The 57,671-nt window shown below is 62.5% G+C and carries 51 protein-coding genes and 2 pseudogenes (1 of these 53 cut by a window edge); 26 read left to right on the forward strand and 27 right to left on the reverse strand.

Going from position 1 to position 57,671, the window contains the following annotated elements; genetic code table 11:
• The 3 genes in view from IB278_RS04225 to hpaI are tightly spaced (at most 35 nt apart) and all read left to right on the forward strand, a layout consistent with a single transcriptional unit that may run on beyond the window.
• On the forward strand, positions 1-1,063 hold the 3' portion of the coding sequence (locus IB278_RS04225) for a UxaA family hydrolase (RefSeq protein WP_192322722.1). 461 nt of this gene lie to the left of the window's left edge; only the last 1,063 of its 1,524 coding nucleotides appear in the window; its start codon lies off the left edge, out of view; it ends in the stop codon at positions 1,061-1,063.
• 28 nt (positions 1,064-1,091) lie between these two features.
• Positions 1,092-2,561, forward strand: coding sequence for an NAD-dependent succinate-semialdehyde dehydrogenase (locus IB278_RS04230; RefSeq protein ID WP_192322723.1), 1,470 nt, complete (start codon positions 1,092-1,094; stop codon positions 2,559-2,561).
• Positions 2,562-2,596: 35 nt separating this feature from the next.
• Entirely contained in the window at positions 2,597-3,400 is an 804-nt protein-coding gene (gene hpaI, locus IB278_RS04235) for a 4-hydroxy-2-oxoheptanedioate aldolase (RefSeq protein WP_192322724.1), read from the forward strand.
• 25 nt (positions 3,401-3,425) lie between these two features.
• On the opposite strand, the gene IB278_RS04240 is transcribed toward hpaI, so the two are convergent.
• Positions 3,426-4,475: a LacI family DNA-binding transcriptional regulator gene (locus IB278_RS04240; protein ID WP_192322725.1), complete on the reverse strand. Its 1,050-nt coding sequence runs from the start codon at positions 4,473-4,475 to the stop codon at positions 3,426-3,428.
• Positions 4,476-4,598: 123 nt separating this feature from the next.
• On the opposite strand from IB278_RS04240, the gene IB278_RS04245 reads away from it, so the two are divergent.
• The 5 genes from IB278_RS04245 to IB278_RS04265 are packed head-to-tail and all read left to right on the forward strand — an operon-like array spanning position 4,599 to position 10,717.
• Positions 4,599-5,618, forward strand: a complete 1,020-nt coding sequence (locus IB278_RS04245) for a TRAP transporter substrate-binding protein (RefSeq protein ID WP_192322726.1) — start codon at positions 4,599-4,601, stop codon at positions 5,616-5,618.
• Between the two features lie 6 nt (positions 5,619-5,624).
• Positions 5,625-7,520: a TRAP transporter large permease subunit gene (locus IB278_RS04250; protein WP_192322727.1), complete on the forward strand. Its 1,896-nt coding sequence runs from the start codon at positions 5,625-5,627 to the stop codon at positions 7,518-7,520.
• A gap of 37 nt (positions 7,521-7,557) precedes the next feature.
• Positions 7,558-8,097 (forward strand): VOC family protein, encoded by a 540-nt coding sequence (locus IB278_RS04255; RefSeq protein ID WP_101490957.1) that lies wholly within the window; start codon positions 7,558-7,560, stop codon positions 8,095-8,097.
• Complete coding sequence (locus IB278_RS04260; RefSeq protein ID WP_192322728.1) at positions 8,094-9,365, forward strand: ribulose-bisphosphate carboxylase large subunit family protein; 1,272 nt, start codon at positions 8,094-8,096, stop codon at positions 9,363-9,365. The genes IB278_RS04255 and IB278_RS04260 overlap by 4 nt, the downstream gene beginning before the upstream one ends.
• A complete protein-coding gene (locus IB278_RS04265) occupies positions 9,365-10,717 on the forward strand; it encodes a four-carbon acid sugar kinase family protein (RefSeq protein WP_192322729.1) in 1,353 nt (450 codons plus the stop codon). Before IB278_RS04260 ends, IB278_RS04265 begins: the two co-directional genes overlap by 1 nt.
• Before the next feature lie 18 nt (positions 10,718-10,735).
• On the opposite strand, the gene IB278_RS04270 is transcribed toward IB278_RS04265, so the two are convergent.
• Complete coding sequence (locus IB278_RS04270; protein ID WP_192322730.1) at positions 10,736-11,530, reverse strand: phosphodiesterase; 795 nt, start codon at positions 11,528-11,530, stop codon at positions 10,736-10,738.
• A 745-nt stretch (positions 11,531-12,275) separates the two neighbouring features.
• Between IB278_RS04270 and IB278_RS04275 the strand changes: the two genes are divergently transcribed.
• From IB278_RS04275 to IB278_RS04290, 4 genes are read left to right on the forward strand one after another with little or no spacing between them, the layout of a single operon-like run.
• On the forward strand, positions 12,276-12,914 hold the full coding sequence (locus tag IB278_RS04275; protein WP_192322731.1) for a YjbF family lipoprotein: 639 nt from the start codon (positions 12,276-12,278) through the stop codon (positions 12,912-12,914).
• Positions 12,911-15,880: a YjbH domain-containing protein gene (locus tag IB278_RS04280; protein ID WP_192322732.1), complete on the forward strand. Its 2,970-nt coding sequence runs from the start codon at positions 12,911-12,913 to the stop codon at positions 15,878-15,880. The genes IB278_RS04275 and IB278_RS04280 overlap by 4 nt, the downstream gene beginning before the upstream one ends.
• A 31-nt stretch (positions 15,881-15,911) precedes the next feature.
• Positions 15,912-16,346 carry a low molecular weight protein-tyrosine-phosphatase gene (locus IB278_RS04285; RefSeq protein WP_145743102.1) on the forward strand — a complete coding sequence of 145 codons (435 nt, stop codon included), beginning with the start codon at positions 15,912-15,914 and terminating at the stop codon, positions 16,344-16,346.
• Positions 16,343-18,607 (forward strand): polysaccharide biosynthesis tyrosine autokinase, encoded by a 2,265-nt coding sequence (locus IB278_RS04290; RefSeq protein ID WP_192322733.1) that lies wholly within the window; start codon positions 16,343-16,345, stop codon positions 18,605-18,607. Before IB278_RS04285 ends, IB278_RS04290 begins: the two co-directional genes overlap by 4 nt.
• Before the next feature lie 58 nt (positions 18,608-18,665).
• Here the strand turns inward: IB278_RS04290 and IB278_RS04295 are convergent, their stop codons facing one another.
• The 17 genes and pseudogenes from IB278_RS04295 to IB278_RS04370 all read right to left on the reverse strand — a co-directional run bounded on the left by IB278_RS04295 (position 18,666) and on the right by IB278_RS04370 (position 37,321).
• Positions 18,666-20,660, reverse strand: coding sequence for a polysaccharide biosynthesis protein (locus IB278_RS04295; protein ID WP_192322734.1), 1,995 nt, complete (start codon positions 20,658-20,660; stop codon positions 18,666-18,668).
• Between the two features lie 49 nt (positions 20,661-20,709).
• Positions 20,710-21,024 carry a VanZ family protein gene (locus IB278_RS04300; protein WP_192322972.1) on the reverse strand — a complete coding sequence of 105 codons (315 nt, stop codon included), beginning with the start codon at positions 21,022-21,024 and terminating at the stop codon, positions 20,710-20,712.
• Between the two features lie 71 nt (positions 21,025-21,095).
• A complete protein-coding gene (locus IB278_RS04305) occupies positions 21,096-22,274 on the reverse strand; it encodes a DegT/DnrJ/EryC1/StrS family aminotransferase (RefSeq protein ID WP_192322735.1) in 1,179 nt (392 codons plus the stop codon).
• A gap of 2 nt (positions 22,275-22,276) precedes the next feature.
• A complete protein-coding gene (locus tag IB278_RS04310; RefSeq protein ID WP_192322736.1) occupies positions 22,277-22,939 on the reverse strand; it encodes an acetyltransferase in 663 nt (220 codons plus the stop codon).
• On the reverse strand, positions 22,936-23,550 hold the full coding sequence (locus IB278_RS33800; protein WP_318646674.1) for a sugar transferase: 615 nt from the start codon (positions 23,548-23,550) through the stop codon (positions 22,936-22,938). Before IB278_RS33800 ends, IB278_RS04310 begins: the two co-directional genes overlap by 4 nt.
• A 102-nt stretch (positions 23,551-23,652) precedes the next feature.
• Positions 23,653-24,783 (reverse strand): annotated as a pseudogene (locus IB278_RS33805) (glycosyltransferase family 4 protein); the annotation flags it as partial.
• A gap of 7 nt (positions 24,784-24,790) precedes the next feature.
• Positions 24,791-25,927 (reverse strand): non-hydrolyzing UDP-N-acetylglucosamine 2-epimerase, encoded by a 1,137-nt coding sequence (gene wecB / locus IB278_RS04320; RefSeq protein WP_192322738.1) that lies wholly within the window; start codon positions 25,925-25,927, stop codon positions 24,791-24,793.
• Between the two features lie 23 nt (positions 25,928-25,950).
• Positions 25,951-27,078, reverse strand: coding sequence for a UDP-2-acetamido-2,6-beta-L-arabino-hexul-4-ose reductase (gene wbjC / locus IB278_RS04325; protein ID WP_192322739.1), 1,128 nt, complete (start codon positions 27,076-27,078; stop codon positions 25,951-25,953).
• Between the two features lie 4 nt (positions 27,079-27,082).
• The gene (locus tag IB278_RS04330; RefSeq protein ID WP_192322740.1) at positions 27,083-28,135 is read right to left on the reverse strand and encodes a polysaccharide biosynthesis protein; all 1,053 of its coding nucleotides are present in this window, start codon (positions 28,133-28,135) and stop codon (positions 27,083-27,085) included.
• The gene (locus IB278_RS04335; RefSeq protein ID WP_192322741.1) at positions 28,132-29,262 is read right to left on the reverse strand and encodes a glycosyltransferase; all 1,131 of its coding nucleotides are present in this window, start codon (positions 29,260-29,262) and stop codon (positions 28,132-28,134) included. Before IB278_RS04335 ends, IB278_RS04330 begins: the two co-directional genes overlap by 4 nt.
• A gap of 157 nt (positions 29,263-29,419) precedes the next feature.
• Positions 29,420-30,370, reverse strand: coding sequence for a hypothetical protein (locus IB278_RS04340; RefSeq protein WP_192322742.1), 951 nt, complete (start codon positions 30,368-30,370; stop codon positions 29,420-29,422).
• 55 nt (positions 30,371-30,425) lie between these two features.
• Positions 30,426-31,847, reverse strand: coding sequence for an oligosaccharide flippase family protein (locus IB278_RS04345; protein ID WP_192322743.1), 1,422 nt, complete (start codon positions 31,845-31,847; stop codon positions 30,426-30,428).
• Positions 31,844-32,983 (reverse strand): dTDP-4-amino-4,6-dideoxygalactose transaminase, encoded by a 1,140-nt coding sequence (rffA, locus tag IB278_RS04350; RefSeq protein ID WP_192322744.1) that lies wholly within the window; start codon positions 32,981-32,983, stop codon positions 31,844-31,846. The genes IB278_RS04345 and rffA overlap by 4 nt, the downstream gene beginning before the upstream one ends.
• Positions 32,980-33,543 carry an acyltransferase gene (locus IB278_RS04355; RefSeq protein ID WP_192322745.1) on the reverse strand — a complete coding sequence of 188 codons (564 nt, stop codon included), beginning with the start codon at positions 33,541-33,543 and terminating at the stop codon, positions 32,980-32,982. Before IB278_RS04355 ends, rffA begins: the two co-directional genes overlap by 4 nt.
• A gap of 11 nt (positions 33,544-33,554) precedes the next feature.
• Positions 33,555-34,616, reverse strand: a complete 1,062-nt coding sequence (locus tag IB278_RS04360) for a TDP-N-acetylfucosamine:lipid II N-acetylfucosaminyltransferase (protein WP_192322746.1) — start codon at positions 34,614-34,616, stop codon at positions 33,555-33,557.
• 153 nt (positions 34,617-34,769) lie between these two features.
• Positions 34,770-35,957: a nucleotide sugar dehydrogenase gene (locus IB278_RS04365; protein WP_192322747.1), complete on the reverse strand. Its 1,188-nt coding sequence runs from the start codon at positions 35,955-35,957 to the stop codon at positions 34,770-34,772.
• A gap of 245 nt (positions 35,958-36,202) precedes the next feature.
• Positions 36,203-37,321, reverse strand: a complete 1,119-nt coding sequence (locus IB278_RS04370) for a polysaccharide biosynthesis/export family protein (RefSeq protein WP_192322748.1) — start codon at positions 37,319-37,321, stop codon at positions 36,203-36,205.
• Between the two features lie 449 nt (positions 37,322-37,770).
• On the opposite strand from IB278_RS04370, the gene IB278_RS34285 reads away from it, so the two are divergent.
• The 6 genes from IB278_RS34285 (at position 37,771) to IB278_RS04400 (ending at position 43,706) form a co-directional block, all read left to right on the forward strand.
• Positions 37,771-37,869 (forward strand): DUF3789 domain-containing protein, encoded by a 99-nt coding sequence (locus tag IB278_RS34285; protein WP_145743067.1) that lies wholly within the window; start codon positions 37,771-37,773, stop codon positions 37,867-37,869.
• Positions 37,870-38,471: 602 nt separating this feature from the next.
• The gene (locus IB278_RS04380) at positions 38,472-38,978 is read left to right on the forward strand and encodes a spore coat U domain-containing protein (RefSeq protein WP_145743065.1); all 507 of its coding nucleotides are present in this window, start codon (positions 38,472-38,474) and stop codon (positions 38,976-38,978) included.
• Between the two features lie 22 nt (positions 38,979-39,000).
• Positions 39,001-39,729, forward strand: a complete 729-nt coding sequence (locus IB278_RS04385) for a molecular chaperone (RefSeq protein ID WP_192322749.1) — start codon at positions 39,001-39,003, stop codon at positions 39,727-39,729.
• Positions 39,730-39,763: 34 nt separating this feature from the next.
• A complete protein-coding gene (locus tag IB278_RS04390) occupies positions 39,764-42,091 on the forward strand; it encodes a fimbria/pilus outer membrane usher protein (RefSeq protein ID WP_145743061.1) in 2,328 nt (775 codons plus the stop codon).
• Complete coding sequence (locus IB278_RS04395) at positions 42,088-43,095, forward strand: spore coat protein U domain-containing protein (protein ID WP_192322750.1); 1,008 nt, start codon at positions 42,088-42,090, stop codon at positions 43,093-43,095. Before IB278_RS04390 ends, IB278_RS04395 begins: the two co-directional genes overlap by 4 nt.
• Before the next feature lie 134 nt (positions 43,096-43,229).
• On the forward strand, positions 43,230-43,706 hold the full coding sequence (locus IB278_RS04400) for a hypothetical protein (protein WP_145743058.1): 477 nt from the start codon (positions 43,230-43,232) through the stop codon (positions 43,704-43,706).
• A 4-nt stretch (positions 43,707-43,710) separates the two neighbouring features.
• Here IB278_RS04400 and IB278_RS04405 read toward each other — a convergent pair whose 3' ends face one another.
• Together IB278_RS04405 and IB278_RS04410 are read right to left on the reverse strand one after the other, a co-directional pair.
• Positions 43,711-44,979, reverse strand: coding sequence for a methyltransferase domain-containing protein (locus tag IB278_RS04405; RefSeq protein ID WP_186454165.1), 1,269 nt, complete (start codon positions 44,977-44,979; stop codon positions 43,711-43,713).
• Between the two features lie 76 nt (positions 44,980-45,055).
• Positions 45,056-45,709, reverse strand: a complete 654-nt coding sequence (locus tag IB278_RS04410; protein WP_145743054.1) for a hydrolase — start codon at positions 45,707-45,709, stop codon at positions 45,056-45,058.
• Positions 45,710-45,832: 123 nt separating this feature from the next.
• Here IB278_RS04410 and IB278_RS04415 point away from each other — a divergent pair, with 123 nt between their 5' ends.
• Positions 45,833-46,729: a LysR family transcriptional regulator gene (locus IB278_RS04415; RefSeq protein WP_145743052.1), complete on the forward strand. Its 897-nt coding sequence runs from the start codon at positions 45,833-45,835 to the stop codon at positions 46,727-46,729.
• Between the two features lie 13 nt (positions 46,730-46,742).
• Positions 46,743-48,329 carry a PAS domain-containing sensor histidine kinase gene (locus IB278_RS04420; RefSeq protein WP_192322751.1) on the forward strand — a complete coding sequence of 529 codons (1,587 nt, stop codon included), beginning with the start codon at positions 46,743-46,745 and terminating at the stop codon, positions 48,327-48,329.
• Here the strand turns inward: IB278_RS04420 and IB278_RS34045 are convergent.
• A complete protein-coding gene (locus IB278_RS34045; protein WP_145743048.1) occupies positions 48,313-48,597 on the reverse strand; it encodes a DUF3606 domain-containing protein in 285 nt (94 codons plus the stop codon). The genes IB278_RS04420 and IB278_RS34045 overlap by 17 nt on opposite strands.
• 206 nt (positions 48,598-48,803) lie before the next feature.
• Here IB278_RS34045 and IB278_RS04430 point away from each other — a divergent pair, with 206 nt between their 5' ends.
• The 5 genes from IB278_RS04430 to IB278_RS04450 all read left to right on the forward strand — a co-directional run bounded on the left by IB278_RS04430 (position 48,804) and on the right by IB278_RS04450 (position 54,371).
• The gene (locus IB278_RS04430; protein ID WP_192322752.1) at positions 48,804-49,928 is read left to right on the forward strand and encodes a sensor histidine kinase; all 1,125 of its coding nucleotides are present in this window, start codon (positions 48,804-48,806) and stop codon (positions 49,926-49,928) included.
• 196 nt (positions 49,929-50,124) lie between these two features.
• Positions 50,125-50,655, forward strand: a complete 531-nt coding sequence (locus tag IB278_RS04435) for a spore coat U domain-containing protein (protein WP_192322753.1) — start codon at positions 50,125-50,127, stop codon at positions 50,653-50,655.
• Between the two features lie 20 nt (positions 50,656-50,675).
• Positions 50,676-51,473: a molecular chaperone gene (locus IB278_RS04440; protein WP_192322754.1), complete on the forward strand. Its 798-nt coding sequence runs from the start codon at positions 50,676-50,678 to the stop codon at positions 51,471-51,473.
• A 175-nt stretch (positions 51,474-51,648) separates the two neighbouring features.
• Positions 51,649-53,889 carry a fimbria/pilus outer membrane usher protein gene (locus IB278_RS04445; RefSeq protein ID WP_192322755.1) on the forward strand — a complete coding sequence of 747 codons (2,241 nt, stop codon included), beginning with the start codon at positions 51,649-51,651 and terminating at the stop codon, positions 53,887-53,889.
• Entirely contained in the window at positions 53,853-54,371 is a 519-nt protein-coding gene (locus IB278_RS04450; RefSeq protein WP_192322756.1) for a spore coat U domain-containing protein, read from the forward strand. The genes IB278_RS04445 and IB278_RS04450 overlap by 37 nt, the downstream gene beginning before the upstream one ends.
• Before the next feature lie 123 nt (positions 54,372-54,494).
• Here IB278_RS04450 and IB278_RS33815 read toward each other — a convergent pair.
• The 3 genes and pseudogenes from IB278_RS33815 to IB278_RS04460 form a co-directional block, all read right to left on the reverse strand.
• Positions 54,495-54,752, reverse strand: a pseudogene (locus tag IB278_RS33815) (CopG family transcriptional regulator); the annotation flags it as partial.
• A complete protein-coding gene (locus IB278_RS04455) occupies positions 54,749-54,910 on the reverse strand; it encodes a hypothetical protein (RefSeq protein ID WP_192322757.1) in 162 nt (53 codons plus the stop codon). The pseudogene IB278_RS33815 and the gene IB278_RS04455, both read right to left, overlap by 4 nt.
• A gap of 576 nt (positions 54,911-55,486) precedes the next feature.
• Entirely contained in the window at positions 55,487-56,035 is a 549-nt protein-coding gene (locus IB278_RS04460; RefSeq protein WP_192322973.1) for a helix-turn-helix domain-containing protein, read from the reverse strand.
• Between the two features lie 294 nt (positions 56,036-56,329).
• Here IB278_RS04460 and IB278_RS04465 point away from each other — a divergent pair, with 294 nt between their 5' ends.
• Entirely contained in the window at positions 56,330-56,542 is a 213-nt protein-coding gene (locus IB278_RS04465; protein WP_145743035.1) for a helix-turn-helix domain-containing protein, read from the forward strand.
• Between the two features lie 200 nt (positions 56,543-56,742).
• Here IB278_RS04465 and IB278_RS04470 read toward each other — a convergent pair whose 3' ends face one another.
• Both IB278_RS04470 and IB278_RS04475 read right to left on the reverse strand, forming a co-directional pair.
• Positions 56,743-56,976 (reverse strand): hypothetical protein, encoded by a 234-nt coding sequence (locus IB278_RS04470; protein ID WP_192322758.1) that lies wholly within the window; start codon positions 56,974-56,976, stop codon positions 56,743-56,745.
• Positions 56,977-57,251: 275 nt separating this feature from the next.
• Entirely contained in the window at positions 57,252-57,662 is a 411-nt protein-coding gene (locus tag IB278_RS04475; RefSeq protein ID WP_192322759.1) for a hypothetical protein, read from the reverse strand.
• Positions 57,663-57,671 lie beyond the last annotated feature (9 nt).

The raw sequence follows: 57,671 nt of genomic DNA on the forward strand, positions 1-57,671 counted from the left end.
TCCGAACGTAGACGGCGTGGCCGCCTTCGCGCAGACCAGCGGCTGCGGCATGTCGTCGCCGAGCGAGCATTTCGACGTGCTGCGCCGCACCCTGGCCGGCTATGCGCGCCATCCCAATCTGGCCGGCGTGCTGATCGTGGGCCTGGGCTGCGAGCGCAACCAGGTCGATGCGCTGGTCGATTCGCAGGGCCTGCAGCAGGGCCGCCTGATGCGCACGATGGTGATGCAGGAGGTGGGCGGCACGCGCCAGACCATCGAGGCCGGTATCCGCGCGGTGGAAGAAATGCTGCCCGAGGCCAACGCCGCGCAGCGCACCCGCGTGGGCGCCAACCACCTGAAGATCGGGCTGGAATGCGGCGGCTCCGACGGCTTCTCGGGCATCACCGCCAACCCGGCGCTGGGCGCGGCCATGGACGTGCTGGTGCGCCACGGCGGCACCGCCATTCTTTCCGAAACGCCCGAGATCCACGGCGTCGAGTTCATGCTCACGCGGCGCGCCGCGACGCCCGAGGTCGGCCAGAAGCTGCTCGACCGGCTGGCCTGGTGGGAGCGCTACACGGCCGGCCAGAACGCGCAGTTCAACGGCGTGGTCGGGCATGGCAACCAGGCCGGCGGGCTGGCCAACATCTTCGAGAAATCGCTCGGCTCGGCCATGAAGGGCGGCACCACGCCGCTGCAGGCCGTGTACGAATATGCGGAGCCCATCGACCAGGCCGGCTTCGTCTTCATGGATTCGCCGGGCTACGACCCGGTGGCGGTCACCGGGCAGATCGCGAGCGGCGCGCAGCTGATCTGCTTCACCACCGGACGCGGCTCGATGTTCGGCAGCAAGCCCGCGCCGACCATCAAGCTGGCCAGCAACACGCCGATGTTCAAGCGCCTCGAGGAGGACATGGACATCAACTGCGGCGTGGTGATCGACGGCGAACTCTCGGTGCCTGAATTGGGCCAGCAGATCTTCGAACAGATCCTGCGCCACGCCTCCGGCGAGCGCACGCGCAGCGAAGCGCTGGGCCTGGGAGACCACGAGTTCGTGCCGTGGCACCTCGGCATCGTAAGTTGACCTTCTCCCCTTTTTGACGCCGACGGACATGTCCCTTACCCTCAACCGCCCCGAACTGCAGCGCACCGCCAACTTCATTGCCGGCGAATGGTGCAGCGCCGCCGACCGTACGCTGGACGTGACCGACCCGGCCACCGGCGCGCTCATCGCGCAGGTGCCCGACTCCGGCGCGGATGCAGCGCGTGCCGCCGCCGATGCCGCGCACGCCGCCTTCCCCGCCTGGCGCCGCACGCCAGCTAAGCAGCGCGCGCAGATCCTCAAGCGCTGGAACGACCTGGTGCTCGCGCATCAGGACGATCTGGGCCGCCTGATCTCGCGCGAACAGGGCAAGCCGCTGGCCGAAGGCATCGGCGAAGTGGCCTACGCCGCCAGCTACATCGAGTGGTTTGCCGAAGAGGCCACGCGCGCCAACGGCGACGTGATTCCCGCGCCCGTTCCCGGCCGGCGCATGTTCGCCATCAAGGAGCCGGTGGGCGTGGTGGCCGCCATCACGCCGTGGAACTTTCCGGCCGCGATGATCGCGCGCAAGATCGCGCCGGCGTTGGCCGCGGGCTGCACCGTGGTGTGCAAGCCGGCCGAGGACACGCCGCTGACCTCGCTCGCGCTCGTCAGGCTCGCGCAGGAGGCCGGCGTGCCCGCGGGCGTACTCAACATCGTGACGGCCTCGCGCGAGCGCACGCCCGAGGTGGTCGACGTGTGGCTCGACGATGCCCGCGTGCGCAAGATCACCTTCACCGGATCGACGCCGGTCGGCAAGCACCTCGCGCGCCGCTCGGCCGATACGCTCAAGAAACTCTCGCTCGAGCTCGGCGGCAATGCGCCCTTCATCGTGTTCGAGGATGCCGACCTGCACGCCGCGGTCGACGGCCTGATGGCGGCCAAGTTCCGCAACGGCGGCCAGACCTGTGTGTGCCCGAATCGCGTGTTCGTGCACGAGGCCGTGCATGACGAATTTGCCGAGCTGCTGGCCGCGCGCGTTGCGGCACTGCGCGTAGGCCCGGCCGGCGACTCCGCCTCGCAGATCGGCCCGATGATCAATGCCCGTGCCATCGAGAAGATCGAGCGCCATGTGCAGGACGCCGTGGCGCGCGGCGCACGCGTGCTCGCCGGCGGCACGCGGCTGCCCGCGCTGGGGCCGAACTACTTCGCGCCCACCGTGCTCGTGAATGCCGACGCCACCATGGCCTGCGCCTGCGAAGAAACTTTTGGCCCCGTCGTTCCGCTGACGCGCTTCGCCAATGAAGCCGAGGTGGTGGCCCAGGCCAACGACACGCCCTTCGGCCTGGCCGCGTACTTCTACTCGCGCGACCTGCGCCGCATCTGGCGCGTGGCGGATGCGCTCGAAGCCGGCATCGTCGGCATCAACGAAGGCGCCCTGGCCGCGGAGGCTGCGCCCTTCGGCGGCGTGAAGGATTCGGGCTACGGCCGCGAAGGCTCGGTCCACGGGCTGGACGACTACCTGCACACCAAATACGTCTGCCAGGGCCAGCTGGACTGACGCCACACGCCCACGCAACACCTTCAAGAGACCTCATGCCCGCCCTCAACCCCTTCAAGACAGCACTGGCCACCCAACAGCCGCAGATCGGCCTCTGGCTCTCGATGGCCGACCCGTACATGGCCGAGGTGAGCGCCACCGCCGGCTTCGACTGGCTGCTGATCGATGGCGAGCATGCGCCCAACGACCTGCGCTCGACGCTGGCCGCGTTGCAGGCCGTGGCGCCGCACCGCGCCCAGCCGGTGGTGCGCGCGGTGCAGGGCGACACGGCCCTCATCAAGCAGCTGCTCGACATCGGTGCCAAGAACCTGCTGGTGCCCATGGTCGACACGGCCGAGCAGGCGCGCGCACTGGTGTCGGCCACGCGCTATCCGCCGCTGGGCATCCGCGGCGTCGGCAGCGCGGTGGGCCGCGCCTCGCAGTGGAGCGCGCGCACCGACTACCTCGACGTGGCCGATGCGGAAGTCTGCCTGCTGGTGCAGGCCGAAACCGTGGCGGCACTTGCCAACCTGCCGCAGATCTGCGCGGTGGACGGCATCGACGGCGTCTTCATCGGCCCGGCCGACCTGGCCGCGTCGATGGGCCACCGCGGCCGGCCCGGGCACCCCGAGGTGCAGGCCGCGATCGAAGCCGCGATGCGCACCATCGTGGCCTCGGGCAAGGCCGCGGGCACGCTGACCTCGGATCCGAAGCTGGCCCGGCGCTACCTGGAACTGGGCTGCAGCTTTGTCGCGGTGGGTGTCGACGTGCTGCTGTATGCGGGCGCGGCACGCAGGCTCGCGGCCGACTTCAGCGGTGCGCCGCCGGCCGAAGAGCCCGCGCCGCGCGCGGCCTACTGAACGAAGGCCTCGTCGCGAGACGAACCTAAGGAAGGTTCTCGCGAAAGATCACCTGGCTGCGGGTGGTTTCCACGCCGCTGAGCGCGTCGCGCCCGTCGCGCAGGTTGGCGAAGATGCGCACGCAGTTCATCAGCGTGGTGTGCGGGCTCTGCGTGATCACCGCATCCATGCTGCCGTCGATCAGCAGCGTACGCGTGTCGGGCGTGAGCCCGTGCCCGATGAACACCACCTTCTGCTCGCGCCCCGCTTCCTTCAGCGCGCGCGCCACGCCGTCGGACGCTCCGCCGATGTTGTAGATGCCGCCCATGTCGGGGTATTGCTCCAGCAGCGCGCGCGTCTGGCGGTAGTTCTTGCCCGCATCGTCCTGGCCTTCGCGCAGGCCCACCACTTCGAGCCGCGGGAACATCTCGTCGATCACGTGCAGGAAGCCCGCCTCGCGCTCCTCGTGGGCCTTGTAGCTCAGGCTGCCCGCGATGAGCGCGACTTTCGCGGCGCGCGCGCCGATGAAGCGGCCGATCAGGTAGCCCGCGGTGCGGCCGGCCGCGCGGTTGTCCAGCCCCACGAAGGCGGCGCGCTCGGAGTTCGACAGGTCGGAGATCAGCGTGACCACCGGCAGCCCGCGCGCCGCCAGCGCCGCCACCGCCTCGCGCACCGCCGGGTGCTCCAGCGCCATCATCGCGATGCCGTCGCAGCGCTGGCCATGGCGGCGCAGTGCATCGGCCAGCTCGTGCGGGTTGAAGCTCTCGATGAACACCGTGCGGCACTGCACGTTGAACGGCGCCCAGTGCTCCTGCGAATAGCCCACCATGTCGCCCAGCATGCGGATGAAGCGGTTGGTGCCGGCCGGCAGCAGGAACACCAGCCGCAAAGGCGGCGGCGTGAGCGCGGCATAGAGCTCGGGGCCCGGCAGGTAGTCGAGCTCGCCCGCGGCCTTGAGCACGCGCTGCACCGTGGCGTCGCGCACGCCGGGGCGGCGGTTGAGCACGCGGTCGACGGTGGCGGTCGACACCTGCGCGGCCCGTGCGATGTCGACCACGCGGGCGCGCCGCGCATCGGTTGAAGGGTTATCCCGCATACATCAAAAACCATCAAGATCGAGTTTGACCCGGATCATGCATCCTTTTATCTTCGCTGTGGCTCGAATCCAATGGTGCATCAGATTGCATCAACCGCATTCCGAAGATCCTGGAGACAAAACATGACCTTGCAGACCCGCCGCAGTGCCCTGCGCACGCTTTCCGCCCTCCCCGCCGCCGGCATCGTGTCGGCGCTGCCGCGCATCGCGCGCGCCGCGGAGTTCTCGTACAAGTACGGCAACAACCTGCCGCTCAGCCATCCGCTGAACATCCGCGCGCAGGAGGCGGCCGACCGCATTGCCAAGGAAAGCAAGGGCCGGGTCGAGATCAAGATCTTCCCCAACAACCAGCTCGGCGGCGACACCGACATGCTGGCGCAGGTGCGCTCGGGCGGCATCGAGTTCTTCACGCCCTCGGCGCTGGTGATTGCCACGCTGGTGCCGGTCGCGGCCATCAACGCCGTGGGCTTCGCGTTCAACGACTACGGCCAGGTGTGGGGCGCGATGGACGGCAAGCTCGGCGCCCACGTGCGCGGCGCCATCGCCAAGTCGCGCCTCTACGCCTTCGAGAAGATGTGGGACAACGGCTTTCGCCAGACCACCAGCAGCAAGGCGCCGGTCACCAATGCCAAGGACATGGACGGCCTGAAGATCCGCGTGCCCGTGAGCCCGCTGTCGATCTCGATGTTCAAGGGCCTGGGCGCCGCGCCCGCGAGCCTGCAGTTCAGCGAGGTGTATTCCGCGCTGCAGACCAAGATCGTCGATGCGCAGGAAAATCCGCTGCCGATCATCCAGGTGGCCAAGCTGTTCGAGGTACAGAAGTTCTGCTCGCTCACCAACCACATCTGGGACGGCTACTGGTTCGTTGCCAACGGCCGCGCGTGGGAAGCATTGCCCGACGACCTCAAGACCATCGTGGCGCGCGCCATCAACGACGCCGGCATGCAGCAGCGCGAGGACATCAAGAAACTCAATGAATCGGTGGTCGGCGACCTGCAGGCCAAGGGCCTCAGCATCAACCGCCCGGTGGCCGAGAGCTTTCGCGCCAAGCTGCGCGAATCGGGCTTCTACGGCGAGTGGAAGGGCCGCTTCGGCCCCGAGGCGTGGGCGCTGCTCGAAGGCGCCGTCGGCAAGCTGGCCTGAGCGTCCATGGTGCATGAATCCACTTTCGAGGCGGCCCCGTTCGTGGGCGCCGGACCATCCGCCAACGCGCTGAGCGGCCTGGCCGGGCGCGCCGACCGCGTGCTGGGCGGCGTGGTCGAAGCCGTGGCCGCGCTGCTGGTGCTGGCCGAGATCTGCGTGCTGTTCGCGGGCGTGGTGTCGCGCTATGTGTTCCATGCACCGCTGGTGTGGTCGGACGAGCTCGCGTCGATCCTCTTCCTGTGGCTGTCGATGCTGGGCGCGGTGGTGGCGCTGCGGCGGGGCGAGCACATGCGCATGACGGCGCTGCTTCAGAAGGTGCAGCCATCGACGCGCGCCATGCTCGACGCCTTTGCCATCGCGGCCTCGGTCGCGTTCCTGGTGCTGATCATCTGGCCCTCGGTCGACTATGCGCACGAGGAGTCGTTCATCGTCACGCCCGCGCTGGAGATCAGCAACGCCTGGCGCGCCGCGGCCATTCCGGCGGGCATCGGCATCATGCTGGCGATGGCGCTGCTGCGCCTGGTGCGCGTGTGCACCGGGCGGCAGATCGCGGTCGCGCTGCTCGGCATGGGCGCGCTGGTGGCGGCCTTCTGGCTGGCGGCGCCGCTGTTCGCGACGCTCGGCAAGTTCAACCTCGTGATCTTCTTCGTGGTGGTGGTGGCGGCCACCGTGCTCTCGGGCGTGCCCATCGCGTTCTCGTTCGCGCTGGCCACCTTCGGCTACCTGGCGCTCACCACGCGCACGCCGCTCCTGGTGATGGTGGGCCGGCTCGACGAAGGCATGTCGCACCTGATCCTGCTCGCGGTGCCGCTCTTCATCTTCCTGGGCGCACTCATCGAGATGACGGGCATGGCGCGCGCCATGATCCAGTTCCTTGCGAGCCTCTTGGGCCATGTGCGCGGCGGCTTGTCGTATGTGCTGATCGGCGCGATGTACCTGGTGTCGGGCATCTCGGGCTCCAAGATCGCCGACATGGCGGCCATTGCGCCCGTGCTGTTCCCCGAGATGGTCAAGCGCGGCGCCAAGCCCGGCGACCTGGTCGCGCTGCTGTCGGCCACCGGCGCGCAGACCGAAACCATTCCGCCGTCGATCGTGCTCATCACCATCGGCTCGGTCACGGGCATTTCGATTGCCGCGCTGTTCACGGGCGGGCTGCTGCCGGCCGTGGTGCTGGGCGCCGCGCTGTGCGTGGTGGTGTGGTGGCGCTACCGGCGCGAAGACCTGAGCGGCGTTGCGCGCCACAGCAAGCGCGAGATCGGCAAGCTGCTGCTGGTCGCGCTGCCCGCGGTGCTGCTGCCCTTCGTGATCCGCGCCGCCGTAGTCGAGGGCGTGGCCACGGCCACCGAGGTGTCGACCATCGGCATCGTCTACTCGGCCATCGTCGGGCTCTTCGTGTACCGGCAGTTCGACTGGAAGCGGCTCAAGCCGATGCTGGTCGACACGGCCTCGCTCTCGGGCGCCATCATCTTCATCGTCGGCTGTGCCACGGCCATGGCCTGGGGCCTCACGCAGTCGGGCTTCTCGCAGGACCTGGCGCGCGTCATGGGTGCGCTGCCGGGCGGCGCCTACGGCTTCCTGGCCGTGTCGATCGTGGCCTTCATCGTGCTGGGCAGCGTGCTCGAGGGCATTCCGGCCATCGTGCTGTTCGGGCCGCTGCTGTTTCCCATTGCCAAGGCCGCGGGCGTGCACGAGGTGCACTACGCCATGGTCGTGATCTTCGCGATGGGCATCGGCCTGTTCGCGCCGCCCTTCGGCGTGGGCTACTACGGCGCCTGCGCCGTGAGCAAGGTCAACCCGGACGAAGGCATCAAGCACATCTGGGGCTACATCGCCGCGATGCTGGTGGGCCTGGTGATCGTGGCCGCGTTCCCGTGGTTCTCGACCGGTTTTCTCAAGTTCTGACCACAACAACACACTCACACCAACGGAGCCAACCGCAATGAGTCGATTCCTCGGCGAGATTCGCCAGCTGGGCTATGTCGTGCACGACATCGAGGCCGCCATGGACTACTGGAGCACCACGCTGGGCGTGGGCCCGTGGTTCTACAACCCCAAGGTGCCGATCAAGAACTACCGCTACAACGGCGAGGCGCACGAGCCCCACAACTCGGTGGCGCTGGCCAACTCGGGCTACGTGCAGGTCGAGCTGATCCAGACGCGCAACGACGTGCCCTCGATGTACCGCGATTTCCTCCAGGCCGGCCGCACCGGGCTGCAGCACGTGGCCTACTGGACGGCCGACTACGACGCCGACCTGGCGCGTCTCACCGCGCAGGGCTTCAAGCCGGTGATGAGCGGCGAAGTGGGCGAGCGCGGCCGCTTCATCTACTTCGACACCGAGTACCACCCGGGCACGGTGATCGAACTGTCCGAAGTGGCGGGGCCCAAGGGCAAGATGTTCGACCTGATCCGCAGCGCCTCCGAGGGCTGGGACGGCAGCGAGCCGGTGCGGCCCTTCCCTGACCTGAGCAAGCTGTGAACGTGACCGAACGCATCCGCGCGCGCTACCTCATCGAAACGCCGCTGGAGCCGGCCGCCGTGGCCGAGGTGATGGCCGGCGAGCAGTCGTGCGGCACCTTCACGCGCGTCGAGGGCGAGACCGACGCGCTGCGCCAACGCGCGCGCGCCACCGTCGAGGCGATCACCGAGCTTGCGCCGGCCGAGGCGCCGAGCCTGCCCAACGCCCTGCTCGAACGCAAGGGCGCGCGCGGCCCATGGCGGCGTGCGCACATCGACATCTCGTTTCCCGCAGCGAACATCGGCGCCAACCTGCCGACGCTCGCGGCCACGGTGTCGGGCAACCTCTACGACCTGGGCGAAGTCACGGGCCTGCGGCTCGAATCGCTGCAGCTGCCTGCCGCCTACCGCGGGCAGTTCGAAATGCCGCGCGCCGGCATCGCGGGCACGCGGCGTGCCACCGGCGTGGGCAGCGGCGCGCTGGTCGGCACCATCATCAAGCCCAACGTGGGGCTGTCCGCCGGCGAGACCGCCGCACTGGTCGCCAGGCTCTGCGCCGCGGGCGTCGACTTCATCAAGGACGACGAGGTCTGCGCCAACCCCGCGCATGCGCCGCTTGCCGAGCGCGTGCCCGCCGTGATGGCCGCGGTGCGCGCACACCAGGAGTGCACCGGCAAGCACGTGATGGTGGCCTTCAACATCACCGACGAGACCGACGCGATGAAGCGGCATGCCGACCTCGTCGAGCGCGAAGGCGGATCGTGCGTCATGGCCAGCCTCAACTGGTGCGGCCATTCGGGCATGCAGACGCTGCGCCGCCACACCGGCCTGGCGCTGCACGGCCACCGCAACGGCTACGGCGCGCTGTCGCGCCATCCGCTGCTGGGCATTTCGTTCCAGGCCTACCAAACGCTCTGGCGGCTGGCCGGCGTCGACCACATGCACGTGCACGGCCTGCAGGGCAAGTTCTCGCAGCCCGACAGCGAGGTCATCGAATCGGCGCGCGACTGCTTCACGCCTTTGACCGATGCCGCCGACGACCGCGTGATGCCGGCCCTTTCGTCGGGCCAGTGGGCCGGCACCGTGCCCGCCACCTGGGCCGCCATCGGCAGCGACGACCTGCTCTTCATGGCCGGCGGCGGCATCCTCGCGCATCCCGACGGCGCGGCGGCCGGCGTCACCAGCATCCGCCAGGCCTGGTCGGCCGTATGCGCCGGCATCGCGCTGCAAGAAGCCGCCCGCGGCGCACCCGAGCTGGCGCGCGCGCTGGCCTTCTTCGGCAAGCCGTGATGCCCGCCACGCAAGCGCCGGCCATCGTCTACTACGGCGACGATTTCACCGGCGCCACCGACACCCTCGGCACCGCCGCGCGCGCCGGTCTGCGCACCCTGCTGTTCCTGAAGACGCCCGACGCCGCACGGCTCGCGCAGGCCGGGCCGCTCGACGTGCTGGGCATCGCGGGCGCCGCCCGCGCCATGGCGCCCGAAGCCATGCAGGCCGAGCTCGCCCCGGTCGCCGCGCTATTCCGCTCGCTCGGCGCGCGCGTGCTGCACTACAAGACCTGCTCCACCTTCGACAGCGCGCCGCACATCGGCTCCATCGGCGCGGCCGTGCGCGCGCTGCGCGGCGCCGTCGAACAGCCCTGGACCGCCATCGTCGGCGGCCAGCCCAACATCGGCCGGCACTGCCTGTTCGGCAACCTGTTCGCCGCGGCCGGCGCGGGCGGCGAGGTGTTCCGCATCGACCGCCATCCGACGATGAGCCGGCACCCGGTCACGCCAATGCATGAGGCAGACCTGAGGCTGCACCTGGCCAAGCAGGGCCTGGCCGGCGTGCGCTCCATTCCTTTCACGGCCGCCTCGCACGGGCCGCAGGCGCTTGGCGAGGCGCTGCGGCACGCGCTGCGCCCGGATGCCGGCAACACCGAGGCCGTGCTGTTCGACGTGGCCGATGCCTCGCAGCTCGCGGCCATCGGCCAAGTGGTGTGGTCACAGGCCCGGCGCGCCACGCTGCTGGCCGTGGGCCCGAGCAGCGTGGTCGATGCGCTGGCCGGCGCACTCGGCACGCGAGCCGATGCGCAAGCCGACCAGCGCCGTATAGGTCCAGCGCGCGGCCCGGTGCTGGTGCTTGCCGGCAGCCTCTCGCCCGTCACCGCGCGCCAGGTGGCGGCGGCACGCTCGTTCGACACCGTGTGGCTCGATGCGCCCCGGCTCGCGCAGCGCGACACGGCCACGCTGGAGCGCCATGCCCGCGACATTGCGCAGGGCCTCGCGCGCGGCCGCAGCATGCTGGCCTGCACCCGGCCCGCCGAACCTGCGCCTGCCGGGGGCGACAACACGGTCGACGCCCAGGCCCTCTCGCGCGCCGGCGGAGACTTGCTCGCCAGGGTGCTGGCCATGGTGCCGCTGCAGCGCGTCGGCATTGCCGGCGGCGACACCTCGAGCCACGCCGTGCAGGCGCTCGATGCCTGGGGGCTCTCCTACGCGGCCGACATGGGCGCCGGCGCATCGCTCTGCCGCGTGCACAGCGACGACGCCGCGCTCGACGGCATGGAGATCATGCTCAAGGGCGGCCAGATGGGCGCCCAGGACGTGTTCGAGCGGCTGCTGCATGGCGATGCGGACAGCGCCCCGCTCGCGTGAAAGCGCAAGGCGCGTTGTTCAGGCAAACGCATACGGCCCCGCAAAGTCTCCAATCTGGCTCAGGTGGCTGACCATGCCGTACCGCGCGTCCCACAAATGCAGCATGCAGCCACGCGGTCCCACGTGCGACTGCGGCAGCGCATCGGCGCACAGCTGCAGGTCGATTTCCGTGGTGGTGCTCGGGCATGAACAGATCACCGTGCCGCCCCAGCGGCGCAGCATCGTGCGGTGCACGTGCCCGCACAGCACCAGCTCGACATTCGGCGCGCTTCGCACCACCTCTTCGAGCGGCTGCGCATCCATGCAGCCGTAGGCGTCCATGTAGGGAATGCCGCTCGTGAAGGGCGGATGGTGCAACATCAGCAGCGTGGGCTTGGCCGTGTCCTTGGCCAGCGTGCGCGCAAGCCAGGCAAGGCCTTCGGCGTCGATGTGGCCGTGGTGCTTTCCCACCACGCATGAGTCGAGCCCGATGATGCGCACCGGGTGGTCATCCACGCACCAGTGCAGCGGCCCCGCCTTGGGCAGGTAGGCCTGGTCGCTGAACGCGGCGCGAAAGCGCTCGCGATGGTCGTGGTTGCCGGGTATCACCAGAAACGGAATGCGCGAGGCCGAGAGCAGCGTGCGCGCCATCGCGTATTCGTCGGCGCGGCCCTCGTCGACAAGATCGCCGGTAAGCACCAGCAGATCGGGGCGACGATCGAGCGCGTGCACGTGCGCAAGCGCTTCGGCAAACATGCTGTTGGAGTCGACAACGCCCTGGTACAGCTCGCCTTCGGCGCGGATGTGCGGATCGGACAGCTGTGCGATGAGCATCGGGCTCCTTCAAATCAGGCGCGTCGTTGCGCAATTATTGAAACAAAACAATTCAATAGTAATGGCCGATTTACAGCAACCATGTTGCAATTGTCAAACAATCTGAAATACGCGGCTAAAAGTTCTAATTTCCGGCCAAGTTTCCGGCTGTAACGGAGAAACGGCCCCGCTTCGACCGCCCACCGCCTGCTCCGCCTCCCCTGTTTTAGGTACTGTTTCCCTCTGTGAAGTGGTACCATCGGGCCGTTGACTGGAGTAACAATGCGCAATCGCCGGTTACTATCGGTTGTCGACGCTGTTGCTCACTTCCAAGCTTCAACTGAACGGGGAAAGAATTCATGAAACATAGTCACCTGATTGCAGCCATGGCCCTCGCAGCCCTGGCCTCCGCGCCTGCACTCGCCCAGACACTGCCTGTGCCTCCGACCAGCGCCGCTGATGCCGTTCGCGCAGCTGGCGGTGGCGGCCTGACCACGCAGCAAATCGGTACTGCTGTTGGCGGCGGCGTGCTGCTTGGTGCTCTGGTTGCCGGCGGTGGCGGTGGCGGTGGTGGCGGTTTCTTCCTCCCCGGCGGCCCAGGCGGCACCGGCACTGGTACCACCGGCACCAGGTAATGATCGGAGCCCTCCGCAAGGGGGGGTTCCCAGCGAGATTCCAACGCACCGCCAGCGCGGTGCAAAAACTAGGATGTTGCGTACTCGCATCATCCTTTTTTTTGGGCGGATGCTCCTCGGGCTCCTCGGCAATGCTTGCCACGGCCCGGCACCTCTACAACAACAACGCCTCGCCGTCGGACTCCCACACATTCCGTCCGGAATTCCGCTATTTGCGTGCCACCTTCGAAGGCCGCACCGTGTTTCTCGTGCTCGGATACGTCGACCCCCATCCCGAAGGTCCTACAGAGGTCTGGTACAGCGCCTCGGGCGAAACGGTGCGCCTGCGCCACGGCCGCCTGGTGGCCACGGCCGGCCTCACGACCGACTGGCGCGCCGTGCGCCTTGCCAACGCACCTGCCTGGCCCTCCGCCACGGCCGCCGAGAGCACGACGACAGCCACAACGCGCTTCCAGCGCGAGCGCGACCTCATGCCCGGCTACCGCTCGGGCATACGCGACGAAATCGAGCAGCGGCAAATCCCGCCGCCCACCGACACCATGCTCGCCGGCCGGCCCGCGAGCTCGCTGCGCTGGTTCGAGGAGCGCAGCAGCACGCGCCCGGCCTCGGCTTCGCTGCCCCCGGCACGCTTCGGCCTCGCCCAGGTTGGCGACAAGCTCGAGGCGGTCTATTCCGAGCAGTGCCTTTCCCGCGATCTGTGCTTGAGCTTCGAGCGGTGGAATCCCTCTGTGCCAGCCAACGTTGCCTCGACAAGCGCAGCTGGTTCATGAGCCTCCCGCCCCCGTCCGGCCCCACCACCAACCCCTTCCGCCTCAGCCTGCTGGCCGCCGCGATCGTGTTGATGACTCCCTCCGCCCACGCCGCATCCACCGACCGCATGCTTGCGGGCGCCGCGGAAGTGCGCCCGGGCGAGCGGCTCAGCGACTGGCTGCTGCGCCAACCCGAAGATGCGGCCGGCCCCGGCCTTGCATGGCAAGTGCCGCAGGAACTGCTTGCGCAGCAATACCTGAAAGAGTCGCTGCTGGTGCGGGTGGAAGCAGCCGTTCGATCGGCCTCGCCCGAAGAACGGGCTTCGCGCGAGCAGCTCCTGTCGGTGCTGCAGAGCCTTCCGGCCACCGGCCGCGTGGCGCTGGGCATCGTCGATCCGCGCTGGCTGCAGGCGAATCCCGGTCAAGACCCGGTGCTCCGCGAAGGCCAGCGGCTCGCGGTGCCGCCCGCCCCGCTGCGCTCGGTCACCGTGGTGCAGCCCGACGGCAGCTTTTGCCAGGTAGCACATGAAGGCGGACGCTCGCTGCTCGACTACCTGAGCGCCTGCGGCCTCGATAGCGGCGCCGACTGGGCCTGGATCGCGCAGCCCGACGGCCGCACCACGCGCGCAGGCATTGGCGCCTGGAATGCCGAGCCTGCCGACGAACCCGCGCCCGGCGCCTGGATCTGGGCCCCGCCGCGCCGCATGGCCGCGCTGGCGGACCTGTCGGAAGGCCTCATCAAGTTTCTTGCCGTGCAAGGCCCCTCCCCGCAGGAACCCACCACCGCGCGCCCGGTCGCCAACGCGCCCGTGTTCGCGGCCCCCACCGTGGCCGCCGCGCTGCCCGAAGCCTTCGCCTCGCAGCCGCGCCCGCTCGAGATCAGCGGCAACGACTGGGGCGAAACCGGCCTGCTGCAAACGCCATCGGCCCGCATGGGCCTGGCCGGCGACGTGCGCGGCTCGTTCACGTCGATCTGGCCGTACACGCGGCTGAACTTCATGTTCCAGCCCTTCGACTGGATGGAAGCGGGCTTTCGCTACACCTCCATCTCCAACCGCGCGTACGAGGCCAGCACCACCGGCCAGTCGAACAAGGACAAGAGCATCGACATCAAGCTGCGCCTGCTCAAGGAAACCGCGCTGGTGCCCGAACTCGCGCTGGGCTTTCGCGACCTGGGCGGTACCGGCCTGTTCTCCGGCGAGTACCTGGTGGCAAGCAAACGCTGGTACGACCTCGACTTCAGCCTTGGCGTTGGCTGGGGCTACCTGGGCGCGAGCGGCAACATCAGCAACCCCTTCAAGCTCTTGGGCAGCCGCTTCGACACCCGCAGCGTGTCGAGCACCAACCAATCGAGGTTCGGCTCCTACTTTCGCGGCCCGGCTGCCCTGTTTGGCGGCGTGCAGTGGCGCACCCCGTGGGACCCGCTCACCCTCAAGCTCGAATACGACGGCAACAACTACCAGAACGAGCCGCAGAACAACAACCAGCGCCAGCGCTCGCCCATCAACATCGGCCTGGCCTACCGCGTGTCACCCAAGGTCACGCTGTCCGCCGGCTTCGAGCGCGGCGACAAGTTCATGATCGGCCTCACGCTGTCGAGCAACTTGGCCGCATCGCAAACACCCAAGACGCTCGACCGGCCCCTGCCGGAATTCAGGCCGGAGGCGGCCCCGCGCTCACCCGGCTGGGCAACCACCGCGGCGGAGATCGAGGCGCAGACCGAATGGATCGTCGAGCGCATCGCTCCCAAGGACGACGTGCTCCACGTGTGGGTGACCGACAGCAACACCGTCTACCGCACCGCGCGCGTCGAAAAAGCCATTGCAGTGCTCCACCACGATGCGCCCGACGCCATCAAGAGCTTTGTCTTCCACTACGCCGAGCGCGGGCTGGCCGTACATGCACAGGCCATCGACCGCGCCGAATGGGTGGCCGCGCGCATTCAGGCCCTGCCGCCGCATGCCGCGCGGGCCGTGTCCAAGCGCGACTACGAGCCCGAGCTGGCCCGCCCCGCCGACAAGCCCGGCCCTGCGCAGAACACCACCGCCGCCGCCGAAGCTGCCGCCACCGAAATCAACGCCCCATGGGTGCGCCCGCGCGACAAGTTCACCTTTGGCATTGCGCCCAGCTACGGGCAGATCGTCGGCGGTCCTGACGCCTTCCTTCTCTACCAGCTTGGCATCCAGGCCACTGCCGAATACCGCTTTACCCAGCGCACCTGGCTCAGCGGCGCGGTCAACCTGCGGCTGGCCGACAACTACGACAAGTTCACCTACACCGCGCCCAGCGAGCTGCCGCGCGTGCGCACCTACCAGCGCGAGTACGTCACCTCGCGGCGCTTCACCATTCCATCGCTGCAGCTCACGCACGTGGGGCAGCTGTCGAGCAGCCAGTACTACAGCGTGTATGGCGGCCTGCTCGAGAGCATGTTTGCCGGCGTGGGCGCCGAATGGATGTACCGGCCGGCACGCTCGCCCGTGGCCTTTGGCGTGGACATCAACCGCGTGCGCCAGCGCGACTTCAACCAGGACTTCGGCCTGCGCGACTACAAGGTCACCACCGGCCACGCCAGCCTTTATTGGGACACCGGCTGGAACGGCGTCATGGCCAAGATCAGCGCGGGTCAGTATCTAGCGGGCGACCGCGGCGTGACGCTCGAAGTCATCCGCCGCTTCGACAACGGCCTGGTGCTGGGCGCCTATGCCACCAAGACCAACGTCTCTTCCAAGCAGTTTGGCGAAGGCGATTTCGACAAGGGCATCTATCTTTCGATTCCGCTCGACGCGCTGCTACCGCGCTCGACCAAGTTCGCCATGGGCTTTGCGTGGTCGCCGCTCACGCGCGATGGCGGCGCCCGCCTGGGCCGCAGCAACACCCTTTATGAACTGACCTCCGTGCGCGACCGGGGCGCCTTCAACTTTGCGCCGCCGGAAGACGCAAAGCCCCGCGCCGGAGACAACATCCTGAATTTCGATCGCAGCCCATGAGCTTTTTTTGTATGGAAGAAAGGCGGACACCTTGAAATCCGTTCTTGTCGTTTGCATCGGCAACATCTGCCGAAGCCCGATGGCGCATGTCCTGCTGGCTGATGCGCTGCCGGAGATCACCGTGTCGTCGGCCGGCACGGGTGCATTGATCGGCCACCCCGCGGACCCCATCGCCCAGGAGCTGATGGCCGCGCGCGGGCTCGACCTGAGCGCGCACAGGGCGCGCCAGATCACCCAGTCCATGTGCGTGCAGGCCGACCTCATCCTCACCATGGACGACGGGCAGCGCCGACACATCGAAAACAACTACCCGCTGACGCGCGGCAGGGTCTTTCGGCTTGCCGAAACCGCCAAGCTGAACATTCCCGACCCCTACCGCATGGGCCAGGAAGCATTCGAGCACGCACTTCAACTCATCGACGCCGGCGTCAAGACATGGGCCGAGCGCATTCGGCAATTCAAATGAACACTCCTGCTGTGACTACTTCCAATGCTGCGCGGGCTGGCCAGGCTGCTGCGTCTCCGACAACGAATGCGGACGACTATGTGATTCACCTGTCGGAATACATCGACATCCTGATCGACCGCAAGTGGCTGGTTGTGACAGTTACCGCGCTGTCGCTGTCGCTCGGAGTAGCGTACGCGCTGCTGTCTACACCCATCTACCAATCCAACCTGCTGATCCAGGTTGAGGATGCCGCACCAGATGCCAAAGGCTTTCTCGGCGAAGCCTCCAGCCTCTTCGAAGTCAAGACGCCCGCCACCGGCGAAATCCAAGTCATCCGTTCGCGAATGGTGCTCGGTGCTGCGGTGAACCAGACACACGCATATATCGATGCCGCGCCCCACTACCTGCCGGTACTCGGTACTTGGCTCGCGCGCCGCGCCGACGAACTTTCTGATCCGGGCTTCCTTGGCATTGGGGGGTACGTAAATGGCAAGGAACGCATTAATGTCACCCGCTTTGATGTGCCAGCGGAGTTGGAAGATGAAGAGCCCTTTCTGGTCACCACTCAGGGCGAAGGCGCTTACACGTTGACGCACCAGAGGCTCGATCGGCCGCTGACCGGCGCCGTCGGCAAACCACTGCACCACTCACTCGACGATGGCGCCATCGACCTGCTGATCGATTCGCTCGAAGGAAAGCCTGGTGCTCAATTCCTCGTGTCGCGCGCCTCGCAGTTGCGCACCATCGAGGATCTGCAAAAGCGCGTGCAGATCAGCGAGCAAGGTCGGCAATCGAATGTGATCAGCGTGTCGCTGCAAGACAGTGACCGCGACCGGCTCTCCCGCATCCTCAACGCCATTGGCGAGCAGTACGTGCAGCAGAACGTCGAGCGCAAGGCGGCCGAGGCGCAGAAGACGTTGCAATTCCTCGACGAGCAGTTGCCTGAATTCAAGCGCCAGCTCGAAGCCTCAGAAGACGCCTACACACGCTTTCGCAACAAGAACGGGACTGTAGCCTTCGACGAAGAAGCGAAGGGCGTGCTGGGGCAGACTATAGAACTGCAAACCAAGCTCCTCGAAGCCCAGCAGCGACGACGCGAGGTGGCGGCGCGCTTCACCGACGCCAATTCACGTGTGAAGATCATCGATGGGCAGATTGCCGCTATCGAGAAAGAGATTGGCGGCCTCAACGCACGCGTGAGCCGCATGCCCACGTTGCAGCAGGATGCGCTGCGCCTGGAGCGCGACGTGCGGGTGAACAGCGGCCTCTATCAGTCGCTGCAGAATAATGCACTGCAATTGCGCCTGGTAAAGGAAGGCAAAACCGGCAATGTGCGCCTGCTCGACAGAGCGGTTAAGTCGAAGGAGCCGGTCAAGCCGCAGAAGCCACTAGTGCTGGCGCTGGCTTTGGTCCTAGGCTTGGTAGCCGGTGCCGCGCTAGCCATCATGCGTAGTCGCTTCTTCGCTGGGATCAAGGACCCGCAGGAAATCGAGGCCCACACTGGCCTTTCGGTCTATTCGGTCGTACCCTTCACGCAAGAGCAGACAACGCTCGACCAAAGCGTTGCAGCCGGTGCCAGGGGCATTCAACTGCTGGCGGTGACCCATCCGGACAGCCCGCCCATCGAGGCACTGCGCAGCCTGCGCATCGCGCTGCAATTCGCCACGATGGAGGCCGGCAACAACCGCGTGCTCATCACCGGCGCAACGCCAGGCATTGGCAAGAGCTTTGTTTCAGGCAACTTCGCCGCCATCATGGCCCACGCCGGCAAGCGGGTGCTGCTGATCGATGCCGACATGCGCAAGGGCCACCTGAACAAGCAGTTCGGTCTGCCACGCGAGGGCGGCCTCTCGGAACTGCTGGCTGGCGAGCTTTCAATGCAGCAAGCCATCCGCTCGCAAGTGCTGCCCAACCTTGATGTGCTGACCACCGGCAAGCTGCCGACCAATCCGGCCGACATGCTGATGTCGGAGACCTTCATCCGTCTGCTCGACGCGCTCTCCGCGCAGTACGAGTTGGTTGTCATCGACACGCCCCCGGTACTGGTGGCCGCTGACACGGCCGCCGTCGCACCGTACATGGGTGCAGTGCTGCTGGTGGCCCGCGCAGATCAGACCCAGCTTGGCGAACTCAATGAAAGCGCCAAGCGCCTCGCGCATGCTGGAAAGGCGGTCAGCGGCGTGATCTTCAACGGCATCGACCTGACGCGGCGCCACTACGGCAGCCATGGCTACCGCTACGGCGGCTACCGGTACACGGCGTACAAATACAACGAATAGACCCGCAGGTCAGGGGCGGGGGCAGTGCGGAGACGTCGCCCAGCGCCCCGATGTGAAATCAGACTGGGGCGAGTACCTGCGGTGGCACTGCAGCAGCAGGGGCGGTGCCATCCGGCGTTGCCGATACCAGCGCTGGCAGCGCCTCGTTTTGGCGTTCAAGCTCCATGTGCACCCAGTCCACCACCTCCGCATGCGGGAGGTAGCCGCCCAGAAGCTCCTGGAGTTTGCATTTGATCGCGGGCACGTCATTGCGCTCGAGCAGTGCACCTAGCTCATCGATGTGCTGCGCCAGCTCTTCCCAGGGCGGGCATGCCTCATGCGCCTTCATCACGCGCGGATGGGCGGTGGGCATGGCGCTGTCGCCAATCAGAAGTTCTTCATAGAGCTTTTCGCCCGGCCGCAGGCCGGTGACCAGCAGCTCAATATCGCCTTCGGGGTTTCGCGCGTCGCACACCGTGCGGCCCGACAGTTCCACCAGGCGGCGCGCCAGGTCGATGATGCGCACCGGCTCGCCCATCTCCAGCACAAACACGTCGCCGCCCTCGGCCATGGCACCGGCCTGGATCACCAGTTGCGCCGCCTCGGGAATGGTCATGAAATAGCGGGTGATGTCTTCGTGCGTGAGCGTGATCGGTCCGCCTGCCTCGATCTGCTGGCGGAACAGCGGCACCACCGAGCCGCTGGAGCCCAGCACATTGCCAAAGCGCACCATCGAAAAGCAGGTGCTGGGCTTCTGTTGGGCCAGGCCCTGCAGCGTCATTTCGGCCAGGCGCTTACTCGCACCCATGATGTTGGTCGGCCGCACGGCCTTGTCGGTGCTGACCAGCACGAACTGGCCCACGCCATGGTCCCGCGCCGCCAATGCCGCCGTGAGCGTGCCCAGCGTGTTGTTGATCAGGCCCTCCACGGGGTTGTGCTCGACCAGCGGCACGTGCTTGTAGGCCGCGGCGTGATAGACGGTGCTGGGCCGCCACACGCCCATGATCTGCCGCATGCGCGCCGCATCGCACACGGAGGCCAGCAGCGGCACCACGCTCAGAGCGGGCGCCTTCTGCTCCAATTCGCGGTGAATGGCATAGAGCGCGTATTCGCTCCACTCCACCAGCAGCAGCACCGAAGGCTTCAACTGCGCGATCTGGCGGCACAGCTCGCTGCCAATAGAACCGCCCGCACCAGTCACCAGCACCACCTTGCCGCGCACATGGCGATGCAACAGATCTTCGTCCGGCGCCACCGGGTCCCGGCCCAGCAGGTCTTCGATGTCGACCTCCATCAGGTCCTTGACCTGCACTCGCCCCTGCGCCAGGTCCGCCATGCCGGGTAGCGTGCGCACATGCAGGTGCAACGACAAGAGTTCGTTCAGGATCTGCGCCCTGCGCCCTTGCGACACTGACGGCAACGCCAAAAGCACGTCGGTAATGCCCTGAGCGGCAGCATTGGCCCTGAGCCACGACGGCGGGTAAATGGGCAGGCCGTTGAGGGTGCGGCCCTGTAGTTGCGGCGAATCGTCAACGAAGCTATGTACCGCCATCTCGGGACTGTGCGCCAACGCCGCGGCCAGTTGGCGCCCGGCCTTGCCCGCGCCGTAGATCACCACCTGCGGCAAGGTCTTGCTGCGCAGTACCTGTGTGTAGAGGCCGCCCAGCCAATAGCGTGCCATTAATCGAGAGGCACCCACCGTGATCAACAGCAGCGCAGGCACCAAGAGACCCACCGTACGCGGAACGCCCTCCACGCCAACGAGGGTGAACATCATGACGTAGCCCACGCTGAACAAGGAGCAGGCGCGCCCGACGGCCATCAGCGCCGCGCTGCCGGCATACCGGAAGATTGCTCGGTACAGCCCCGAAACTACGAACAGCGGCAGCGCCAACATGACGGCACCGGCTACCGCCAGCCAATGCACGCCCGTCAGTTCTACCCACCGCTCATAACGCAGGCTGAGAGCCAGCCACACGCACAACACACACAGGCCGGTGTCCACCAGCAAGGCCAATACCCGCTTTACGGGTCTTGGCAGCGCCAACACCGGCTGGGCCATACGGTCGATCATGCAGAGTCTCCTGAGAGATTCTTGTCAAGCCGGCAATGCTGTGAGTCCATCATTGCGCCCCCTGCCCTGAGGAATGCAGGCGCTCCAGCAAGAACGCCAAGCCGGCACCCAGCAGCAGCCCCACCCAATCGGCCAGCAGATCGGCAGCCTCGGCAACGCGATCGGGTGTGAACGATTGCAGCAGTTCGATGAGCCCGCCATAGGCCAACAAGGCGGTCAAGACGATGGCTGTGCGTCCCGGCCAGGCCCATTGGCCCAACAACCCCAGCACGGCAAAACCCAAGGCATGGTTGCCCTTGTCCCACCCAGTAGTGGGCAGATCGGCTGAAAGCGGTGCCAGGCTCAGCACCAGCAGCGCGAGCATGGCCAGCGCCAGCAGCCAGCGCCAGACCGCGGCCCCGGGCTTGGGCCACCAACTGCGCGCAGAGGTTGGGCTCATGCTGCGCTCGCTTCCTTCAGCACCCGCCCAACGGCCGCACAGCTGGCGTCCATTTCATCGGCGGTCAGCGTTGGATGCACCAGGAACATGACGCTGTTCTCGCCCAAGGCGCGCGCCACCGGCAAGCGCTCGGCCGGCCGCCAGCCAGTGCCGTCGAAGGCTTTCTCCAGGTACACCTCTGAGCAAGAGCCCTGGTAGCAGGGCACGCCCTGGGCCTGGATGGCATTCACGATGCGGTCACGGTTCCAGCCCGGTGCCAGCCGCTCGGGCTGCACATAGACATAGCACTTGTAGTGCGCATGCACGCTACCTTCGGGCAAGGCCGGCACGCGCACGGCCGCGTGCGGGCGGCAGGCCGCCCACAGTGCTTCTGCGTGGCGTGTGCGCTGCGCGGTCCAGTCGGCCATGCGGCGCAACTGGATGCGGCCGATGACGGCCTGCATCTCGAGCATGCGCCAGTTGGTGCCAAAGCTTTCGTGCAGCCAGCGGAAGCCGGGCGGATGTTCGCGCTTGAACACCGCATCGTGGCTCTTGCCGTGGTCCTTGAACTCCCACATGGCGCGCCATAGCGACTCATCGTTGGTAGTGACCATACCGCCCTCGCCGCCCGTGGTCATGATCTTGTCCTGGCAGAAGCTCCAGGCGCCCACGTGCCCAATGGAGCCGACCGGCCGTCCCTTGTAACGCGCGCCATGCGCCTGGGCGCAGTCTTCGATGACCTTGAAGCCATGCTGTTCGGCCAACGCCATGATCGGATCCATGTCGCAAGGCCAGCCGCCCAGGTGCACGCAGATCACCGCGCGCGTGCGCGGCGTGAGCACCTGCGCGATGGTGGCTGCCGAGAGGTCGCCGCTGTCGGCCTCCACATCCGCGAACACCGGCGTGGCACCCGCGTTGACCACACAAGACACGCTTGCCATGAAGGTGCGCGGCGTGACCACCACTTCGTCGCCCGGGCCGATGCCCAGCGCCTTCAGCGCAACATCCAATGCCAGCGTGCCATTGGCCAGGGCCACGGCGTGCGCAGTGTCCGTCCAGGAAGCGAACTCTTCTTCGAATTCGCAGCATTCCTGGCCGGTCCAGTAGTTGACCTTGTTGGAGAGCAGCACCCGCTGCACGCCTTCGGCCTCTTCGGCGGTGAAGCTAGGCCAGGGAGAGAACGAGGTATTCAGCACAATCAACCTTTGGGAGAAAAGAGACGAGCGGGGTTGCCCACCACCGTGGCGCCGGCTGGTACATCGCGCGTGACCACGGCGCCCATGCCGACCACGGCACCGCGCCCGATGATCAATGGCTTGCCCGGACGCCCTTGCTTGATGACCGCACCCGAGCCGATGTAGGCGTGGTCTTCGATGACCACATTGCCGTTGCACTTGGCACCCGGCGCGAATGTGACGAAATCGCCGATCACGCAGTCGTGCTCGACATAGCTGTAGAGGTTGGCGTGGAAATGCCGGCCGATGCGGATGTTGGAAGTGAGCGTGACGAAGGGGCTCAGCGCGGCGCCCTCGCCCAGTTCCACGTCGTCCATGCGCACGACGTTGCTCGCGCTCACGGTCCAGGCGCGTACGCCATCGGCCTTGCAACGCGCGGCCAACTGCTCGCGCACCTCGCTGTTGGCAATGGCCAGCACGGCATGGCGCTCGCTCGCCTCTTGCTGCAGGAATTCCGCGTAGCGAAGTACCCGCTGGCCATTGACCACAGGCGCGGCGGGTTGGTCATCTATGAAAACAAGCCGCGTTTCCGCGATGCATTGTCCGGCCAATTGCGCGCGCGCCAACGGCATTACGCCTCGTCCGCAGCCGCTGGCGCCGTAGACCGCGAACAAGGGTTGCGTCATGGTTCACCTCCTTGCGAGGCGGCAGAAGAGCCGGTGAAGCGCGGCATGGTCGCTTCGCCTGCCGCAGAGATCCCATCCCGCACCAGCACCTTGCGCACCGTGAGCCACAGGATCTTGATGTCGAGCCACAGCGTGCGGTTGTCGACGTACCAAACGTCGAGCTTGAACTTCTCCTCCCAGCTCAATGCATTGCGGCCGTTGATCTGTGCCCACCCGGTGATGCCGGGGCGAACTTCATGCCGACGCGCCTGTTCAGTCGAATACAACGGCATGTATTCCATCAACAACGGGCGCGGCCCCACCAGGCTCATCTCACCCTTGAGCACGTTCCAGAGCTCGGGCAACTCGTCGAGGCTGCTCGAACGAAGAAAACGGCCAAGCGGCGTGAGCCGGTCGGCATCGGGCAGCAACTGCCCGCTGGCGTCGCGTGCATCCGTCATGGTGCGGAACTTGACCATCTCGAAAGGCCGTCCTCCCAGGCCCGGTCGAACCTGGCGGAAGAAAACCGGCTTTCCGAGCTTGCGGCTCACTTGCCAGGTCAAAAGCGCAAGAGGGACCGCAAACAGTAGCAATGCCACCGCGGCCAGGAAGACGTCGAAAACGCGCTTCACACCGAACGCCTTTGCGACGCCCAGCCGCTTGAAGAGCACGCCGAACCGCGCGACGCCGGTACGCAACGACAGGTTTTCGCGATAGTGGCTCTGGGCCTTTGCGCCCATTTCTGCCAAAGCCTCTGGGGCCATTGCCGCCAATGCTTCGGCGGAAGCCGCCAACACCTGCGGATCCTCGGATGCAGCAATCACTCCGCCACCAGACTTCCGTACCAGATTTGCAGCATCGCCATCCACTGCCATCAACAAGGGCTTGCCGGCGGCCATGTAGGCTTGTGTCTTGGACGGAATGGTGATCTCGAAGAGCGGATCCTTGCGCAGGTGCACCAACAAGGCATCCGCCGCGTCCAGCAAAGTGCCGACTTCCGCCATGGGCACGGGCGCCAAGAACGTCACATTGCCAAGACGCAGTTCTGCAGCCCGCTGGGCGAGGCGGCTTACTTCCACGCCGCCGCCAAGCAGCACGAAACAGACACGCGATTCGCGTCGTTGCAACAGTACCGCCGCGTCCAATACGGCATCCAGTGCCTGTGCCTTGCCCATGTTTCCGGCAAAGAGAATCCGGAATTTTTCTGCAGCAGGAAAGGCTGCCGGCAAGTGGCCATGAGGTGCCGTCAGCGAAGCCTCGTCGGCCCAGTTGTAGATCACGTCGATCTTTGCTTCAGGAACGCCGCGCTGCACCAGCAGTTTCTTGAAGCCGGGCGAAAGCACGGCAATGTGATCGACGCGCCTGTACACCCACCGGCAGACCGATGCCACGATGCCCAACGCCCGTTCGTTGTTGAGCATGCCAGTCGCCCGCAAGGTGTCGGGCCACATGTCCTGGATGTCGTAGACGACAGGAATACGGCGAAGAAGGCGGATCAACCCTGCCGCCACGCCTACGGTCAGGGGCGGGTGATAGGCATACATCACCGCGGGGCGCTTTGCAAAGAACAGGCCGTAGACGAAAGCGGACGCCGCAAAGCTCGCATAGTTCAGTACGCGCTTGATGGCGGACTGGCCGTGATCGGGATAAAGCGGCAAGCGGGTGACCTGCACGCCATCGATCACCTCGCGCTGCAGCCACTTGATGCGGTAGCCGGGGTACACCTTTCCACCCGGGTAGTTCGGAAAGCCCGTGACGACTTCCACCTCGAACCCCTGGCGAACAAGCTCACGTGCAAACACAATGCCCTTGAAGGTTGGCTCGGGGTCGAACCATTGCGTCAGCAGTAGTACACGAACAGCCATGATGGGATCAGTACTTCTTCCACACGACCCGATTCACATAATCGGTATAGCTGTGAACGACGCGCAGGACCTTGTCCGAGACATTCGGCATGCTGTAGTCGGCAACCTGGCGCAAGCCACGCAGCTCGCCGCGAGGCTGGGTCTGGAGGATGGCCAGCCCCTGGCGCACACGCGCAAGCTCGAGCCCTACCATCATTACTGCGCCCTCTTCCATTCCCTCAGGCCGCTCGTGCGCCTCGCGCAGGTTGAGCGCCGGAAAGTTCAGGATCGAGGATTCTTCGTTGATGGTGCCGCTGTCGGAGAGAACCGCGCGGGCACACATCTGCAGCTTGACGTAGTCATGAAAGCCGAGGGGCTTCAGCAAACGGACATTGGCGTGAAAGCGCGATCCCGTGGCATCGATGCGCTTTTGAGTGCGCGGGTGCGTCGAGACAATGACCGGCAATCCATGATCTTCGGCAACCGTATTGAGCACGTCGACCAGCTTTGCGAAGGACTGGGCAGACTCGATGTTCTCTTCGCGATGAGCGCTCACCACAAAGTACTGGCCGACGTCAAGGTTCAGCCTTTTGAGCACTTCGGATGCATCGATGTTCGGGCGGTAATGGGATAGCACCTCGAACATCGGGCTGCCCGTCTTGATGACCAGGTCCGGCGGCAGCCCCTCCCGCAGCAGGTAGTCGCGGGCGATGGTGCTGTAGGTCAGATTCACATCCGCCGTGTGGTCCACGATGCGCCGGTTGGTTTCCTCCGGCACGCGCTGATCGAAGCAGCGGTTGCCGGCTTCCATGTGAAAGATCGGGATCTTGCGCCGCTTGGCTGGAATGACCGACAGACAACTATTGGTGTCGCCCAGCACCAGCATCGCCTCGGGCTGCTCCTGCCCAAGCACCTTGTCTACTGCAATGATGAGGTTACCGATGGTGTGCGCGGCACCGGACGAATCTGCCGCACTGTTCAAGAAATGATCGGGCTTGCGAACGCCCAGGTCGTCGAAGAAAACCTGGTTGAGTTCGTAGTCGTAGTTCTGGCCGGTGTGCACCAACACGTGGTCGCAATGCTCGTCCAGCCGAGCCAGCACACGCGACAGGCGAATGATCTCGGGCCGAGTACCGACCACTGTCACGACTTTGAGTTTTTTCATAGAGCAATCAGAAGTCGAGGTGTCTACAGCGGGCATGCGAAGGTGTCTGGCCGCGCACGGTCGAATACCTCGTTGGCCCAGAGCATGACGACCATTTCGTCAGTGCCGATGTTGGTGATGTCATGCGTCCAACCGGGCACGGTTTCCACAATTTTGGGTTTGTCGCCCGTGGTGACCAGCTCATGCGCTTCGCCCGTCTGCATGTGCCGGAACTTGAAGCGCGCCTGCCCCTTGATGACCAGGAACTTCTCGGTCTTGCTGTGGTGGTAATGGCCGCCTCGCGTGATGCCCGCATGCGCAGTGAAGAACGAGAATTGGCCAGCGTCCGGGGTCTTGAGCATTTCGACGAACACGCCGCGCGCGTCCCCGTACTGCGGCACCGGATAGGCAAACGACTCGGGCGGCAGGTAGCTCACATAGGTTGAATAGAGCGCCCGCACCAGCCCCGTTCCCACGCGATCGGTCATGAGTGTGCTGCGGCTGTCCCAGAACGACTGGATCTGCCGGGCCAGCTCGCCCACTGTGGTGGTGTACTGCGGCGTCACGGTGGCAAAACCGTCCGCGTTTGCTGCGGCGTCCGCCCCATCCATCAACTGAATGAAGCGATCGACGACATCGTCCACATACACCAACGTGACGGACGCGGCGGGATCGTTGACTTGGATGGGCATGCCGCGCGCAATGTTGTGGCAAAACGTGGCCACGGCCGAGTTGTAGTTGGGCCGGCACCATTTGCCGAACACGTTGGGCAACCGAAAGAGGTGCACCGGGATGCCGTGACTGCGCGCAGCGGCCTGCAGCGCCTCTTCTGCCCCGTGCTTGCTGCGGCCGTATGGATTGTCCAGACCTGCCTGGATGGACGAGGTGTAGACGACCGGCACCTTCCTACCGGTGGATTCGGCCATGGCACAGACGGCACGACACAGGCTCTGCGTGAGTTCTGCGTTGCCGGTGGCGAATTCCTGCGGATCTTGAGGGCGGTTGACCCCTGCGAGGTGGAACACGAAGTCCACCCCCTGCAATAGTGCAGGCAGTTGCGCCACGCCGTCGTCACGAGTGAAGCAGACGACTTGCACATCCTTGCGCTCGGCCAGATGCAACCGCAGGTTCTTGCCCACGAAACCGCGAGCGCCGGTGATCAATACCTTCATGACCTTATTCCTGCGCCAGGGCTGGTTCGCCACGCGCAATGCGCTGCATGAAGTCGAGCTTGAGCAACAGCGCCTTCATGCCCTCCACGTCAAGCCGGGTGGTGTTGTGCGAGTTGTAGTCTTCGCCGTGCGTGCTGCGGGTAATGCGCTCTTCGCCCTCTTCCACGTACTTGGCGTAGTTCAAGTCCCGCCCGTCGGGTGGCACGCGGTAATAGTCGCCTTGGTCTTCGGCACAAGCCATTTCCTCCCGGCTCAGCAGCGCTTCATAGAGCTTCTCGCCATGGCGCGTGCCGATCTCTCGCACTTCGTGGTCGGGCTTGCGCATCACTTCCAGGATGGCTTGCGCCAACACCTGAACCGTGGCTGCCGGGGCCTTCTGCACAAAGATGTCGCCGTTATTGCCGTACTCGAAAGCATGCAGTACGAGTTCGACTGCATCCTCCAGGGTCATCATGAAGCGGGTCATGGATGGGTCAGTCACGGTGATGGGCTTGCCCGCGAGCACCTGCTCCACGAACAGCGGAATGACCGAACCCCGCGAGGCCATGACGTTGCCGTAGCGGGTGCCGCAAATAACGGTATTTGTGCTTTCCAGATTTCGACTGGCAGCGACCATTACCTTTTCCATCATGGCCTTGCTAATGCCCATGGCATTGATCGGATACACCGCTTTGTCTGTACTAAGACATACCACGCGGTTAACACCCGCTCGAATCGCCGCCTCCAATACGTTCTCGGTGCCAAGAACGTTAGTACGTACTGCTTGCATCGGATAGAACTCACATGATGGCACTTGTTTAAGCGCCGCGGCATGAAACACAAAATCGACTCCGCGCATCGCCTGCTCAACACTTCGTGCGTCTCGAACGTCTCCGATATAAAACTTGAGCTTGGCGTTGCTATAGCGCCTACGCATGTCGTCCTGCTTTTTTTCGTCTCGACTAAAAATTCGAATTTCTGAAACATCTACTCCCAAGAAACGCTTAAGTACAGCATTTCCAAAGGAACCGGTGCCTCCGCTTATGAGAAGAGTTTTCCCAGCCAAACCATTTTTCATATGCTAAGACTCAAAAAAAGGCGACGATTTTGCTCAATCGACTCAATATTTCCAATGTTTTTTAACGCCCAAGCGCGGACTTCGTCACGCCAAACACGATATTGCTCGGTCGTTTTCCTTGAACAAATTTCAATGCATTCGGCGAAAAGCGCAGGCTGACGCAAGGGAACATCCCAGCCTATTCCCTTTGCCTCCAAATCACGCCAAGGGGTCATATCACTTATTAGTACTGGCAACCCACAGCCCAAGGCCTCTGCAATTACGTGACCAAAATTCTCACCCAGCGTTGGAAGATAAAAGAGATCATAATCAACCAAGACTCCGGAAATATGCGCAGGATGCATCGCTCCGCGGTAGTTAAATTTTATGTGCTCTGGCAAACCCTTTGCCGCCGATTCGCAATTTTCCCAATAAATCGAGTCCTCAGCGGGGCCGTACACATCAAATACAACCGAACATCTCACCATCTTCAACATCTCGATAGCACCCAATAGATTTTTCTTCTGCGAAATACGCGACACAAACACTATACGCAGAGGAGAACCTTTTTTAACTTGCATCAAATCCACTTCAAAAGGTGGACGAGAAATATTGATTGCAGTCTGAACATTGGCATCACCACCCATCAAACGACGGATATCATCAACTTCGTGTTCGGTAGACGCATGCCAAACGACATTTCCGTAAATACCGAAAAACTTAGCGAGCGCAATAAAAAACAATTTCTTCGAATGCCGAATTGCGAGCGCGCCCTCCGAAAACTCCCCTCTTGGCGCAATCAACACTCGACGTTTACCCTTCAGCAAGCGCCATAGCAAAATAGGAAAAATACTGAAGCGAAAAGAAAAGAAACTATTTAAATATATGTACGCCCCCTCGAATTGCAAAAACAACCGAATTAGAGACCAAATACTTGCAAGTCCGGCGGGCAAGTAAAAAACACGAGCACTCCCCACTTTATTCCAGTCGTTGACCAGAACATCAGAATAGGGGGTCAAATCCCCTAAGTCGCGATCGCCAGTAATAACAGAAAAATCAACCTCCTCACCCAAATGGTCAACAATATTTGCTATTGTTCGAATCGGCCCGCCCCCTTTGAAACCTGGCAAGTAAAAACCCGCAATCACAAGAACATGCTTATTTTTTATCAAACTCGACCTCAAGCAGGGTTAAACAAGACTCAATCGAAAAAATCGTGATTTCCCGACCGGAGTCTTGAAGAAAAAAGTAATGACGATCGAAAAGCTCTCCAATCCGATGGCAACCCGTGCACCAAAGGGAACGTCAATTGACAAAACCGGTTCCATAGCTCACTACGTCGGCAAAGAATCCGATACTTTTAAAGGACAAATATGCCAACAGGCTCAAAAAGGCCAAATTCTTAGTTCTATGATCTTTAATGATGAGGAACATGCATAGCGTTACTGCAATCATATTCACGCGCTCCGACCCCAAGGCGAGGCCAAATGCGACGAAAACGAGCAGCGATATAAAATTCCTCAGCTTGTCTTTTGTTATGTACAGCACGAGCAAGACAAGCATCAGGAGATTCAGAATATCAAAGAAATTAAACTCATCCTTCTCATACGCGAGATATTTTCCTAGCAGTGCATCGGAAAACAATACCCAAAAGCCAAAAGAAAAAACAAACAAAAACAAAAGGCCAACAATCTTTTTAATAACAGATTGCCGCCACCAAAATGAAAATACATTCGGCGCAAAACGCCCCGCATACAAAAGCAAAGTTTGAAAATGAGCAAACAATGCGCCGACTGCGGTCAGTCTGCGCAGAACAACAGTAGTCATCACCAAGCTTAGCAAAATAAGGAGGTAGGAAAATTTCAATCTTTCCGCGCCCGTCAATAATACAAATAAATAGAAATTCGTTAATATTAAAATTTGCGCGGCCACTCCCACCCGCTCCCTCATCATCCACAATACAAGTACAAAAATTAAGGCTGCATTAAATATTGAAAGATAAAAATCATGATCAACCCCCAAATTCGACCCAATCCACATTAGCAAACCATAAAGCGGCTCAGACGAATTTGTATAATTTGATTGCAAAAAAGGCACGCCTAAAATCGCCGCGCCATTAAGCTCGTCATAAAACCGCCGGTAGATTAAGAGATCCCCAGCGGTGTAATAATCATAAAAGCGCAGCGAAAGAAAAAAATAAACGATGGCAAGGAAAAATGCACAGGCCGACTCCGCGAACGTTCTAGAGATTCTCATATCCCTACTTGCTACAGCTTTAAACTCAATAAATAAGGAGGCATTCAGACAACCATCAAGTAGTTTGGGGCTTTTTTCTCAATCTAACAAGTTCAATAATTTCCAAGAACTGTCCCTTGAACTCATAAGCAACAAAAAATGCCAACAGAATACAAGTGCCGTGAATTAGTGTTGGCGCAAACGCCGCGCCGCTAACCATTGCCACCGAAAACGCCCACAACCCTGCCAAGAAGAGATAGAGGCGTTTTCTTGGAAAGTCGCGCCAGATACGCGCAGACACCTCCGTTCGCCCTAAGAAAAACACAAAAAATGCTAAAGAATTGGCAATCGCAGCGCCCGAAGCGCCAAGCAAAGGTATAAGAACGTAATTAAAACCAACGCTGACGATTAGTGCAACCAATGTTATCCACAGAGAAAATATGGTTCGACGCGCTATACCGATGCCAACACCGGTCACCTCTGATAAGGTATAAAGTAATGGCTGCATCAGCATGCACAGCAAAATGTATTTGACCTCTGAATAATGCACAGGCAGCAGCCAGTCGCAAATCCAGGATAAGCTTCCGGACACTGCAATTATTGCACTAGCGATTGCCAATGCCTGTCGGGATATCTGTTCGATTATTTTCATATCCCGTCCTTGAGCCGTCCATTTGTAGATCATTGGTGCCCATATCACGGAAAAAATTGATTGAAAGACAATCGCGGCGCCTGCAAAATTGGCGGCCATCGAATACGTTGCGACTTCGTCCAGCGACGAGAGTGAACGCAACATGATAATAGTCGCTGCAGTCAATGCCCAATACGCTGCGCTGGAAAATATAAGCGGCATACCAAATGCCATCAGGGTTTTAAATTCCCGGAAATCCAAGCGAGCGCGCAACGCCTCCGCGCATTGCCGACGCGTATTCCAAGAATAGATCAATAAAACAGCGAGTGACGAACCAAAAACGATAAGCAAGAGGTGGAGAAATTTCTTTTGAAGAACGAGAGGAACAACACAAACAACTAGGACAAGCTGCAATACCTTAGGCAACACCTGACTAATGGAATACGCCCAGCCCCTCTCTTCCATCCGCAAAGTTAATGAAAGAAAACGAGAGAGATAATTTACAACAAATGCACCCAACGTAATGAAATATAGTGCCGGCTGCGCTTCAGCGTAGAGCCAGTTGGACAATTCTGACGCAAAATAAACCGATATCCCACCAAAAATTATTAGTATCGCAAGGCCGGGTACAAAACAATTTAATAGTAGCTGGCTCTTTTCTTTCGTCTCGCTATACTCTCGAACATACGCTTGATCAAGACCGAGAACGGATAACAACAATACGAAGGACAGAGAGATTTGAAAAATATTCAAACGTGCGATATCAGCCGGAGGGAAACTCCAAGCTATTATTGGCACAATCACTATGCTTATGGCGGCAGAAGCAATCGGACCGAAAGCAAATCCAACAATGCTTCGCAGATTCATCGTCGATCAAGGTAGAACCGTTTAATTTGCTCTATCACCATCCCTGAGATATTTCGCTCCATTCCATACCATAAAGGCAAGCGAATCAGCCGCTCACTCTCTTGCGTCGTATATCGATCTACTCCATGAAATCGGCTAAATCGCTCGCCGGCGGGCGCTGAGTGAAGAGGGACGTAGTGGAACACCGCTAAGATATCTTGCTTCTTAAAATGGGCGAGCAAGGCTGCTCGTTCTTCCAAACTCTTGCATTTGAGATAAAACATGTGAGCGTTGTGCTGACATTCGGGCGGTATATTTGGCAAGGTCACGCACCCTTGCGCGGCGAGTTCAGCCAAGCCTTTGTAATAAATGTCCCAAGTTATCAAACGATCTCGCGTTATAGCTTCCGCTTGCGCTAATTGACCCCACAAATAGGCCGCTTGCAGCTCGGAGGGCAGATAACTACTTCCTGCATCAACCCAAGTGTATTTATCAACCATTCCGCGAAAGAACAAGTTGCGATTTGTGCCTTTTTCACGAATGATCTCAGCTCGGGGGATGAAACGTGGATCGTTAAGGATAAGTAGCCCTCCCTCACCACCGCTAGTGACATTTTTCGTTTCGTGAAAGCTAAATGCGGCAATGTGTCCCAGAGTGCCCAAGTATCTGTCCTCGTAGCGGGCCATCATTCCTTGTGCCGCGTCTTCTATGACGAACAAATTATGACGTTGGGCAATCGAATTGATCGCCTTCATGTCGCAACCTACTCCAGCGTAGTGCACCGGGACGATCGCTTTAGTTCTAGGCGTAATTGCTGCCTCGATTAATGAAGCGTCCATGTTCATAGTGTCTGGATGAATGTCTACGAACACGATTTTCGCACCGCGCAATACAAAGGCATTGGCGGTGCTGACGAAGGTATAGCTCGGCATGATGACCTCATCGCCAAGCTGAATGTCAATCAGCAGCGCCGCCATCTCCAGAGCTTGAGTGCAAGAGGGGGTAAGCAGCGTTTTCGGGCAATCAAGATGCGACTCAAACCATGCTTGGCATTTTTGACCGTACTGACCATCGCCAGAAATTTTATTGCTTCTCATCGCATCGAGGACATATTGGTCCTCATTGCCGGTGCGAGGCGGCCGATTAAAAGGGATCATTCGTTTACTTCGCTTTTGAAAGCCGTCTCTAGGCGGAGCAACTTTTTACTCCGATCTTTTATTTTCCTTATGGGTACCCCTGCATACACACCCCAGGGGTCTGTTGGTTTGAGCACAAGACTCATTGCACCGATTGCGCACCCCTCGCCAATGCTCGCTCCAGGCATGATCGTTGTTCCTGCCCCCACAATCACCTGCCTACCTATCGTGGTCTTTCTGAAAATTTCTTTCTTGTACTTCTTTGGGATCAAGGAATTGCACATTGTTTCCCCAGAGTAGTCATCTGATTGCGTAAATATCTTTACGCCGTATGCAAAGGTAGAGAAATCGCCGATAGTGAGACCGATGGTGCCGCCCGCCAACAAACACATTGGCGTGACATGAATAAACATGCCGAAACAAATGGCACCCGAAATCACGCAAAAGTCATCAATTCGACAGTAATCGCCCAGTTCTATTAACTCAGGATCATATATATTCGCATTTCGGCTGATTTTTACGCCTTTTCCTATTTTCTTGAATCCGACTTTTTTCAATTCACTCTCATCAAGATAAGCCATAGAAACTCCGATTAGTTCGCAGCAAACACACTTTTCCAGCTTTTGAAAAGATTATCGGCCGAGAAATACCGAGCAACTTTCTGTTCATTTGATCTTGCCAAATTTTCACCAGGAAGAGTCATATTCAACTCACTAATGTCATATACCTTGACACCGATTTTAGAAAAAACGCCCCATGACGTTAAATCGCTACGCATATAAACCTTTTTCCCCAAGCCCAGCAACGTCGTAATATTTCCCATTCCTTGCTGGCGGTCATGGTTGAATATCGCAATATCAATTTTAGCCAACAACTCTAAGTATTGATCGGGCGCCATGAAATTTCGCAGCCCCGTGAATTTTTCACCAAAAATCTCCCGCCCCGCTTTTACAACCGCATCGGCGTACGCAGAGTCGCCATACGAGAGTGGACAGTAAATTTGAGCTAATTCATTCGAAAAAGGACGTAGTCTCTCAAGAGCGTCTAGATGATTATTTGTCTGCGTCGCCGAATTACCCAAGAGAATATTGATGCCCTTATGAGGCGAAGGCGACAGAGCACAATCTTTATGCAAGTTGCTAGGATATAAAAAACACTCGTGCCACTCACCCTTGGCACCATACCATCGACACGCCAGTTTGTAGTCGCCTTGAACATGAGTGACGAAATGCCCCATACGAGGAATGATTATTTTCTTAAAGAACTCACTGATATGCCAAATTATTGTCTTACGCGCAATTTTATGAGCATAGAGATCGCCGCCCCAAATCGCCCAATAGCTTTTTTTCCACAGCCAAGGCTGAATGGCGAGCATAAAAATGATGCCCACATCAAAAAGCCCATGAAAAATGATCCCTCTTGCCGAATTCACCTTTAACATGAAGGCAAGCCAAAACTTAGCTCTGTTAAATAAGCCGCGATCGAACCAAGCGACATTGTTCGAAGGTTTAATTTCTTTAGTCGCCATGCCATAGGACATCAAAAACTGATGTTCGTCAGGAACAAATCGGGCATTGATGAAATCAATGAACGGCGGAATGAATTTATCAACACTCCCTACGTGGAGAATTTTTTTGTTTTCTTTTTTCTTCATAACTGCTGTTTACAAATTTTCTCAAAGAAAATTAAATTCGCTTTTCGACGTCAACTTAATTGACTGCACAGAGCGGATCGGCATCTCGTTTGTCACTTAGTTTGAAATCGAAAAATGCCGCAACCTTTTACTTCGTCGTCGGAATTCAGGCGATCAAGAATCGCGCCCATAGATATCGCGCGTATAAACTTGGCTTGCTACGTCATCTAAATCGGGTGTCAAGCGATTAGCCACAATCACATCACATCGCTGTTTGAATTCAGCCAGATCGCGCACCACCGGTGAGCCAAAAAAACTCTCCTCCGACAATGCAGGCTCGTAGACGAGCACACTTAGCCCTTTTGCTTTCAAGCGTTTCATTACCCCCTGAACGCTGCTGACACGCCAATTATCGCTTCCGGCTTTCATAACAAGTCGATATATTCCCACAATGGATGGCTCGCGACGTATGATGTCTGCGGCAATAAAATCCTTCCGCGTGGTGTTTGCGGCAACTATGGCACTAATCAGCGTCTGCGGCACATCTTGATAGTTCGCCAGTAGCTGCTTGGTGTCCTTCGGCAGACAATAACCCCCGTAGCCAAAGCTGGGGTTGTTGTATTGATTGCCAATTCGTGGATCCAATCCCACGCCCTCAATGATCTGACGCGTGTCCAACCTATGGGTCGCGGCATATGTGTCTAATTCGTTAAAATAGGCTACACGCATGGCCAAATAGGTATTGGAAAAAAGCTTGATAGCCTCAGCTTCAGTGCTATCTGTAAAAAGGATGGGAATGTCTTTTTTTTCCGCCCCCTCTTGCAGTAACTGTGCGAACAACCGCGCGGGCTCGGAACACGCTCCTATCACGATACGACTGGGGTGCAGGTTGTCGAAGAGCGCCTGGCCTTCTCGCAAAAACTCGGGAGAGAAGAACAACTGAAGGGTGTCGTCGCGTTGCTCTTGTTGCAACGACGAACGCAAGTTATCGGTAAAGCCCACAGGCACAGTAGATTTGATTACCATCGCCGCCCTTGGAGCTATGGTCCTTACGCTGCGGACTACTGTCTCGACGCTACTCGTATCAAAATAGTGGGAAGTGGCGTCATAGTCCGTTGGAGTTGCGATTACCACAAACTCTGCGTCTCGGTATGCATCTTCTGGATCTAACGTAGCGCGAAGTCTCAGTGACTTATTGCGTAGAAAATTCTCAATTTCCCTGTCATCGATAGGCGATACGCGACGGTTGATTTGGTCTACCTTCGCCGGCACAATATCGAGCGCAACGACCTCATGATGCTGAGCCAGCAATACGGCAATGGACAAGCCAACATAGCCAGTTCCTGCGATCGCAATTTTCATAGGTCCCTTTGAATTAGTTGCTATCAGTTGCGGAAGGGCGTTGGTTCAATAACATTGATAGCCATGTAGCTTTGCTCTTTTTTACCAGACGATCCTACAAATTTCCCCCACTTGGATACGCTGATGAAGCAGGAGTCGGTGAAGCCCTTCGCGGCTGCATAATCAGAAGCCAGTCTTGATGATGAGAACGCCAGCGCTATTTCTCGGGCCCCAGCTTGCTGCAAAGGTCGGGAACCGGAAAGCGATCAGCGGTGCCTGACGTACGTCTCGCTGGCGCTGTTCACCACTTGCGCAGACGGAAGAATCAAGCTGACGACACGGTTCCACTTCACGAGCGGCACCGGGTCGATGTAGACCACGTCCTGCGGCTCCAGGCTGAACTGCCGGGCCAGCACCATGGCGGCCGGGTTCCTGGCGTCCAGGTGGAAGATCGCGGGCAAGCCGGTGGCACCTTGGCGAATCACGTAGATCTGGCCGGGGTTGGAGGTGGTGAGCACCGGCCCACCCGCTTCGCCCAGCGCTTCGTTCAGGTTGAGGCGGCCGTTGCTGCGTACCGTCAGTGCAGACGGAATCAAGACTTCGCCCATCACGTACACCTTGGCGTCTTCGCGGTGGCCAATGCGGATGGTGTCGCTGTTCCTCAGGGGAATGTCGTTGCCGTCGCGGCCGGCTTCGCGCAGGCGCGTGAGGTCGATGTCGATGGATTTGCCGTCGCGCACCAGGGTGACGGCTGCGCGGTTGCCGTTGGCGGTAATGCCGCCGGCGCGGTTGATCGCTTCGGTGAGCGTCATAGGCACGTCGGTCACGATCTGGGAGCCTGGCGTGCGTACTTCGCCCTCGACGTAGACGCGGCGGCTGCGGAAGGACTGGATGCGCACGGTCACTTCTGGCTCGCGCACCTGGGTGACGATGAGCTTGGAGATCAGGTCGCCGGCCTCGGCCTCGGTGAGGCCCGCCACCCTGACGCGGCCAACGTACGGAAAAGCGATTTCGCCGGATGAATCGACGATGAAGCCCGGCGCCACGCTCACGCCTGTCGGGTCGGCCTGCTGGGAGATGACGGCGCCGGCATTGGGCAGCAGCTCGGGGTGGTCATACACGATGACGCCCACCACGTCTCCAGGGCCGATGGTGTAGCGCTGCGGCTTGCCGAACAGCGCCTGCACCTCGGGCGGCACGTTCTTGGGCGCGGCCTTGGCCAGCGTGCGCACCAGGGCCGGCGTGATGGGGGTGATGCGGTCTTCGGGTGCCGCATCAGGCAGGTACTGGAATTTGGGGGGCAGCTCTTCGGCGACCTGGTACGGCTCGACGGTACCCATGCCCGGAGCCACGGCGCAGCCTTGAAGCACGGCTACGCCCAACATTGCAGCGGCAATCCATGCCGTTGCGTTCACTTCTCGTCTCAAAACAGTCCCCTGGTTGTTGCGGTGAAGGCCGGCTCCGGCCCCACAGGGACTAGCTGTTGCTGAATACTCCTCCCTGTACGTATATTTTATCTTTTGTTGCTAAACGTTTGTATTCAGTAAGTGATGCGGATCACTTTTTCAGGGATATCTCACGCATATTACTTTTTGCAACCCATCTTCTGCGAAAAATGTGATGGATGTCCTTGTCGGAACAACACTGTTACTTGAGCGAAGTTGCGCACGATAGAGCGAAGAAACCGGGAACTTGTCATCACTCGTATTGGGGAGGTCGAATCGCTTTTTTAAGCGCGCCAGGGGATTGACAGCGGCACTCAGCGGGCGGTCAGGTGCGACATGTCCAATGCTCCAAAAAGAGCTTTTCGGGAGGGCATTTGTCGTTTTTACCCATGTATACCTTCGCAATCGGCACCGGGATCTTCGTAGCTGGCGCTTTCGTGGGCGTCCTGTTCATGTGCCTGCTCCACGTTTCAAGGTCCGACGACTGAGGCCGGCAGCCTTGACCTGCTCGGGGTGGGGCGGGTAACTGTTGTTTCTTCGCATCATTGCGGGATGCCCCTCATGACGGCACGCTCAGCCGCTGTCAGGCCTTTTCCCCACGGAAATCCGTGACGGAGTTGGCAAAACTGCTTTTAAAATGTGAGCACCCGTCTGTGACAACAGGTACTTCGGGATACATTTTGTAAGTCAGAAGTGACATTGGTCCCAGCGGACCAGGCGTCGGCACTCGAAAACGATTGCCGGCCCTGCCTGTGCCGATTGCTTCTGCACACCCCGCCTTCTGGGCGGGTTTGACAGCCAGAAGGAATGCGGCACGTACCGGAGCTCTTGCCCCTGTACCGAGGCGCCTTCGAGCCAAAACATCCATTTGCCAAGCGGCGGGGTAGCGCCTGCGTCGGCAGATTGGGTACCCCCCGGGAAACCTCAAAGCGTGTCACCACCGCGCGACGACTTGGAGCGCGTCAGTTGACTTTTTGAAACTAAAGTATCAATAATTCCATTCTGAGAACTATTTTGTTACTTTGCCACGGCAGGTTCCGCGTTTCTCAACCCCCTCTTCCAACATTTTTTTAACCAGTCGGCGTTCACCATGAAAAAACTCTCCCTCATCGTTGCAGCCACCCTTGCAGTCACCACCAGCGCTGTCCTGGCAGCCACGAGCCCGGCCACGGCCACGTTCCAGGTTCTGATCACTGTCGCCAAGGCCTGCTCGGTTGTGGCGGGCGCCGGCTCGAAGATCGACTTCGGTACGGTCGATTCCTCTGCCACCAACCTGAGCGGCAACAGCAACATCAGCGTGACCTGCTCCAAGACCACGCCTTACAACATCGGCCTGCTGCCTTCGAACAACAGCACCACCGGCGCCGGCGTGATGAGCCCCGCGACCGGTTCGGACACGGTGGCCTACCAGCTCCGCTCGGTGAGCGCCACCGGCGCCGTCTGGGGCAGCACGGCCACTTCCACGGCAGTGGGCAACGGCGTGGCCGGCACCGGCACCGGCGCGGCGCAGACGATTCCCGTGTACGCCACGGTGGCCAGCGCCAACGTGACGCCTGGCGCCTACTCGGACACGGTGACGGTCCAGGTCAACTACTGATCGATTGATCGATCGATTGCCCATGCGCCGCCTGCTTCGCCATACCGCTGTTCTCGCGCTTGCCCTGATGCAGGCGGTTGCATCGGCCAGCGGGCTGCAGGTGTCTCCGGTCACGCTGACGCTGCAGGCCACGCAAAACGCCGAAGGCCTTTGGCTCAGCAACACGGGCGATACGGTGGTGCACGCGCAGGTGCGCGTCTATCACTGGGCGCAGGAGAACGGCACGGAAAAGCTGACGCCCTCGCGCGAACTGCTGGTCAGTCCGCCGATGGTGCAGCTGGCCGCGTCGGACCGGCAGCTGATCCGCGTGATTCGCACGGGCGTTCCGGCCGGCACGGTCGAAGGTTCGTACCGGGTCGTGATCGACGAGCTGCCGGTGGAGATGAAGGAAAAGAAGGGCCTGCAGCTGGTGCTGCGCTATTCGGTGCCGATCTTCATTACAGCGGCGGGCGCGCAGTCGTCCGAGCCGCAGCTTGCATGGTCGCTGCGCCGCGAAGAAGGCCAGGCCGTGCTCGAAGTGGCCAACACCGGCGGCGTGCATGCGCAGCTTGCCGATGTGGAATTTCTCGATACGGTGGGCCGCCGCACGCCGGTGCATGCCGGCCTGCTGGGCTATGTTTTGCCGGGTGCTCGCATGCGTTGGCCACTGAAGACTTCCGCGGAGGCTTTTGCCCTCGGCGGCATCCTGGAAACGAAGATCAATGGCAACGCGACGCAGGAAAAAATCCCGCCGCTCCCACGCGCCCGCTGAGCGCCTGCTGCCACTGCTGCTTCTTTCCGGCCTGATGTCTTTTGCCGCCCAGGCTGAGAATGCCGCAGCCGGCTCGAGCGCATCTTTGGTCGCGCCCGCGGAGGGCGAGCTGGCCGGCCCCACCGGCAGCGACCTCTATCTGGACCTGAGCCTCAACGGCAACCCGCAGGGGCTGGTGCACTTTGGCCTGCGCGGCCAGGAGCTGTGGGCCAGTGCCGCCACGCTGCGGCAGCTGGGCTTCGTGCTGCCGCCGGGCGTGTCGGATCCGGTACGGCTCAAGAGCCTTCCGGGGTTGCAGATCAAGTACGACGCCGCAACGCAGAGCGTTGAAATCAATGCCTCGGCCGAGGTGCTGCGCCTGCCCACCACGGTGGTCGACACGTCGGCGGTGGTCGTACCCAAGGCCAGTGCTTCGCCCGGCCTGCTGCTCAACTACGACCTGTATGGCACGCAGGGGCGCGGCAATACGTCGAGCCTGAACGCGCTGACCGAGCTGCGCGCGTTCACCGGAAGCACGGTGCTCAGCAACACGATGATGTCGCGCTCGGCCCGCCTTCCGGGCGAGGGCTGGACGCACGACTCGGTGCGGCTGGACACCACGCTGAGCACCTCGTTCCCCGAAGACATGCTGACGCTTCGCGTGGGCGACACCACCACGGCCTCGCTGCCGTGGTCGCGCTCCACGCGCATCGGCGGCATCCAGCTGTCGCGCAACTTTGCGCTGCAGCCCTATCGCACGACCACGCCGCTGCCGGCCTTCCTGGGGGCGGCGGCGCTGCCTTCGCAGGTGGAGCTGTACATCAACGGCTTGCGGCAGTACACGGGCCAGGTGCCGGCCGGGCCGTTCCAGCTGAAGACGGTGCCGAGCATCAACGGTGCAGGCAATGCGCAGGTGGTATTGACCGATGCCTTCGGGCGCGCGACGACGCTCGATTTTTCTTTGTACGACACGCAGCGGCTGCTGGAGGCGGGCCTGTCGGACTGGTCGGTGGACCTGGGCATGGTGCGCAAGGACTACGGCCTGCGCTCGTTCCAATATGGCAGCGATCCGGCGGCCAGCGGCACCTGGCGCTATGGCGTGAACAACAGCTTCACGATGGAAGCGCATGGCGAAGCCACCAAGGGACTGGTCAAGGCCGGCGTGGGCGGTGCCTGGCTGCTCGGCCAGAGCGGCGTGCTGGCGGGCGCGGTGGCGCGCAGCAGCTACCGCTCGGAGCAAGGTTCGCTGGTCAACCTGGGCTACAGCTGGCGCGACAACCACTTCAACTTTGCGGTCGAGGGCACGCGCACTCATGGCGAGTACCGCGACGTGGCGTCGCTGTACGGCAGTGCGCCGCCGCGCGGATCGGGCCGCGCATCGATCGGCTACACCACGGGGAGCTTCGGCAGCTTTGGCCTCAGCTACCTGTATCTGCGCTATCCGGCGCAGCAGCCGACGCGGCTGGCCAGCGTCTACTGGTTCAGCGCGATTGGCCGTGGCGCCTCGGTGAACGTGAGCCTCAACCAGAACCTGGACAACCGGCGCGAACGCAGCCTGTACGTGGGCTTCACCTGGGCGCTGGACGGCAAGATCACGGCCAGCACCGGCGTGCAGCGCGACGGCGACCGCACCACTTTCTCGGCCGACGCGCAGAGCTCGATTCCGGGCGAAGGCGGCATCGGCTGGCGCGCGGGCCTGCGCCAGGGCGGCGGCCAGAACGGCGGCCAGGCCGAGATCGACTACCTGGGCCGCTACGGCCGCGCGATGGCGGGCATCAGCGTGCTGGGCGACAGCCGCTATGCCTACGCGGGCGCCACCGGCTCGATCGCATTCATGGGCGGCCAGCCCTTTGCGGCGCGGCGCATCGACGATGCCTTTGCGGTGGTCTCCACCGACGGCATTGCCGGCGTGCCGGTGCGCCTGGAGAACCGCGACATCGGCACCACGGACGGCCACGGCATGCTGCTGGTGGCGCCGCTGCGCGCCTACCAGAACAACCAGCTGTCGATCGACCCGATGCAGCTGCCGGCCGACGTGCGGATCGAGCGCGTGAAGACGGTGGCCACGCCGAGCGACCGCGCCGGCACGCTGGTGCGCTTTGGCATCACGCCCGTGAATGCGGCGGCGCTGCTGCTGGCGGACGAGGCGGGCAAGCCGCTGCCGCTGGGCAGCCGGGTGCGCGTGAACGGCGGCACCGGCGAGCCGGCGCTGGTAGGCTTTGACGGTGCGGTGTACCTGGAGTCGCTGCAGCCGCGCAACACGCTCGAGGTGCAGACGCCGGGCGGTGGCCGCTGCCGCGCGAGCTTCGACTATCGCAAGGATGGCGCCGGCATCCCGCAGATCGGGCCGCTGCGCTGCATCAGGGAGGCCAAGACGCCATGAGCTTTTTGACTCGCACCTTGGGGGCGCTGCGCCTGCCGCTGTTCTGCATGTTGCTGTGGTGGCTGCCGGTGGGCAGCGCGCAGGCGCAAGTCAGCTGCACCGCGAACATGTCGAACGTGGCCTTTGGCACGGTCGAACTGGTCGACGGGAGCACGCCCCCATCCACCACCGCCACGCTGGACTACACCTGCACCAACAGCGGCAACAACACCGTGTTCGTCAGGGCCTGCTTCAACATTGGCGACGGCGACGAGGGCCTGACGAACTTCAATCCGCGCGTGATGAAGAGCGGCGCAAACAGCTTGAAGTTCCAGCTCTACCAGGGGACCAGCAACACGATCTGGGGTTCGAACGGCAATGCGTTGGTGCCGAGTCCCTTTGTGGCGACGCTCACCATTGCCCGCCGGTCGAGCGTGCCGGGAAGCGCCACCATGCGCGGCGAACTGCTTGCGCTCCAGGGCACGGTCCCTCCAGGCTCCTACCAGGACAGCTTTGGCGGGATCCACACCTCGATCACGCTCTCGTCGAGCACGAACTCCATGCCGACGAACTGCAACACCGGGGCGTCGGACAACTTTCCCTTCGTGGTCAGCGCAACCATTCCCAAGAGCTGCCTGGTCACGGCCGACCCGCTGAACTTCGGCAGCATCGACGGCCTGCCGGGCGCAGCCAACGCCGACCAGACAAGCATGGTCAACGTCACCTGCACGACGGCGACCGCCTACAAGGTCGCGCTGTCGCCATCCAACGGATCGACGACGGGCGCCGGGGCGATGACGCCGACGGGGGGTGTGCCGGGCAACACGGACACGGTGCCCTACCGGCTCTACAGCAATGCGGCCCGCACGGCGCCATGGGGCAACGTGATAGACACCAACACCGTCGCGAGCACCGGCAACGGCTTGGCCCAGGCGCTGACCGTGTATGGCCGGGTCCTTGGCAGCAGCCTCAACGTGCGGCCGGACAGCTACCGGGACACCGTGACGGTCACCGTGACCTACTGAGCCCGCGGCGGGGGCCAGCGGGCATCGTCGATAAATTGCGCGACGGCTCTTAATTTTCCGGCTACTCTGCCGATAACCCAGGTTGGGGCATCGATGCGATGCCCTCCACCGAGGTTGCGACGAGAGGAGGTCCCATGTCCGGAAACATGTTGTCCCGTGCGGGTTCGGCCGGCCCGCCGCTTCCACCGCGCGCGGCCCGCGCGGCGGCCGCCGTCGGCATGATGCTGCTGTTGCCGCTGCGGCTCGGCTCCGCGGAGCCGACGCACAGCCCGCACGGCGCCACGGCGCGGTTCAACGTGACGATGATCGTCCTCCCGACCTTCAAGGTGCTCCAGGTCACGCCGGTCAATGGCGGCCACGAATACCGCGTCTGGACCAACATGAAGTCGGTGCTCATCAAGGGCCGCGAGTACCAGTTCGACAAGATCGGCGAGACCACCTTCACGGTCGCCGGCACCACCGCCGACGGCCTCGACAGCCTCGACCCCACCTGGCGCAGCGCCACCGGCGCCATGGCCGCCATCGCGGCCCGCGCCGCGCCGCGGACGGCTGCCGCTGCTGCTGCGGATGGCGACGGGAGCAATTCGACGAGGGTGACGGTGATTTACTGAGCGCTTATTGAAGCGTTCGTCGCAACGCGCGCAGCGGCGCGGTAAGACGCCACGATTTCGACGTTTGGTGCGCCTTCAGTTGGTCGCGAGCGGCATTCAGGGCGCGTTCAACTTCCGCTACCCGGGCGTTTGCCGCTTCCAGTCCCAAGGTTTTCGCCTGGACTTCGACTTTCAGCTTTGCCACGCGCTCGCTGAGGTCAGGCATTGGCGGAGTCAAGCCATCTTGTACCCGCTTCCAGCTGTCGGCAATGGCTTCAGGGTCGGTCGAGGGGCGTAGAAATACCGAGAACTCAAGCGAGTTGCACGGGGTGTCGCAAAACCCGGCGCACTCGAAATCCAGCAGCCCATACCGGGCCGCCTCGATCATCAAGGCCGCACAGCTTTGCGGCGTGAACACCCAACAGTGAACGTCGTGATAGTTCTCCGTGGTCAACGCGTCCTGCACCATGCTCATGGCTGCCTCGAACGAATGACAGTGTTCGAGCTGTGATGGATCGAGCGGCCCGTTCCATGCCTCGTTGACATCCACATGCCGCGCATACGTCACGTGATCGAAGATGTTGGCCGGCAGCGGTCTTCTGGCACGGCGCGCATATGCATCGATCAGATCCTGCAATGCGGTTTCCCGGCGCACGTAGTCAAAGGTAAACCTTTTGTCCGGGACGACAAGGCGGATCTGGCCTCCAGGCTTGAGCACCGCCCGAAGTTCCTTCAGCCAGGTAATGAGATCGGGAACGTGCTCCACGACGTGCGAAGCAATTACGTAGTCGACCTGGCGCCCTGCGCATTCGAGCAAGGTATTGGCGCCCCAAACCGCATCCACTTCCACGATCTGATTCACGTCGATGCCGTGCCCAACCCGATACTTTTCTCGTAGCGCCTCGGTATCGACGTGATCAACATAGACGACGTCCGCTTCTGACTTACGGAAAAAGGGGCTGCACAGAGCTCCTATTTCAAGGACGGTTGAACCGGGCGTGGGGATACCCGCTCGCACGATGTCTCGAATATTCAAAGCAGTGCCCTCGCCAAGATAGTCGAGCTGCGATTTTGGCGCGGTTGGCTCGACCGAGCGCCGCGCGTTTCGACTTCTCACATCCCCCGTATGCGTCAGACCACGCGGCGGGCACCGATCGAGCAGCAAGGCCTGCCCGCCACGACCTGAGCCGAAGGCGATAAGGTATTTATCGACTACACGCCCTTGGCCTCGGGAACGGGTGATGTCCCGTCGGCGGCGATGCTCGAATTCGACGCTCGATCCACCGGTGAACAACCTGCAGAGCTGCACCCCGTTGAAGGCAAATGCGGCATAAAGCGGGGATGAGCGGCCCCCTGGACAGCCGCTCAGATCATCCTGCCTTGCCAGGCACAGGCGTGTTGAGCAGCTGCTGCTCCCAAAGGTAGGCGATGCCGCTGCCGCTGAAGTGCTGGATGAGAATCTCGGTCAGCTCCTCGACATGCTCGGTGCGCGCCCAATCGCGTTGCCATTCGCCAGCGAGCGCCATCACGGTCATCACGTTCGCGCCGGCAGCGATCATTCGCTGGATGGCAACTTCGTGGGACTCCTTCGAAATCCCGCCCGACGCGTCGGTGATCACGGTCACGTCCCAGCCTTCGCCGGCGGCCTGGATGACAGGCATGGCGACGCAAACCTCGGTCCACAGGCCGGCAATGATCAGCTGCTTGCGGCCGGTCGCCTTGACGACCTTCACCACATTCTCGTCCTGCCAGGTGTTCACCCAGGTGCGATCGATGACTTCCTGGTCCGGAAATACGTCGGTGATCTGTCTGAAGAGAAGTCCACCGCGTGCCGCGATCACGCTGGTGAGGATGGTCGGAACATTGAAGGCTTTTGCCAGCTTCGCCAGCGCGGTCGTGTTGTTGACCACAGCTTGCGGATCGTGGCTGTTCAGGTTCGCGAGCTGATAGGGCTGGTGGTCGATGAGAACGAGTACCGAGTCTTCGGGACGAAGAAGCGAAGCAAGGCCGTTGCGAAAAGTCATTGATAAATCCTTTGTTGCTGTTGAGAGCGGGACGTTGTCCCGAAGCAGGATTCTGTTGTTCCGACTTTTGATGCGGTAGTACCATTTCGCGGCGAGCTGTGTCGCGGAACGAGGAACACCAAGTTGGACATCGAAGAGCTGCAGACATTCGTGGAAGTTGCCGACGCCGGGGGGATTTCGTCGGCGGCGCTGCGGCTCGGCGTGTCCAAGTCGATCGTCAGCCGCCGTCTCTTCCGGTTGGAAGCCGAACTGGGTGTCCAGCTGCTTGCGCGATCCACCCGCGGGGCTGCTCTCACTGAAGCCGGGGCCACGTTCCGGGACCATGCAGCCAGGGTCTGCGCCGAGATCGACGTGGCCAGGGAAGCGATCCTGCCCGCCGGCGACCTTCGCGGCCGCTTGCGCGTTGCTGCGCCGTTCTCCTTGGGCCCGACTCACTTCGCGCCCATGCTTGCGGAAATGGCGCGACGGCACCCTCGGCTTCACATCCAGACCTGCTACAGCGACCGCTTCGTCGATCTCATCGCGGAGGGTTACGACTGCGCGATACGGGTTGGTTATCTACAGGACTCCAACCTGATCGCAAGACGCATCGGCGCGGTCCACGGGAAGCTCGTCGCGAGTCCGGACTATGTCAAGGCGCATGGGTCGCCCGAGACACCGGAGGAGCTCCTTGCCCATCAGGCCCTCATGCAGGGAACCGAAGCCTGGCAGCTCACGGACGGCGGCAAGATCATCACGGTTCGCCCGCAGGGGCGCTTCAAGGCCGACAACGGCACGGCCCTGGTCGCCGCCGCTGTCGCAGGACTCGGAATCGCCTACCTGCCCGATTGGCTCACCCATGAACACGTGGCCTCCGGGGCACTGGTGCCGGTCATGACACGCCATCCACCACCCCCGGCCGGGGCGTATGTCGTGCGGCCGCCGGGCCAGCATCCCGCACGGAAGATACGGGTCCTTACCGAACTCCTGATCGAGTATTGCGACCGGACTCCGCATCCTGCGGGAGCTGCCCCTGCCTGAGAGGTGCATCGCCATGCAAAGCCCACCCGCCTCCCCCGCAAGCGCAACCCTCCTGGAGGACGCGGCACCGATCGTCGAGCAGCTGCCCGCCGGTATCTTTCGCAAGGACACCGAGGGGCGCTTCACCTTCGTCAATGCCCGGTTCTGTCAACTCAAGGGCATGCCTGCAGAACGGATTCTGGGCCGCACGCCCGCGGAGATCGCCTCCGAGGAGGCGGCTTCCTGCCAGCTGATCGAGTCGCCGGTGCTGGGGCCTGACGGAACGGTCATCGGCAGCCAGGGGCTCTTGCTCGAGGTGCCCGAGCGCAATCAAGAAGACGCCATGCTGGCCAACGAGCGTGAGCTGCTTCGCGCGCTGCTGGACAACTCTCCGGACCACATCTACTTCAAGGACGCGCAGTCCCGTTTCATCAAGACCAGCACGGCCCAGGCCCTGGAGTTCGGAATGTCCACGCCCGAAGGGCTGGTGGGAAAGTCGGACTTCGACGTCTTTTCCGAAGCGCACGCTCGCCCGGCGTTCGAGGACGAGCAGGAAATCATCCGCACGGGTTTGCCGATGATAGGCAAGGTCGAAAGAGAAACCTGGATCGACGGGCGGCCCGACACCTGGGCCTTGACCACAAAGATGCCTCTGCGAAACCGTGCGGGCCAGATTGTCGGAACCTTCGGCATCACCAAGAACATCTCCGACCTGAAGGAGGCCGAGCGCCAGATCGCCGAGGTGCACAAGCAGCTGGTCGAGGCCTCGCACCTGGCCGGCATGGCCAGGATCGCCACCAATGTGCTGCACAACGTCGGCAATGTGCTCAACAGCGTGAACGTGTCTGCGGCGCTCATTCTTTCGCGCGTTCGCGCCTCCAAGGTGGCGGGGCTTGCGCGGGCCGTCCAGCTGATGGAGGAGCACGCGGGCGACCTGGGTGCGTTCCTCGCTTCGGACCCCAAGGGCAAGGTGCTACCCGGCTATTTGCGCCAGCTGGCTTCCGCGCTGGTGGCGGAGCAGGAGGCCGCCATCAGGGAGCTGGCGGCACTGGGCAAGAACGTGGAACACATCAAGGAGATCATCGCCGCGCAGCAGGCCTACGCCGGAGCGTCCAGGCTCCTGGAAAAAGTGCAGATCCGGGAGCTGGTGGACGATGCCTTGCGCATCAACGCAGTGGCGCTGGCGCGGCGCCGGATGGTGGTGGAAAAGGAGATTGCGCCTGTGCCCGAGTTGCTGCTGGACCAGGGACGGCTACTGCAGATCCTGGTGAACCTGATCAGCAACGCCGAGCAGGCCATGGACGGCGTGACCGACCGCGAACCCAGGCTCATGTTGCGCGTGGAGCTGACGCCCGGCCAGCGGCTGCGCATCTGCGTCGAGGACAACGGCGTGGGCATTGCGACGCAGGTCCTGCCCCAGGTGTTCGTGCACGGGTTCACGACAAAAAAGACCGGCCATGGATTCGGCCTGCACAGCGCCGTGATTGCGGCGCATGAAATGGGCGGGACCCTCACGGCCCACAGCGACGGGCCGGGCACCGGCGCGGCATTCACGCTCGAGCTGCCGGTCGAAACAGAAGCCAGCCCACACCCGGCGGCACCTCTCAATACCGTCGGGTGAGGAATTCGCGCACCCTGTCCGCCCGATCGCCCACGACAGCGACCGCATTTCGCAGCTCCTGCTCGCTCACGCCGAGTGCGTGGGTCCAGTCTCTGATCTCGCAGGCTTCATCGAGATTGATGCGATGGGCGTGCTGGACGCTCGCGTGGGTCTTGCCGCCTGCCAAGTTGTCTTGTTCCTTGAGCCAATCTGCGGGATCGGGCTGCCAGCGCCGCTCCTCGGCGGACAGCTCCTGAATCAACTTCAACCGGGGAATTGACCGCTCCATGCAGGCAATTGGCGCATGTTGCTGGCAGCCTCCTTGTAGGAAGGTGGGATGCTTGGTGACGACCGCGCACCTACAAAGACAAGGCACCGGCCCCATGAAGTTTTCTCGACGTCGCGGACCCAGGAGGCATATAGTGGCCTTCGAGCCTTCGAAGCACGAGCTGCTGGCGTGCCCCGCTGCTTCGTGCCCTGACCAAGGAGGTCTTCATGCACCGCTTCCTTTTCCACAATCGGGACGAACTGATTGCGAGGTGCAAGGCGAAAGTTGCACAACGCCCCCTTCGGGCGGCGACCGACAAGCAACTGGCCCATGGCGTGCCCATGTTCCTGGACCAGCTCACGAGAACGCTCGCCGCGGAAGACGACGACGAATTGGATTTGAGCATCGCCATCTCGGGCCCCTCGGGGGGCGATGCGCTCGCCCTGTCGGAAATCGGCGTGAGCGCCACCGCGCACGGCAAGGAACTGCTCAATCTCGGCTATACCGTGGATCAGGTCGTTCATGACTACGGCGATCTCTGCCAGGCGATCACGGACCTCGCCTTCGAGCGGGACGCGCCCTTTGCCGTGGTCGAGTTCCGCACGCTGAACCGCTGCCTGGACAACGCCATCGCGGACGCCGTCACCGAATTCAGCGCTCAACGCGACGCACAGATGTCGGTGCAGCAGCTCGCAGGCGAAAAGCAACGGCTGGGATTTTTGGTTCATGAACTGCGCAACTCGCTCGGAACGGCCACCCTTGCGGTGCGGGCGCTCGAACTGGGCAACATGGCCATCAGCGGCGCCACAGGCGCGGTCCTGAAGCGAAGCCTTTCCACGCTGGGACTGTTGATCAGCAGGGCTACGGCCGAAGTGAGGGGCGAAGGGGCAGATCAACGCCAGCTCTTCTCGGTGGCATCCTTCATTGCGGACGTCGACCTTGTCGCCCGGCTCGATGTGGCGCGCAAAGGCGCCGTGTTCGAGGTGCGAGCCGTCGACCCCTCGCTGGCAATCCTGGCGAATCGGGATCTGCTGCATGCGGCGCTGGCCAACCTGCTGCAGAACGCCTTCAAGTACACCCAGGAGAACTCCATGGTGACCCTGAGCGCTTACGCCTCGGGCGAACAGGTCCTCATCGATGTCGAAGACCATTGCGGAGGCCTGCCGCCAGGCGGAGCCGCAAAGATGTTCATCCCTTTCAGGCCCAACAATGACATCAGGGCCGGTCTGGGGCTCGGGCTCTCGATCGCTCGCCAAAGCATTGAAGCGGACAACGGAACATTGACGGTCCGGGACGTTCCAGGCTCAGGCTGCGTCTTCACCATCAGCCTGCCACTTCACTCTCTTGAGTAGGACGAGTGAGAGGGCAACAGGGGAAATCGGAAGCTCTGCTTTCCCCAGCACGACGACTGCGCCATCGATTTGCGCTGCGTCAATGAAAACCAATTGCCTATTTATTCTCGGCCATGGCGGCACGACATGGCTTTATCCCTCAGACTGGGTGCAACGGCGGCGTTCTGACCGAGCACGTTCAATGAAGGAAACTTCGATGAAACAGAAACCCTCGCTTCCCCTCCGCACGCTGGGGTCCGCGACGCTCGCCTTGTTGGCTGTACTGCCCCTGCAGCCCGCGCAAGCCGCCGCGGCGACCGCCACATTCCAGGTGACGGCCACAGTGCTGAAGGCCTGCCTTGTCTCGACGCCCGCCACGCTGGCCTTTGGCAGCTACGCCCCGTCGACCGGTACTGTGGCCACCGGCACCACGGCGTTCAATGTCACCTGCACTTTCGGCACGACGTACTCGGTGGGCCTGAATCCCGGCGCCAGCTCGGGTGCGACGGTGACCACGCGCAAGATGACGAGCCCGTCAGCTCCCGCGGGCAACGAAACGCTGTCGTACGCTCTTTTCAAGGAAAGCGCGATGACCACCAACTGGGACAACAGCACGACCGGCACGGGCTACACAGCCACCGGCCTGCCGCAGCCGTACACCATCTACGGTGCGATCCCCATCGGCCAATACACCGCCTCCCCTCAGGTGGACTATGCCGACACCATCACGCTCACGTTGACCTATTGAGGTCGACGACATCGCGCCGAATGGCTCCACTGCTCCCGCGCATAGCGGCTTTGCTGGCCTGGGCGCTGGCGGCCCTGGGAGCAGCGTCCGGTGCAGTCCAGGCAGCGAGCCTCTATGTCGCACCGGTGCGCGTGGTGCTGACACCATCGCGTCCCGTTGCGTCCCTCACGCTGGGCAGCGGCGAAGAAGAGGCCGAAGTCGCGGTCCAGGCGGAGGTGATGGCCTGGTCGCAGGAGAACGGGCAGGACATCTATCAGCCCACGCGCGAGGTGCTGGTCAACCCCTCGATCTTTCGCCTGTCCCCCGGCGCGCAGCAGATCGTGCGGCTCGGCCTGCAGGTTCCGGCGGCCGACACCGAGCGCAGCTACCGCATCTTCTTCCAGCAGCTGCCGCGTGACCAGGCGCTCCCGCGGGACGGAAAGGGCGGCGCGCAATTGCAGACGCTGCTGCGTCTTGCCGTGCCGATCTTCGTACCGTCCGCAGGCGCATCGCGCCAGGACGCGCAATGGCGCCTGCAGCGTGCGTCCCCTTCCTCGGCCACACCCGGAGGTCATGGCCATGTCCTGACCATCGACAACCGCGGCACGGATCATTTGCAGCTGACGCAGATCCTGGTGCGGCGCGAAGGTGACAGCGAGTTGCTGCGAAAGAGCATGTCCCGCTACGTGCTGCCTGGCCAATCGGCCGACATCGCGTTGGACCTGCCGCCGCTGGCACCGGGTAGCCCCCTCCGGATCGATGCCACCAGCGATGCGCCCACTGAGTTGCCGATGGCCATCGTGCACATTCCCCGTGCCGACACCCCGTCCCGCCAGTGACGAGACCTCCGGGTTGCAACTGCTGCGTGTGTCTTGTCACCCCGCTCGGGGCAGGCTGAGCCTTCCTGTTCGCCCATCGGCCACACTCGGCCTCTGCGTGTTCTGCAGTTGCTTCGCTGTTCAGGCCGCCACTGCGCAGACCGTTGCCCCGAATCCCGCGGAAGATGCACAACCCGTGATCCTGGACGTGCGCATCAACGGCCAGCCGCAGGAGGCGATGCGCCCCATCCGCCGGCGTGGCGCGCAATTGCTGTTCGGGCGCGCGGACCTCGAGGCCTGGCACCTGGTCATACCGGCTGCGCCCGCCGCACGGATCGATGGCATCGACTATTACGACTTGCGCAGTGTCTCGGGCGTCAGGGTGATGCTGGACGAGGGCACCCAGACCGCGAACCTGCAAGTGCCGCCCGAGGCCTTCATTGCCGGCGCGACAGGGGCACGCACCACGCCGCGCGTGCCCCTGTCCGAGGCCGCCTTGGGTGCATTCCTCAACTATGACGTCGCGTTGCAGCACGACCGCAAGGGCACCCGCGCCTCGGGGTACTTTGATGCAGCGGTCTCGGGCGCATGGGGGGTCATGGCCAGCAACTTCGTGGCCGGCCAGTCTTCGCTCGGCGGCAGCCATGGAGCGACCCGGCTCGACACCTACTACCGGTACGACGACCCCGAGCGCCTGACCCGGCTGACCGTGGGCGACTCGATCACGCAAGGCGCCGCATGGTCCACGCCGTTTCGCTTCGGCGGCGTGCAGTTCGGCACCCGGTTCAGCCTGCAGCCGGGCTACATCAGCTATCCGACGCCGACACTCCGCGGCGGCTCGGCCGTTCCTTCGGCCGTGGAGGTGTACGTCAACGACACGCTGCGCTACCAGGACAAGGTGAATGCCGGCCCGTTTGCGATCAGCGATGTGCCGGTGCTGACGGGCGCAGGCGAGATGCGTTTTGCCGTGACCGATGCGCTCGGCGTGCGCCGCACGGTCACGACGCCGTACTACGTGAGCTCGAGCCTGCTGCGCCCGGGCCTCTCGGACTACTCGATCGCGCTCGGCTGGAATCGCCTGCGCTATGGAGAACGCAGCTTCGACTACGGACGCCCATTCGTATCCGGCAACTGGCGCAAGGGGCTGGATGACACGGCCACCGCCGAATTGCACGGCGAGGCCGATGCGCGCGGCCAGACCGCCGGTGGCGGCCTGCAGTGGGTGTGGGCCCCGATCGGCGAATTCGGCCTGCACGGCGCGGCCAGCCGCTCGTCGGATGGCAGGCACGGCACGCTGGCGCGCGCCTCTTTCACGCGCACGAGCAACGACTGGAACTTCTCCGCCAGCCGCCAGGTGGCGAGCCGGGACTTCACGCAGATCGGCTGGCAGGACAGCAAGGTGCACGTCAGCGGCCAAAGCCAGGTCTTTGCGGGACGCTCGCTGGGAAAGTTCGGAACGCTCGGTGCGAGCCATACGCTGCTGCGCTACAACTCGGGCGAGCGCGTCGGCGTGTTGACGGCCAGCTGGTCGTTCGCCGTCGCCGGCGATGCATTTCTGAGCACCTACGCAGCGCGCACCAGCCAGAATGCCACGCGCCCGGCCACGACCGTCGGCATGACGCTGATCGTGCCGCTGGGCGAACGCCGCAACCTCTCGGTCTCGACGCAGCGTGGCGAAGGACGCAACACGACCACCGCCGAAGTCAACCAGTCGCCGCCCAGCGATGCCGGCTACGGCTATCGGCTGCTGGTGTCGCGCGGCGAACTCCGGCGGACGGAAGCGAGCGTCGACTGGCTCGGCCGCTACGGCATCGTCACGAACGAAGCCGCAAGCCTCGGCGGCGAAACGGGTCTGCGGCTGCGCGCCAGCGGCGCAGTGGGCTATACGCAAGGGCTTGCGTTCGCAACCCGCCAGTCCGACGACGCCTTCGCGCTGGTCACCGTGCCGGGCGCGCCGGGCATCAAGGTCTACCGCGAGAACCAGCCCTGGACCACCACCGATGCAGAGGGACGGGCCATCGTGACCGGCTTGCGCGCCTATGAAGCGAACCGCATCGGCATCGACAGCACCGACCTTCCCATCGAGGCACAGGTACGCAGCGACACGCTCCAGATAGTGCCGCGCTACAAGGGCGTTGCGATCGCGGCCTTCGATGTTTCCCACGACACCCAGGTGCTCGCGACCGTCCGCCTGCCCGACGGGCAGCCGTTGCCGCCTGGCATCGACATCTGGAGCAGCACCCGCGCGGCATCGCTCATTTCCGGCTACGGGGGGGCGGTGTCCATCGAGCGGCCGCAGGCTGGCGAACAGTTCGAAGCGCGCTGGCGTGGCGGACAATGCCGCTTCACGTTGGGCCCCGTGCTCCCGAAGAGCATCCTCTCCGGCCTTGGACCCTACCCATGCGAACCGATCGCCACGTCCCCTTCGTCGCGCTGAAGCACGGCATCCGCAACATGGCGCTGGCGGCATCCGTGCTGGCGGCGGCCGGCACGGCGCAGGCCGGGACCGGGCAGAACTGCAATCTAGTTCTGTGCGTGACCATCATTGCAGGCGACCTTGCCTTCGGCAACTACGCGCCACTGAGCGCGCTGGTGACCGACAGCACATCGACGATCGCGATACAAGCGCGCCTGATCGCCGGGTTGCTGCCGACCGCGGTCAGCTACACCATCGGCCTGGGGCCGGGTGCGGGAACGATCGCCCAGCGCAAGATGACCTCGGGGGCCAACGGGCTGAACTACAACCTGTACACCGATGCTGCGCATGACACGGTCTGGGGCGCGAGCAGCATCTCGGGGAGCACGAGCCCCGTCACCGGCAACGCTTCGCACACCGTCTACGGGCGCATTCCGGCCAACCAGACCACGGTGGTGCCCGGCATCTACGCAGACACTATCGTCGTGACCGTCACCTTTTGAGCGGCCTGTTCTTGGCGTACGCCTCCGGACGCGATTCGCCCAGTTCGGGCACCGGGATCGAGACCGTGAGGAAGTAGGAAGTAGGAAGTAGGAAGTAGGAAGTAGGAAGTAGGAAGTAGGAAGTAGGAAGTAGCGGACATAGAGCGCCACCGTTTCGATCAGGATGTTCTGGTCGCGCTCCAGCCGGTTGAACTGGCGCGAGAGCCGGTCCAGGCGCTTGGCGAACGCTGCCTCGCGCTGGTCGCCGCCATCGGGCGACAGGAGCGACGCCAGCGCAGCAGCGATCACGGCGGATTTCGACACGCCCTTGTGCATCGCCAATCGGATCAGCCGCTTGGCGTGCTCCGGCGCGATGAAGATGTTGAGGCGAGCCCGGCTCACAGCGCGATTCCGTCGTCAGGGTCCGGCGCCGCGAGACGCGCCGCACGCGTGAGCTGACGGTCCACGTCGCGCGCCCGCAGCGGCACGTCGTCCTCGTCATCGAGCACCAGCAGCCCGTCGCCGTCGGGCAGTGCCAGCGCGTCCCGCACGGGGTCCATTCGGGCTTAAGTTGGCAGCCGCCCTCGTCGGCAAAGCCATCCGCATCGGCTGACGACAAAGACCCGGGAGCGACCAGCGGCGCCAGTCCGCTCCAGTCGCCGGCCCGTGCCGCAGGACGGTCGACGTGAAAGCCCGCAGCCAGCACCGGTGGTGCCAGTACGCGCCGTGTGAAGTTGCGGTTCTGGTAACAGCGCAGCTTCCTGGCCTTGATCGGTGGATGACCCAAGACCCTCACCCCCGCCTCGTCGGGCGGCAAGCCGAATGTGAAGTCCGCATCGAGTTCCTCGCGTTTCAGCGCGGCAGCAAATTCTGCGGCCCGCGTGTCGACCAGGTTCAGACGGACCCCTGCGGCGCGACCGTATGCCACTTCGCGAGGCGTTCCGACAACCTGGGTTGAGCGATGCCATCGGCCTTTTCCGGGCGGGACCGTCGAATACGTCGACTTGGCTGACTCCATCGCACCCCATGTGCGAAGCCAGACGAGATGACGTCGGCGGCGAAGCCTAGCAGTACATGCGCTGCATATGCCCTGTCACTTCCAACAGTTGACAGTTAGGAAAACAGGCTCGGTAGCCTTAACCCCGCAGCGTGAAGATGACCGACAGGTATGAGAGCGGCGCTTCAACGATCGCTTCCACACCATGAAGCACGCTGGACTCGAAAAGAAGTGAGTCGCCCTCGCCGACGTTCACGACCTTGCCGCCGTACCGGTACTGCGCGCGTCCCGAGATCACGTACAGGAACTTGATCCCGGGGTGCTGAAAACTACTGTAGGGCTCGGCCTGCGGCAGGAGCGTCACCAGATAGGGCTCCACGAACAAGTTCCCGGACAGCAGGTGCCCGAGCAACTCGTAGCGGTAGTCCTTTAGCGCGCCCATGCGATTGACCATGACGCCGCGACCGGCCGGCACAAATGACCAGTCCGTGCGACGTGCCTGGTCGCAGAAGAATCGCGAGAGCGGAACGTTCAAACCGACAGCGATGCGGTTGAGCGTCTCTACGGAAGGAGACACGAGACCACGCTCGACGCGGGAAAGCAGCGAACCGGAGACCCCGCAACTGTGGGCCAGTTCGTTGCCCGAGATCCCGGCGGCCATCCGAAGCGCTTTGATCTGACGCCCCAGTTGCGCTGTGGACTCGCTCCGCGGAGGATGGGGAGGACGGCCGCGCGGGCGCGACAGCGCGACCGGGACGCGCAGTTTCCCTGCCGTTGGGAAGGGGGAGGCAGGAGCCAGCTTCCTCATGATAGCCAACACACCCGGCGGGCAGGACGACGCGTCCGCGCATCCAGAGGGAGATTGGCGACTGTATACGGCATTGAGCGAGCCCTCGAATCGTCCAAAAGTGATGATTAGTCTACATGATATGTGACGATAAGTCCGTGGTCAATTGGTCTACAAAGAAGCCCAATCGCGGCCGTGATTTCACTGTCCGTTCGATTCGGGAAACGTCTGCGGGAACTCCGCAAAGAACGCGGCCTTTCGCAAGAAGACTTCGCAGCGCGTTGCGGGCTCGACCGTACCTACGTCAGTGGCATGGAGCGCGGCGTGCGAAACCCCTCCCTAGCGGTGATCGATACGCTGGCAGTCGCCTTGGGAATCCGCCTCGAGGAGTTGTTCAAAGGACTGTAGCGTCAATGGTGCCGCCGTCTTCCAATGAGCGCACAGCCATTCTTGATTTACCTCATCCACTTTTGGGCCATGACCAAGCAAGGGCTCCAGCACGATCTAGGTTGCGCCACAAATGAACGATCGCGAAAACTATCGGCTGAATCGAGTTGGAGGCAGCCAACTTCAGATCGAAAGTCCGCGCTGCAGGGCCACCCCCCAAGTCACCGACGAGCCTGCATCATCGCGGAGACCTGCTGCCCTGGGTTGGGCGATGCCGTCTGCAACGCCAATGCGAAGCGGCGCACGTCGAAGTACGGAAACAGGTCTTTTTCCAGATTGCGTTTCTCGCGTGTCGCGTAGTGACCGCTCCAGCGCGCGTGGTGCTTGTCGAACCATTCGAGAGCCGTCTCTCGAAAGGTATCGCCGCTGTTCACGGGCGCCTTGAGCTTGACCACCTGGCGCGCCTGTATGGGATTGATCCCGGAAGCCTTCTTGGCCCTGGCGGCGTCACGCGCCTTGCGCGCCGCCGCAAGGCTCGCGTGTTAGCGCCGATGTAAAACCAACCCACTGCTGGAGTGAACCCCTGCGGCTGGACCACGGGGAGTCACCGGATTTCAGTGTATGCCCCCGGATCCGATTCGCGCAGTTCCCAATGAAAAAGGGCGTCCGGTGGATGAAACCGGACGCCCTTGGACGTTTTGTTGGTGTGAAAACGATCTAAAGATGGCTGTCAGGCCGCATGAATGCTCGCATCAGTCAGTTCGAAAGAGATTTCGTACCCCCTTTTGTACCCCCTGCGAGGAATGTTGCGCATACGCGTCATTGCGATCCCATCTGTCCAGCCTAGGCGACAAGGTTGGTCAAGTTGACTCGGCTGCTTCATCTGCTCGCCGTCGTTTCTTCGGCTCTTGAGAGCGCTGATGCACTGTTGATACAGATACGGAGCCATCGTTTCCTGGCAGCCGAGTGATCCAGGAAAAGCCTGCCTGGAGGCGGCGGCAGCATCTGACTGGCATTGCGAGAAATCCCCCTTGGCGATGGCGTTCCACTGTGCTTTTGGGAGGTTGCGGGCCTCCAGTTCCTCATTGGCCCATTCGGCATGTGCGACCTCGAAAACGAGGAGCGCAAGTGCAGCTGCCATGAGTTTTCG

This window comes from Variovorax sp. VRV01, from assembly GCF_014852545.1.
GTDB classification, from domain to species: Bacteria; Pseudomonadota; Gammaproteobacteria; order Burkholderiales; family Burkholderiaceae_C; genus Variovorax; species Variovorax beijingensis_A.

Coding starts and splice junctions, on each gene's coding strand:
- IB278_RS04230 (WP_192322723.1), top strand. CDS start 1,092: ATGTCCCTTACCCTCAACCGCCCCGAACTGCAGCGCACCGCCAACTTC.
- hpaI (WP_192322724.1), top strand. CDS start 2,597: ATGCCCGCCCTCAACCCCTTCAAGACAGCACTGGCCACCCAACAGCCG.
- IB278_RS04240 (WP_192322725.1), bottom strand. CDS start 4,475: ATGCGGGATAACCCTTCAACCGATGCGCGGCGCGCCCGCGTGGTCGAC.
- IB278_RS04245 (WP_192322726.1), top strand. CDS start 4,599: ATGACCTTGCAGACCCGCCGCAGTGCCCTGCGCACGCTTTCCGCCCTC.
- IB278_RS04250 (WP_192322727.1), top strand. CDS start 5,625: ATGGTGCATGAATCCACTTTCGAGGCGGCCCCGTTCGTGGGCGCCGGA.
- IB278_RS04255 (WP_101490957.1), top strand. CDS start 7,558: ATGAGTCGATTCCTCGGCGAGATTCGCCAGCTGGGCTATGTCGTGCAC.
- IB278_RS04265 (WP_192322729.1), top strand. CDS start 9,365: ATGCCCGCCACGCAAGCGCCGGCCATCGTCTACTACGGCGACGATTTC.
- IB278_RS04270 (WP_192322730.1), bottom strand. CDS start 11,530: ATGCTCATCGCACAGCTGTCCGATCCGCACATCCGCGCCGAAGGCGAG.
- IB278_RS04275 (WP_192322731.1), top strand. CDS start 12,276: ATGCTTGCCACGGCCCGGCACCTCTACAACAACAACGCCTCGCCGTCG.
- IB278_RS04280 (WP_192322732.1), top strand. CDS start 12,911: ATGAGCCTCCCGCCCCCGTCCGGCCCCACCACCAACCCCTTCCGCCTC.
- IB278_RS04290 (WP_192322733.1), top strand. CDS start 16,343: ATGAACACTCCTGCTGTGACTACTTCCAATGCTGCGCGGGCTGGCCAG.
- IB278_RS04295 (WP_192322734.1), bottom strand. CDS start 20,660: ATGATCGACCGTATGGCCCAGCCGGTGTTGGCGCTGCCAAGACCCGTA.
- IB278_RS04300 (WP_192322972.1), bottom strand. CDS start 21,024: ATGCTCGCGCTGCTGGTGCTGAGCCTGGCACCGCTTTCAGCCGATCTG.
- IB278_RS04310 (WP_192322736.1), bottom strand. CDS start 22,939: ATGACGCAACCCTTGTTCGCGGTCTACGGCGCCAGCGGCTGCGGACGA.
- wecB (WP_192322738.1), bottom strand. CDS start 25,927: ATGAAAAAACTCAAAGTCGTGACAGTGGTCGGTACTCGGCCCGAGATC.
- wbjC (WP_192322739.1), bottom strand. CDS start 27,078: ATGAAGGTATTGATCACCGGCGCTCGCGGTTTCGTGGGCAAGAACCTG.
- IB278_RS04330 (WP_192322740.1), bottom strand. CDS start 28,135: ATGAAAAATGGTTTGGCTGGGAAAACTCTTCTCATAAGCGGAGGCACC.
- IB278_RS04340 (WP_192322742.1), bottom strand. CDS start 30,370: ATGAGAATCTCTAGAACGTTCGCGGAGTCGGCCTGTGCATTTTTCCTT.
- IB278_RS04345 (WP_192322743.1), bottom strand. CDS start 31,847: ATGAATCTGCGAAGCATTGTTGGATTTGCTTTCGGTCCGATTGCTTCT.
- rffA (WP_192322744.1), bottom strand. CDS start 32,983: ATGATCCCTTTTAATCGGCCGCCTCGCACCGGCAATGAGGACCAATAT.
- IB278_RS04355 (WP_192322745.1), bottom strand. CDS start 33,543: ATGGCTTATCTTGATGAGAGTGAATTGAAAAAAGTCGGATTCAAGAAA.
- IB278_RS04360 (WP_192322746.1), bottom strand. CDS start 34,616: ATGAAGAAAAAAGAAAACAAAAAAATTCTCCACGTAGGGAGTGTTGAT.
- IB278_RS04365 (WP_192322747.1), bottom strand. CDS start 35,957: ATGAAAATTGCGATCGCAGGAACTGGCTATGTTGGCTTGTCCATTGCC.
- IB278_RS04370 (WP_192322748.1), bottom strand. CDS start 37,321: ATGTTGGGCGTAGCCGTGCTTCAAGGCTGCGCCGTGGCTCCGGGCATG.
- IB278_RS34285 (WP_145743067.1), top strand. CDS start 37,771: ATGTATACCTTCGCAATCGGCACCGGGATCTTCGTAGCTGGCGCTTTC.
- IB278_RS04380 (WP_145743065.1), top strand. CDS start 38,472: ATGAAAAAACTCTCCCTCATCGTTGCAGCCACCCTTGCAGTCACCACC.
- IB278_RS04385 (WP_192322749.1), top strand. CDS start 39,001: ATGCGCCGCCTGCTTCGCCATACCGCTGTTCTCGCGCTTGCCCTGATG.
- IB278_RS04390 (WP_145743061.1), top strand. CDS start 39,764: ATGTCTTTTGCCGCCCAGGCTGAGAATGCCGCAGCCGGCTCGAGCGCA.
- IB278_RS04395 (WP_192322750.1), top strand. CDS start 42,088: ATGAGCTTTTTGACTCGCACCTTGGGGGCGCTGCGCCTGCCGCTGTTC.
- IB278_RS04400 (WP_145743058.1), top strand. CDS start 43,230: ATGTCCGGAAACATGTTGTCCCGTGCGGGTTCGGCCGGCCCGCCGCTT.
- IB278_RS04410 (WP_145743054.1), bottom strand. CDS start 45,709: ATGACTTTTCGCAACGGCCTTGCTTCGCTTCTTCGTCCCGAAGACTCG.
- IB278_RS04420 (WP_192322751.1), top strand. CDS start 46,743: ATGCAAAGCCCACCCGCCTCCCCCGCAAGCGCAACCCTCCTGGAGGAC.
- IB278_RS34045 (WP_145743048.1), bottom strand. CDS start 48,597: ATGGAGCGGTCAATTCCCCGGTTGAAGTTGATTCAGGAGCTGTCCGCC.
- IB278_RS04430 (WP_192322752.1), top strand. CDS start 48,804: ATGCACCGCTTCCTTTTCCACAATCGGGACGAACTGATTGCGAGGTGC.
- IB278_RS04435 (WP_192322753.1), top strand. CDS start 50,125: ATGAAACAGAAACCCTCGCTTCCCCTCCGCACGCTGGGGTCCGCGACG.
- IB278_RS04440 (WP_192322754.1), top strand. CDS start 50,676: ATGGCTCCACTGCTCCCGCGCATAGCGGCTTTGCTGGCCTGGGCGCTG.
- IB278_RS04450 (WP_192322756.1), top strand. CDS start 53,853: ATGCGAACCGATCGCCACGTCCCCTTCGTCGCGCTGAAGCACGGCATC.
- IB278_RS04455 (WP_192322757.1), bottom strand. CDS start 54,910: ATGGACCCCGTGCGGGACGCGCTGGCACTGCCCGACGGCGACGGGCTG.
- IB278_RS04475 (WP_192322759.1), bottom strand. CDS start 57,662: ATGGCAGCTGCACTTGCGCTCCTCGTTTTCGAGGTCGCACATGCCGAA.